The organism is Thiohalocapsa halophila (assembly GCF_016583825.1).
GTDB classification, from domain to species: domain Bacteria; phylum Pseudomonadota; class Gammaproteobacteria; order Chromatiales; family Chromatiaceae; genus Thiohalocapsa; species Thiohalocapsa halophila.
In genome coordinates this window covers 1-49,018 of the sequence record NZ_NRRV01000039.1, presented here as the reverse complement: position 1 = coordinate 49,018, position 49,018 = coordinate 1, and the positions used below count along the sequence as shown (strand labels likewise).

Sequence of the window (49,018 nt, the reverse complement as noted above, 5' to 3'; positions counted from 1 at the left end):
CCGCAGCGAACAGCAGGATCACTTCCAGCCCGACCTCTTCGAGGTCGACGACGACATGCCCTTCTGAGCCTGCTCCTCGCAGCGAGCCTCGCAGCCAGTACCCCGTGCCCCTCGGGCGGGCGTCGCGAAACTGTTCACCGTTTATGCGCAGGTTCGCTCAGCCGCTAACACCGGATTTATGCCAGAGCCCTCGCTCCCGTGCTACACCGCTTCCGCGACACATTGATGTCGGCGCTACGGTGGGACCAGCTTCGCGCAGATGCCCGCGGCGGGAGCAACCTATCCCCTCCCGGACAGGGCCCTGCCCCGGACAGTGGCGTATGCCAAGGCCTTGGAAGCGTTCATTTACGACTTCGATGATCGCCTGCGACGCGCCCAGCGCGACGATTACTGCGGCATTGTCTGCGCCGACGACCTCGATGCGCCGAGCTTCATCGAGGTGGGCCACAGGAGGCGACTCGGCGTCGCCTGTGGCTTCAGCGAGCAAACGCCGCTGCCGGACTGGATCATCAGCCTGATGCGGCCGGTGGACCTGCCTGAGCTTTTTATCGGCCGGAGGGGGTGCGCAGGCGGCTATCAGAGCTGCTGCTCAATGACCAGTCGCGATCCAGGTCGCGGGGTGGACAGCACCAGCACAGCCGCGATGCAGCCCGCGGGCATCGCTCGATGATTGCAATCGGTCATCGCAATAACCTTCGCGGGGAGATTCATGGCAGCCTTGCCTGATCAGGGGGGAGCCGCCGGCCGGCTGGGCCGGCGGCGCTGGGCAAAGGCCCTGTATCCGCGCCGCACGGCAGGCCTGCGCGTCCATCGCAGTGACGCCAAGCCCGCCGTGCGCCGCTCGCCCGGTCAGCGGACCTGGTCAATGGCCTCCTTGACGCGCTGCGCGAGCTGGGGGTCATTCTGCAGGCCGACGGCGATGTCGTTGTACTCCTGAACCGAGACACCGCTGTCTTTGACGGCTTGGGCCATCTCGTCCTGCGCCTCCCGCTGCATGGTCTGTGCGGCGGCCCTGTCCGGGGCCTCGGCGAGCTTGTCGCTCAGATCTTGCCTGATCTCCTGCACCGACAGGTAGGCGTCGGCAAACTCCGAGAGCGTCGCATCGTCCACATTCACCGGCGCGCTCGGCTGCGCGCCGGCCCCCGCAGCCGGGTCGCCGCCGGTGCCTTGCTGCTGCGCGGAAACGCCGCCGCCAAAAGCGAAGAGCGCAGCGAGTGTCGCTGCAGCGGCCGGTTTCGCGAATGTCGTCTTCATAGTGAGCCTCCGGATTGGGCTGTCGTGGATGGCGACGCGAACCAATCATGTGCCGTGCCAAGCCCCCGAAGGACAGCATGCGTCTTTCCCAGTCAGAGGGTTATGCCGCGGCGCTCGAGCAGCAGCGGCGGCTCGCATCGCCACCGCACCGTATCATTTTGACGCATGCGTCATCGCGCTACGTATCATGCCGACCCTGCTCCTCCAGCTTCCGGTAGAGCGTCTTGCGGCCGATCCCCAGGATCTTCGCCGCACGCTGCTTATTGCCCTCGGTCCACTCGAGCACGGATCGGATATAACGGGCCTCCACCGCCGCCAGCGTCTCCCAGTCCTCATCGGAGCCCGGCAGCGGCGGCGCTGCCAGCGCACCCGACCTCGGGTGCGCGTCGGCCTCCGCCCGCACGCGCTCGGGCAGATCGTCGAGGCCGATCTCGGGGGTCGGCGCAAGGGTCGCCGCACGCTCGACCAGGCTCGCCAGCTCGCGCACATTGCCCGGGTAGGGATAGCTCAGCAGGGCGCGCCAGGCTGCGGGCGCGAAGCGCCGGACGTGACCCTCGCGCGCCGCTGTCTGCGCCAGCAGGAAGTGCTGCAGCAGGGCGGCAATGTCTTCGCCCCGCTCGCGCAGCGACGGCACATGGATACGGAAGGTCTCAAGGCGGTAATACAGATCCTCGCGAAAATGCCCCTCGGCAATGCGCTCGCCGAGCTCGCGATGGGTCGCGGCGACGATGCGCACATCGGTCCCGATTTCGGTATTGGCGCCGACGGGCCGCACCCGGCCGTCCTGGAGCAGCCGCAGCAGCCTGGTCTGCATCGCCGGCGGCATCTCGGCGATCTCGTCGAGAAACAGGGTGCCGCCGTCGGCCTCGACGAAGAGCCCCTTGCGGGCGCCGCGAGCGCCGCTGAAAGCCCCGGCGGCATGGCCGAGCAGCTCCGACTCGAGCAGCGCCTCCGGGATGCCGGCACAGTTGACGGCGACGAACGGCGCCGCGGCGCGCGCGCTCTCGGCGTGCAAGGCCCGCGCGACCAGCTCTTTGCCGGTTCCGGACTCGCCGGTGATCAACACGCTGCTGTCGGATGGGGCAATGCGACGGATCAGATCGTAGAGCGCGCGCATCGCCGGACTCTTGCCGAGCATGCCGTGGAATTGCCCGCCCGCGAGGACTTCCCGATAGCGCGCTACCTCGGCCTGCAGCTGCCGGGTTTCCAGCACCCGCGCCACCGCGAGGCGCAGGTGCTCCAGATCGATGGGCTTGGTGAGGAAGTCGTCGGCACCCGCCTTGAGCGCTGCCACCGCTTGGCGAATGGTGCCAAAGCCGGTCAGCATGATGAATCCCGGCCGAGGCGTCAGCGCACGTGTCGCCTCCAGCAGCGCGAGCCCGTCTTCACCCGGCAGGCGCAGATCGCTCAGCACAAGCGCGGCGCTTCGGCTGGCGAGCTCCGCGCGCGCCGCTGCCGCATCGGCGACGCCGGTGAGCCGGTACCCGGCATCTTCGAGCTCCTCGATCAGGAGCGCCCGATAGCCGTCGTCGTCCTCCACCACCAAGATGGCGGGCCGCTCCGCGGGCGTCGTCTCGGGCTCAGCGCTCACGCTGCGAACCTCCTCGCTCAGCGTCCGTCGGGGCCGGCTCGAACAGCGGCAAGCGGATCAGGAAGCACGCGCCCGGCGCCCCCGGGTGCTCGAGCCACAGTGTGCCGCCATGCTCGGCCACGGCCGCCCGCGCCACCGCGAGCCCGAGCCCGGTGCCCTGGCCGGCCGGCTTGGTGGTGAAGAAGGGCTCGAAGAGGCGCTCGACATCGGCTTGCGCAATCCCCGGGCCGTCGTCTTCCACACGCAGGCGCAGCTGCTCGGGCTCCGGCTCGGCGCTGATCCGGACCCGGCGCTGCGCCGCCTGCAGCGCATTGTCGAGCAAATTGCCCAGCGCCTGCTCCAGCCGCAGCGGATCGACCTCGACCTCGAGGCCGGACAGGGCGTCGGACATCTCCACGGCGACGTGCAGATCGGGGCGCGGCGACGCGCTCAAGGAGCGCGCCACCACGTCCTCGATGAGGGGCAACAGCTCCACGCGGCGCCGCCTCAAGGGACCCTGACGCGCGAAATCGAGCAGCTCCCGGACGGTGGTTTCGACCCGCCCCAGCTCTGTCAACAGCCGCGACAGCTCGGCCCTGGCGGGCGACGCATCCGGCAGGCTGCGCGCTGCGCGCTGGGCGCGCCCGGCGACGCTGCCGAGCGGGGTGCCCAGCTCGTGCGCCAGCCCCGCGGCCAGGCGCCCGATCGCGGCCAGCTTCTCGGATTGCCGCAGCTCGCGCTCCAGCTCGGCCTCGCGTTGTCGCTGCTCGTGCAGGTGCTGCTCGGATGCCTCCCAGCGGCCGATCATCGCGTTGATGCCGACACCCAGGCGCCGCAGCTCATCCGGTCCCTGCTCGGGAACGCGCAGCCCCGGCTCCCCCGTGCCGATCGGCTGCATCGCTCCCGTCAGCGCACGCACGTGACGGCCGACCGCGCGATGGTGCCCAAGGAGTACGACCAGCACGAAGACCACCGCCAAGAAAGCAATCGCCATGCCGCCTACCCACCGCAGGCGCGCGATATAGTCTTGAAACCGGGAGAGATCGCGCGTGACCTGGAGCAGGCCCACCACCCGTCCTGCTGCATCCGACAGGGGCAGGAAGAACGAAAAGACCTCGCGGCCGCGCCGCTCTTCAAAGCTGCCCTGCGTCCCCTCCTCGGCAACGGCGCGGGCGTCGCGCCGGCGCTCCAGCAGGGGGCTGCGCGGCCCGCTGGTTGCCACGCGCTCGCCGGCGCTGTCGTAGACATAGGCGCCGAAGACCTGGTCGATCAAAAAGACCGAGTCCAGCGCCTCCTGGACCGCTTCCGTATCGCCACGCACCATTGCCGCCGCGATGGGAAGCCGGATCGAGCGCGCAACCAGCTCGATATCGTCCTGAAGGCGCCGGGTCATCTGCTCTTCGAGTCCGCGCAGGCCGAGCATGCCGACGCCGACCAAGACGCCGAGCACCGGCAGCAGGACGAACAGCAAAATGGCGTTGCGAAGTGAGCCCAGGCCTTTCACGGGGCCGATTCTGCCGCAGAGCGGCCCCGCTGTCGTGCCGTCGTCCTTCGGCGGATTCACGCAGGCGGGGGAGGCCGGGATACCCGTCTACGCCAAAGGCATTGTCGTTACGCGCAAAGCGGCTGATACAGGCCACCCAGCAGCGCACCGTAGAGCGCATGAGCGGCGATGGTGACCAGCGGCGTGCGCCGGCCGTAGTTGAGGGCCAAGAAGCCGGGTGGCTCCAGGGCCCGGGTCGGCTCCGGTCCGCGGTGCTCGCTCGCCATACGCGGATGCAGGCTCGGCGCAATGGGCATGAGGGTGATCAGCACGACCAGGGCCTGCAGCAGACCGATGCCGCCGCCCAGCAGCCAGCCCGCTCGGCACAGGCTCTCGAACACCAGCGCGTAGAACAGGGCGAAGAGCCAGCCGCTCGCAAAGTGCAGCAGAAAGCCGATCACCAACGCCCGGTCGTACTCTGGCGTAAAAATCGTGCCGAGCATATAGGGGATGCTCATGCGCGACAGGCCCAGGCCTTGGGCCGCCGCCATCAGGGTGGTGAGGAGCAGTGTCGCTGCAAAGCCCCAGAGCAGGATTTCGGGAATGTTCATCAACCGCTCGCTCGTGTCTGGTGATGCTCCCCGTTGTCGCGACGGGCGCCTGCCAGCGACAGTGCAGCATCGATGAGTCCGACATGGGTGAATGCCTGCGGAAAGTTGCCCAGCGCCGAGCCGTCCGCGGGATCGATCTCCTCGGCGAACAAGCCCAGGTCGTTGGCATAGCCGAGGACACGCTCGAACAGCGCCTCCCCGGCCTGAAGCTCCCCGGCCAGGGCATAGGCGTCCACGGCCCAGAAGCTGCATATGCCGAAGGCGCCTTCGTCCCCCGGGAGTCCGTCGTCAATGCCCAGGTAGCGGTATAGCAGCCCGTTGCTGCCCAGCGCCTCGATGATCGCGTCGCGGGTGCCCCGCGCCCGCTGCGAGTGCGGCTCGATGAAGCCATGACGCGCCAGCAGCAGCAGGCTGGCGTCGAGCTCATCGCCCTCGTAGACGCTGACATAGCTGCCGAGCCGTTGATTGAAGCCCCGGGCGTCGATCTCCGCGCGCAGCGCATCGCGCTCGCGCTCGAACCACTCGACCGGCGCCCGCAGCTTGCCGGCCTGGTGCAGCCGCAACAATCGGTCCAGGGCCACCCAGCACATTGCCTTGGAGTAGGTGTGATGCCGGCGGCCCGCGCGCACCTCCCAGATACCCTCGTCGGGCTCGCGCCAGCGCCGGCACACGGTCTTGCCGAAGCCCACCAAGAGCCGCGCTGTGGCGGCGGTCAGACGCCCGCCTTGACGCACAAACGCATAGGCGGCATCGATCACCTCCCCGTAGATGTCGAGCTGGAACTGATCGGACGCCTGGTTGCCGATGCGCACCGGTCGAGAGTCGGCAAAGCCCGATAGTGCCGTCAGCTCTTCCTCGGCAAGCTCCGTTTCCCCGTGAACGTCGTAGAGGATCTGCAAATCCGGCCAGGTGAGCCGGGTGGAGTGCGTCAGCCAATGGAGGAAAGCCAGGGCCTCTTCCGGAAAGCCCAGATCGAAGAGGGCGCGCAGGGTCAGCGAAGCATCCCGCAGCCAGCAGAAGCGATAATCCCAATTGCGCGTGCCGCCGCGCCACTCCGGCAGCGAGGTGGTGGGCGCGGCGATAATCGCCCCGGAAGGCGCGTAGGCCAGCAGCTTCAGCACCAGGGCGCTGCGCACCACCGCATCCCGGTGCGGACCCTCGTAGGTGCAGCGCGCGGACCAGGCGCGCCACCAGTCCAGCGTGAGACCAATGCGCCGCTCCGCTTCCTCGCCAAGGGGCGGCACAAAGGACGGCTCGCGCTCGCTGTAGACGGCCGAGAGGTGATGACGGTCGCCGGCTTGCAAGCGGTGGCGCTGCCGGACGCCTTCCTCCGTGCGGGAGAGCCGCAGTGGGATCTCGCTGCGCAGAACGAAGGCCCGACCCTGCTTCTCGAAGTAGAGCCCCAACGCGCCCCGGTCCTTGAGTCGGCAACTCTCGCGACCGTAGCTCGGGCGCGGATCGCACCGGATCTCAATGTCCACGGCGCCTTCGATGCATTCGACACGCCGCAGGATCTGGTGGCTCGCCCACATGCTGCGGCGCTTATCGGCCTCCGAGGTCACGGGCATCAGGTCGGTGAGGCGCAGCACACCGCCGTCGGTGACGAAGGTCGTCTCAAGGACATTGGTCTCGCCGAGGTAGCGGCGGGTGATCCTGGCCGGAGCCACCGGGCGCACCGAAAAGCGCCCGCCCTTGTCTTGATCGAGGATGGCCGCGAACAACGAGGGGCTGTCGAAGCGCGGCCAGCACAGCCAATCGATGGAGCCCTCGCGCGAGATCAGGGCCGCCGAGCGGCAGTCGCCGATGATGGCGTAGTCTTCGATGGCGTTCCTGGAGGCGGCTGGGGTTGGCGCTTCACGCATCAAGGCTGCTGCCTCTCATCAGGGGTCTCGGGAAGGAGCCAAACCGCGCCGCTGCGGAGCATGGCGCATCATCCTCGGCGGCGCGGGGCGGCACCGGCAATCGGCTACCGCTGCGGGACTTTGCGGCCGCTGACGAGCGCGGCCTGCCTAGGGCAACGCCGATTGATTGACGTCTCCCGTGGGGGCGGGGACGACCCATCAGCGCCATCTCCCCAACAGCAGCGACCGCCCCCTACGGCGGTTTCTTTCAGGCCGAAAGAAGGTCGGTCCGCCCCCGGTCAGAGTGCGGTACATCCATCCACCGTCTCGGGAGGTCCGCGATGCGCCTGACCGCTGCCCCTGACCACTGTCCCTGACCCGTGCGAATTGGCTCTTGCTTGTCGGCGTCCCAAGGGGTGCCGGCCGACGCCTGCCCGGCAATCGTGACCTACGGCGCTGCGCCTGCTGGGCCGGCCGAGGTCTGCACGGCTGCGCAGACAATGGCAATGATCATGGACTTCCACAGGGCCCCATTCATGTCACAGACCCTCAACCCCTGCCTCGATCGCTTCCGCGGCACCGTCACGTCGGCACTGCGTTGGCACCAGCAGGACGCGCTTTGGCAGCGCCTCCGCGCTGATGTCGGCAGCAAGTGGTACCTGTATGACACGCACGCGCCACCACCTCGTGCACGGGTAGGCGCCAACGCCGTGCAGCCGAAACCAAGCTGCTGTGAACGGCTCGTGCCCAGGGGGTCGGCATCATGATCGCGGACGACGTTCCCGCAACGGCGCGCGTCCGCCTGGTGGAGCCCGCGGCGGCGACCGAACCCGAGCTGGCCGCACTGTTCCGCCAGATCGAGGAGCAATTTGGTGGAGCTGGCGAGCGTCATGGACCTGTTCATGTCCCTGAGCTTTTTCCTCGATTTGCTCAAGGTGCCGCTGGACGAATAAGATCGCAGCTCCTGCCACTTGAATCCCGCAGCCTGGAGGGTGGACAAGCGAAGCGCAGTCCACCGAATTGGGAGGGGCACTGGGTGGACTTCGCTGCGCTCGTCCACCCTACGGGTCGCGCTGCCGGGCCTGATCGTCAGCACTTAACTTCTTCTCTTCTGTGCGCGAGATATTGTTCTCCCTTGTGGGGCGCATGCGCGACACGCAACCGCCCATGCCAGCGCCAGCGCCAGCGGATGTGCTACGTCGATCCACCGGCCGGTTGCCAACTTCGCCACGGGAGCGGTCTCGGCGCGCAGGCCTTACGCGGGCTGCCCCTCCCGGCACGCGGTGTCGGCGAGCTGCAGCCGGCCGGGGGCAACCGCGGACCGCGGCACCGGCTTCGGATACAGCGCATCGAGCCCGACGGTCAGCCCGTTCGGCTGCACCACCTGCGCGTGGAAGCGTCGCAGCTCGCGCGGGCTGCGCACGCCGCAGGCATGGGCGATGGTGCCGACTTCCTCGGTGACGTTCTGCGCATAGGCGGCCACGCGCTCGGCCTTGGTGGGTGGGTGCAGGCCCTTCTGGAGCTTGGGGTTGTGGGTGGTGATGCCGGTGGGGCAGGTGTTCTTGTTGCATTGCAGGGCCTGGATGCAGCCCAGCGCGAACATGAAGCCCCGGGCCGAGCAGACGAAGTCGGCGCCGACACAAAGCGCCCAGGCCACGTCGGCGGGGGTGATGAGCTTGCCGGAGGCGATCACGCGCACGCGCTCGCGCAGGCCGTGCTCGTCGAGCTTGTCCACCAGCAGCGGCAGGCTGACGCGCAGCGGCAGCCCCATGTCGTCGATCAGCGGCATGGGCGAGGCGCCGGTGCCGCCGTCGGCACCGTCCAGGGTGATGAAATCCGGCGCCGACGCCGGACCGCGTCGGTGCACGGCCTCGAACAGCTCGTCCAGCCAGCCGTAGGCGCCGATGACGGTCTTGAAGCCCACGGGCTTGCCGGAGACGCCGCGCACCCGGGCGATGAGGTCCAGCAGCTCCTCGGTGCTGCCCACGTCCGGGTGGCGGTTCGGGCTGATGCTGTCCTGGCCGACAGCAATGCCGCGGATGGCTGCGATCTCGTCGGTAACCTTGGCGCCCGGCAGGATGCCGCCCTTGCCGGGCTTGGCACCCTGGCTCAGCTTGAGCTCGAGCATGCGCACCTGTGGATGCTCGGCCACCTCCCGCAACCGCTCGTCGCTCAGGTTGCCTGCCAGGTCGCGCACGCCGTACTTGGCCGTGCCGATCTGGAACACCAGGTCGCAGCCGCTCTCCAGATGCAGCGGCGACAGGCCGCCCTCGCCGGTGTTGAGCCAACAGCCGGCCTTGGCCGCACCCGCGCCGAGGGCCTCCAGCGCCGGGCGGGAGATGGCGCCATAGCTCATGCCCGAGATGTGATAGAGCGCGGCGGTAGTGTAGGGGTGGCGGGTGTGCGGACCGATGGTGAGCGGCTCCGCCGGCACCGCGTCCTCGCCGAGGGTCGGGAACGGGCAGTTCACGAACATCACCTGCCCCGGCGTGGCGATGTTGCGGGTGGAGCCGAAGGCGACGGTGTTGTCGGTGTTCTTGGCGGCGCGGTAGACCCAGGTGCGCTGGGCGCGGTTGAAGGGCAGCTCCTCGCGGTCCATGGCAAAGAAGTATTGCCGAAAGAACTCCCCAAGGCGCTCGAAGAGATAGCGAAAGCGCCCGATCACCGGGTAGTTGCGCAGCACGGCGCGCTTCTTCTGGGTGCTGTCAACGATGAATGCATAGACCGTCCAGAGCGCGCCGACGCCGATGACGAAAATGAACAGGGCCGACATCACCTGGAGCGACGTCAACAGAAAGTACGAGGTATCGGTGAGCATGGCTGGGGTCTCCGGCGGCGCTAGGACTTGAAGACGATCAGCTTCTCGGTGCGCATGTCGGCGAAGCTGTAGGGGATGCCGCCGGTGCCGAGCCCGGACTCGCGCAGCCCGGCGAAGGGCATCCAGTCGGTGCGGAAGGCGGTGTGGTCGTTGACCATGACGGCCGAGGCATCCAGCCGCTGAGCCGCATGCAGCGCAAAGTCCAAGCTGTGCGTGAATATCGCGGCCTGAAACGCGAACGGCAGATCGTTGGCCGCCGCGATGGCGCTGTCCGCGTCGTCATAGGGATAGACGCAGATCACTGGGCCGAAGATCTCCTGCCTGCTGACCCTCGCATCGGCGGGTGGGTCGAACAGCACCGTCGGCGCATAGCAGGTCCGCCCCAGCGGCTCGCCGCCCGCGAGCAGCCGCGCCCTGCCGCTGAGCGCCGTGCGCACCCAGTCATCGATGCGATCCACCTCGGCCGGCCGGATCAATGGCCCGACGGCGGTGTCGGCGAGGCTTGGATCATCCACGCGCAGCGCCGCGGCGGCCTCGGCCAGGGCCTGCGCCAGGGGCTCGGCAAGGCTGCGCGGGGCAAAGACCCGCTGCACGGACACACAGACCTGGCCGGCATGGTAGAAGCCGCCCTTGGCGAGCGCCGGCACCACATCGGCCGGGTCCATGTCGCCATCCACCAGCACCGGTGCCGCACCGCCGTGCTCCAGCGCGCAGCGGGTGCCGGGTGCCAGCCGCGAGCGCAAATGCCAGCCCACACGCGCACTGCCGATGAAGCTGAGGAAAGCTACGCGCGGGTCGGTGGCCAGGACCTCGGCGGTCTCGGGGCCGTCGGTGACCAGCGCCTGCGCCCAGCCGGCCGGCAGGCCCGCCTCGCGCAGCAGATCGATGAAGGCGAAGCACGACAGCGGCGTGTCCTCGGCGGGCTTGACCACAACCGGACAGCCGGCGGCGACGGCCGGACCGACCTGGTGCACGATCAGATTCAGCGGGTGATTGAAGGCGCTGATGGCGACCACCGGGCCGATGGGCTCGTGCGTGGTGAAGGCGAGCCTGCCGGCGGCGGCCGCGCTGGCGGTCATGGGCACCTCGCGGCCGCCGTCGCTGCGCAGCACCTCGGCGCAGTTGTGCACGCCGTCGATGGCGCGCGCGACCTCCACCTGCGCGTCCACCAGCGGCTTGCCCCCCTCGCGGGCGATGAGCGCCGCGAGCCGGTCGGCATCGCGCTGCATGGCCGCGGCCGTGCGGTGCAGGATGGCGCCGCGCTCATGCGCGCTCAGCCAGGCGTCGCGCTCGCGAAAGAGCGCATGCGCCGTTGCCAAGGCCGCCTCGACGCCGCGTCGGTCGAGGGTGTCGACGCTGGCAATGGGCTTGAGATCGAAAGGGTTCTGCACCTCGAGCCGACCGGCCGGCGGCACCGGCTCGGCAAGACGCTGGGTGTGATGATCGTCCGACATCGCATCGGTCCTCGCAGTGTGCTTGGTCCAAGGCGCCGCGCCCGCGGCCGCCGCCGGGCTCAGACCGGACAGGTCAGGGCCGCCAGGCGCTCGGTGAGCCGCATGTTCTCGGCGTAGTCCACCGGGCAGTCCACGACGGCGACGGTGCCGCAGTGCAGGGCCTCTTCTAGCACCGACATCAGCGCCCCCGCCGCTTCAACGCGGTAGCCGCGTGCGCCGAAGCTCTCCGCGTACTGGACGAAATCCGGATTGTTGAAGCCGATCTGGGTGTCGCGGCCGAAGCGGCGGTCCTGGTGCCACTTGATGAGCCCGTAGGCGGCGTCGTTCCAGATCAGCACCACGAAGCTGAGGCCAAGGCGCAGCGCGGTCTCGATCTCCTGGGAGTTCATCAAGAAGCCGGCATCGCCCGTGATGCTGACCACCTGCCGCTCTGGATGCGCCAGCTTGGCTGCCAGCGCGCCGGGTACCCCGATGCCCATGGAGGCAAAGCCGTTGGAGATGATGCAGGTGTTGGGGGCCTGCGCCTGCCACATGCGCGCGATCCACATCTTGTGCGCACCGACATCGGAGATGAGGATGTCCTTGGGCGCCAGCACCTGACGCAGGTCCCAGAGGATCTTCTGCGGCTTCACTGGGAAACCGTCGTCACCGGCATGCTCCTGATTCTCATCCTGGATGGCGCGGTTGAGGGCCGCCGCCCAGTTGTCCGCCCGCGGCGTCAGGCGCTCGGTGAGGCTCGATAAGGCGGCGCCGATGTCGCCGACGAGACCGGCCGCCAGGCTGTAATGGGCGTCCACCTCCGCCGGCAGCTGGCCCACGTGAATCACCTTCTGCTCGGGGTCGCGGTGCCAGCGCTCCGGGTGGTACTCGACCATGTCGTAGCCCACGCAGAGCACCAGGTCGGCGCGCCCGAAGCCGCAGGCGATGAGGTCATTGCCCGATAGTCCGACGGTGCCGAGCGACATCGGATGGCTGCGAGGAATCACGCCCTTGGCCATGAAGGTCATGGCCACCGGGATGCTCAGCGTCGTGGCGAAGGCGTCCAGCTCCGCGGCGGCGCCGGCGCGTATCACCCCGTTGCCGGCCAGCACCAGGGGCCGCTCGGCCGCGGCGATGAGCGCCGCGACCTCGGCGAGGCGGTCCGCCGCCGGCCAGGGCGGAAGCGGGTCCTGCACCGGCAGGGGTGTCCCTTCGGCGACCTCCTCGGCGGCGATGTTCTCCGGCAGCTCGATGAAGGTCGCGCCCGGCTTCTCGGTCTTGGCCACCTTGAATGCCTTGCGGATGATCTCCGGGATGACCTCGGGCTCGCGCACCGAGGTCGCGTACTTGGTGATGGGCACGAACAGATTCACCAAGTCGACGATCTGATGGCTCTCCTTATGTAAGCGGTGCGTGGAGCCCTGCCCGGCGATGGCCACCACCGGCGCGCGGTCCAGATTGGCGTCGGCCACGCCGGTGATGAGATTGGTAGCGCCCGGCCCCAGGGTGCCGAGGCAAACGCCGGGGCGCCCGGTGAGGCGGCCATAGACATCGGCCATGAAGGCCGCACCCTGCTCATGACGAACGGTGATGAAGCGGATGGGGCTGTCGATCAGCGCATCCATCAGGTCGAGGTTCTCCTCGCCCGGGATGCCGAAGATGTACTCGACCCCCTCGTTCTCCAGGCATTCGACGACTAGCTCGGCTGCGCGCATGGGATGGTCCGGATCAGCAATGCCGGCCACGGCCCCTGCGCGGCGATGCACGCTGCCGGAACCGGGCGGTCGGGTGGATTCACCCGCCTAGACCCCCTCCGCGCATGATTTCTTTCCCCGATCTGCGCGGCCGGGTCTGGCGAGGAGATCAGTCCCGATGCAGCAGAAAGTGCAGCAGGTTGTCTTGGAAGAACAGGTTCCCGGTCAGCGCGCTGTGCTCGGCGCAGAGCATGAGCGGGTAGTCCAGCGGGAAGAAGCTCCAGGGGTGGCGCGGCACCAGCGGGTCGAGGACGTTGCGCGCCAGCAGGGATGCCTTGGTGACCGTGCCGTCGCCGGGCTCCAGCATCAGCCGCGCATAGTCCACGCCGGGCTTGCCGGTGCCGATGGTCTCCGGGTGCAGATACAGCCCGCTGCCGGCATCGGTCTCATGCACCACCAGCCGCGCCGGCGTCAGCTCGCAATCGCCGCCGAATACCACCAGTTGCCACGGCGAGCGGTCCATCTCGACGGTCAGCGACCAGACGAAGCGCCGGCCGCGCTCCAGATACTTGTGAAACCAACGCTCCAGCAGTGCCAGCCGCGCGTCGGCGGCCGCCGGGTCGTCGAAGCGCTCACGGATGCGCGCGCGCACCTCCGGGTCGAAGATAGACCACTCGAAGCGCTGCCAGACTTCGAGGTCGAACGGGTCCAGGTCCAGGGGCTCGCCGGCGGCATCCAGCAGCCAGTCGTTGATCGGGTGCGGAAACAGCTGATAGAAGCTCGGGAAGGTCACGAGCACTTCCGGCGGCACGCGCCGCAGCCCGAGCCGGCGCCCGGCGATGAACGCCTTCAATGACTCCACCGAGCCCAAGTTCGGTGTGCCCAGCAGCACCACCCGCCGCACCCGGTCTTCGCCGTGGAAGTTGACCGGAAAGCGGTTGTCCAAGGTCACGTCCTTGGGACCGTAGCGCAGGTAATAGCGCGTGATCAGGCCGCCCATGGAGTGGGCGATGATGTCCACCGGCACGTCGCCGCCGTGGTCGCGGCGAATCTGCTCGATGAATTGGTCCAGGCGGCGCACGGTCTCGACGTTGTCTTGCCGCCAGTCGTAGGTGAAGACGTAGTAGCTGCGCGCCGCGGACGGCGGTGCGCCGGGCTCGGCGCGGTGGTAGCCGCCGGCTTCCTCCAGCGTGCGGATAATCGAGGCGTAGAAATCCCGGCCGGCGAAGGAATCCGTGATGCCGGTTGGGCGGATGCCGTCGGGCGCGGGCGTCAGGGTCTTCGGGTCGAGCTTCAGGGCCAGGTCGTCATAGCGCGACCACAAGGCCCGGCGCAGCGAGCCGATCCAGACCTCGCGACCGCGCGCGTCCTGCAGCCGGGTGCCCATGAGGCCGGGAATGACCACCACCGGCGGCTGATCGTCGGCACCGGTGGTGCTGGCGTACAGGCGCTCCAGGTCGGGCTTATCCAGCCGGGCGCAGCCGGCGATCGCCGCCGCGGCGGCGGCGATCGCCAGCAGACGGGCCGCAAGCAAGGCCAGGCGGTACATGCTCGCCGCGGGCGCCACAGCCTGGGCTCAAAACTGCATGCGCATCAGATTCGAGCGGGCCCGGTCCAGCATCTTGTCCGTTCCCTCGGCCTCCAGCTCCCGAGCGATGGTGTCCATCTCGGCACTGTCGTGGAACAAGAGCAGGTTGTCGCCCATGATCAGAAAATTCCGCGGATCGATGGCCACGGCGCGACCCAAGGACAGGCTGTACGGGCAGTGGTCCGGGAACACCGGGGCATAGGTGTCCGGATCGGCCTCGAAGCGCTGCACCTGCTCCGCGCTGGTGAGCCAGTAGACCTTGCCTGCATGGGTGCTGGTGTATCTCGGCGACCCCTTCTCCGGGCGCCCAACGGTGAAGTAGGACACCGGGCTGTAGCCGCCGATGGCCGGCGCTGCGTCCCCCGGCGTCGTCACCTCGGGCTGCACCGCGAGCGGCGCTGTCAGGATCAGGACCGCCCACAGCAGCGTGGACGCAAGCGGTTTGCGCGACATGGTCAACCTCGCTGACGGGTCGTGACGTCGCCTCGGCGGGCGGGGCACGCAGGCTCAACGACAATGGGTACAGGTCTCGAAGGCGAAGCGCTCCAGGCGCACCGAGTCGGCGGCGAAGTTGCGAATGCCCTCGGCGAGCTTCTCGGTGGCCATGGCGTCGTCGTTGAGCGCCCAGCGGAAGGCCGGCTCGTCGAGTGAGAGCCGGGGCTCGCCCTGCTCGGCGGCGGTTTTGGGGTCGAGCTTGCGCGGGACCTCGCCTTCGGTCTCTGCGAGCTCGTCCATCAGTCCCGGCGCAATGGTGAGCAGGTCGCAGCCGGCCAGGGCCAGGATCTGATCGGTGTTGCGGAAGCTCGCACCCATGACGGTCGTCTCATAGCCGTGGCGCTTGTAGTAGTCGTAGATGCGCCGCACCGAGCGAACCCCAGGGTCGTCGTCGGGGGCGTAGGCCTCGACCCCATCGTGCTCTTTGTACCAATCGAAGATGCGCCCGACGAAGGGCGAGATGAGCGTCACCCCGGCCTCGGCGCAGGCCACCGCCTGCGCGAAGCCGAACATCAGCGTCAGGTTGCAATGGATGCCCTCGCGCTCCAGCACCTCCGCGGCGCGAATGCCCTCCCAGGTGGCGGCGATCTTGATCAGGATGCGCTCCTTGCCGATGCCGGCGGCATCGTAAAGGCCCATGATCTGCATCGCGCGGGCGATGGTGGCGTCGGTATCGAAGGAGAGGCGGGCATCCACCTCGGTGGAGACCCGCCCCGGCACCAGCTCCAGGATGCGCACGCCGACATTCACCGCGAGGCGGTCCATCATCAGGCGGCTCTGCTCGGCGCTGTCGTCGCTGCGACGCTTACCGTATTCCACGGCATCGTCGACCAAGGGCTGATACTGCGGCAGCTGGGCCGCCTTCAGCAGCAGCGAGGGATTGGTGGTGGCATCGATGGGGCGGTAGGTCTCGATGGAGGCGATGTCGCCGGTGTCGGCGACGACGGGCGTGATCGCACGCAGGGCTTCGAGCTTGCTCATGATGGCTCCGGGGGTGTTTGTCGTATCACGGGTTGGCATAGGCTCGCCGTCGGCGCCATCGCATCGGCGCAGCGCCACCGGCTCTGCAGCAGAAGACGGACCGAGCAGAATGCTCAAGCGGTCGACTGTTCGACATGGCCGCCAAACTGCTGACGCATGGCAGAGAGCACCTTCTCCGCGAACGTGTGGTCCTGACGGGAGCGGAAACGGGTGTAGAGCGCCGCCGACAGCACATCCGCCGGCACGGCCTCTTCGACGGCGGTCTGGATGGTCCAGCGACCTTCGCCGGAGTCTTCGACAAAGCCTGAATAACCCTGGAGGTCGCCGTCACGCAGCAGCGCAGCAGCCGTGAGATCCAGCAGCCAGGAACCGACGACGCTGCCGCGGCGCCAGACCTCGGTGATGCGGGCGATGTCGAAGTCATAGCGCTGACCGGCAGGCACCTCCTGCCCGCGAGCGCCACGCAAGATATCCAGCCCCTCGGCGTAGGCCTGCATCAGGCCATACTCGATACCGTTGTGGACCATCTTGACGAAGTGTCCGGCACCAATCGGGCCGCAGTGGAGATAGCCCCGCTCCGACGAATCGGCCTCGCCATCACGGCCGGGAGTGCGCTCGGTGTCTCCGGTACCAGGAGCAAGGGTCGCCAAGGCCGGCTCCAGCTGGCGGAATGCTTCGTCTGCGCCGCCCACCATCAGGCAATAACCGCGGTCCAGGCCCCAAACGCCGCCGCTAGTGCCGGCATCCATGTAGAGCACCCCTCGCTCCAAGAGCCGCTCGGCGCGGCGGATGTCGTCCTTGAAGTACGAATTGCCGCCGTCGACGACGATATCTCCCTCGCTCAGATGCGGCCCCAGCGCGTCCAACGTCGCATCCACCGCCGACCCGGCGGGCACCATCAGCCACAGGCTGCGCGGCCTCTCGCACTTGTCCGCCAGCTCCGCCAGCGAGCTCGCCCCCTCGACGCCGTGCTCCTGGGCGAGTGCCGCTACGGCTTCGGCATCCAGGTCATAAACAACGCAGTGGTGTCCACCACGCACCAGACGCCGGACCATGTTGGCGCCCATGCGCCCTAAACCGATCATCGCGATCTGCATCAAACTGCTCCTCAAACTGGGGGGAGGTTGGGCTGCATCGGCAAGCGGGTCGTCAGCTGCCGCGCTCGCCTTCGGAGACCCGTCCAGGCGGGACATCCTTTCACCCGCCGCGGCGTGCGCGATCCGCCGCCGGCGCTCACAGCCGCACAGCTCGCCCCCGCCAGCGGCTGCCCCATGCACAGGCGCTCTACGCGCCCGGGCTGCTCCAGTAGCTGTCGTGCGACCAACTAGCTCATCGGCACCGTTCTGTATGCCCATTAAGGTGAGCAAGCCAAGCAATATTGGCGAGTGGCCGCCGTTTTGCTCGGCAGAGACTCGTTGTCTGCGAGCTTGTTATTCGCGCACTAATCGTGTGCGAGCGAAATGTAGAACCGCTGGCACTGGTCACTGCTCGGTATGTTTTGCCTACCACTCATACCTATCTCTAGGAGTACGCCCTATGACCCTCGGAGGAAAAACCGCACTCGTCACCGGCTCGACCAGCGGCATCGGCTTAGGGATTGCCAAGGGCTTCGCCGAGGCCGGCATCAATGTCGTCATCAACGGCTTCGGCGATGCCACTGCCATCGATGAAGAGCGGGCGGGTCTGGAAGCCCACGGGGTGAAGGCCGTCTACCACGGGGCTGACATGAGCAAGCCCGAGGCGATTGCGGCTATGATGGACAGCATCGTCGAGGAATTCGGTCAGCTCGACATCCTGGTTAACAATGCCGGGATTCAGCACGTTGCGCCCGTGGAGGGATTCCCTCCGGAGAAATGGGACGCCATCCTGGCCATCAACCTGTCGTCGGCCTTCCACACCATCCGCGCCGCGATCCCCTCGATGAAACAAGCGGGCTGGGGCCGGATCATCAACCAGGAGCAGTCATCATGCAGCAAGCCGATGTGCTCGACCTCCCGTCCATGCCCCTGGCTTCACCGAGCTACCCGCGTGGACCTTATCGTTTCATTAACCGCGAGTATCTGATCATCACCTATCTGTCCGACCCTGCCGCAATCCGGGCGCAACTGCCCGAGCCCTTGGAGCCGGACGGCTCTGATCTGGTGCTCTACGAGTTCATCAAGATGCCGGACAGCTCCGGCTTCGGCAGCTACACGGAAAGCGGCACCGTGATTCCGGCCCGATACGACGGCGAAGCGGTTAACTTTACTTCCCAAATGTATCTGGATATCGAATCACCGATCTCCGGCGGTCGAGAGATTTGGGGGTTTCCAAAGAAACTGGCGCAACCTACCCTGGCCGTTCGCCAGGACACGCTGACCGGCACGCTGGATTACGCGGGCGAGCGTGTCGCGCTCGGTACCATGCGCTACAAGCAGGAACACACCACCTACGACCTGAAGGGCGAGACCGTCTGTACGGCCTGCGTCGACACCATTGCGAAAAAAATGGCCAAGACGCAAGTCAACATGAAATGGATTCCACAGGTCGATGGCAGTGCTGCCGTTGCGCAACTGGTCGCCTACAACCTGGTGGACATCACGGTCAAAGGCGCCTGGTCGGGGCCGGCGCGACTCCATCTGGTGCCGCACGTGAATGCACCCGTCGCCGATCTGCCGGTTCGTGAAACCATAGCCGGAATGCATTTCGTCGCCGATCTGACGTTGCCATACGGACGCGTGCTGTATGACTATCTCGACCGGCCGGCAGGTGACGCATGACCTTCCGCGATGCCCTACGCTGCCGCCCCTCATGCACCCCGAACGTCGATCATGACTGCATCGAGCGCTGACGCGCGGCAGCGGGTCCAACGCCGCCGGTCGACAGATTGATCGAGACCCAACCCGAGTAGGCTCTACGATGGCAACAGCACAAAAGACCGTCAACCTTGCGCTGCAAGGCGGGGGTGCGCATGGCGCATTCGCCTGGGGCGTCTTGGACAAGCTCTTGGAAGACGGGCGCTTGGCCGTCGAGGGCGTTTGTGCCACCAGTGCAGGCACCATGAACGCTTGCGCGTTGGCTTATGGCATGCATCTAGGCGGCCCGGAGCGCGCACGGCAGGCGCTGCACGATTTCTGGTGGAATATCCACCGCTCCGGGCAGACGCACAATCCGGTCAGGCTACTGCCCTGGGAGAGTTGGCTCGGCCGCGGCATGGAACACTCCCTAGCCTACGTGTTTTTCGACTCGCTAACCCGCACATTCTCACCCTATCAGTTTAATCCTTTTGACATCAATCCGCTTCGGGACGTGCTGCTTGAAGCTATCGATTTCGATGAGCTTCGCCGCTGCGAGTGCGTAAAGCTGTTCATCAGCGCCACACATGTGGCAAGTGGCAAGGTGCGCGTATTCGAGGCCAAGGACATGAGTATCGACGTAGCGATGGCGTCGGCCTGCTTGCCGTTCTTGTTCAAAGCGGTCACGGTGAACGGCGAGGATTTCTGGGACGGGGGCTACGTGGGCAATCCTGCGCTTTTTCCTTTGTATTACGACACGGAAAGCCGGGACGTGATCATCGTCCACATCAATCCAGTCGCACGTCAGGAAACCCCGAGGCAGGCACCGGACATCATGAACCGTCTCAACGAGATCAGCTTCAACTCCTCGCTGCTCAAGGAAATGCGGGCGATTGCGTTCGTGAAGAAGCTCGTGGAGCACGATATGGTCAAGGACGAGTACAAAGCGCATTTCAAGGATGTCCTCGTCCACTCGGTGCGAGCCGACAAGGCGCTGTGCGAGTTTTCGGTGGCCAGCAAGTTCAGTTCCGACTGGGAATTCTTGACCAAGCTTCGCGACAGAGGTCGCGAGCAGATGGCTGACTGGCTCGGTGAGCATTTCGATGCGATTGGACAGCGCGACACGGTGGATTTGCACAACGAGTTTCTGACTTCCACCTCTCGTCTCTTCGAGGATAGGCCGCGAGACGAGATTTGAGACATTGTCTGGCGAGGAGATCAGCCCCGATGCAGCAGAAAGTGCAGCAGGTTGTCTTGGAAGAACAGGTTCCCGGTCAGCGCGCTGTGCTCGGCGCAGAGCATGAGCGGGTAGTCCAGCGGGAAGAAGCTCCAGGGGTGGCGCGGCACCAGCGGGTCGAGGACGTTGCGCGCCAGCAGGGATGCCTTGGTGACCGTGCCGTCGCCGGGCTCCAGCATCAGCCGCGCATAGTCCACGCCGGGCTTGCCGGCGCCGATGGTCTCCGGGTGCAGATACAGCCCGCTGCCGGCGTCGGTCTCGTGGACTACCGTGGCTCGTGCTCGACCTCGTAGGCCTCGATCAGATCGCCGACAACCGCAACGAGCGAGTACAGCGGATGCTCGGCATCATCCCGTACCTCGTCCAGCAGCTCGTTCAGAAAAGCCGTGGCTCGCTCATAGTCCGCCTCGGACTCTATGTGCGCTACGGGTGCCAAGGACTTCAGCGTCAGCCAGGCCGGCACCATCTTTTCAACATCGAGCACTACGTTCATTTGCACCTCCATCGATTACGGTCATAGTCGGCATGGGTCATGACATCCCGCACATAGGCCCGCTGCTTGTCGAAGTGGATCACCGCCGCGATCCGATACTTGTTGCCGCCTACATCGAAGATCACGTAGCCATCCACGTATTCCGCCGATCCGAAGGTCTGCCGCAGCTCCGGGAAGGATGCAGCGGTGCACTGGCGCAGGCGACGGTACCACTCCTGCAATGCGGGCTGAGACTCGGGATGCCGCGTCCAAAATTTCCGGATCGGGCGTTTTGAGATGACTCGCATGGATGGCTGGGCGCCTACGTGAGCGTGTCGAACAATATAAGCGACAACAGACGCGCGCAAAAGTGGAAGACGCCGAGAGCGAGGACGCAAAACGTCCGAGTGCCCGCGAAATCCCCGTCCGATGGCATCCGGGAGCCGCGCCGGCACCGCACGCCAAAGTCTTGAGCATAAACCTGGCAAACGAACCGCCGGTCACGCTCGAAACGCCTGTGGAACCAGCGCCTGTGGCGCGCGGACGGTTGGTGGACGGCCCCTGAACGACGGGCACAGGCGTCCGGACACCTGCCCTCAGAAACGCATGCGCATCAGATTCGAGCGGGCTCGGTCCAGCATCTTGTCCGGTCCCTCGGCCTCCAGCTCCCGAGCGATGGTGTCCATCTCGGCACTGGCGTGGAACAAGAGCAGGTTGTCGCCCATGATCAGAAAATTCCGCGGATCGATGGCCACGGAGCGACCCAAGGACAGGCTGTACGGGCAGTGGTCCGGGAACACCGGAGCATAGGTGTCCGGATCGGCCTCGAAGCGCTGCACCTGCTCCGCGCTGGTGAGCCAGTAGACCTTGCCTTCATGGGTGCCGGTGTATCTCGGCGAGCCCTTCTCCGGGCGCCCAACGGTGAAGTAGGACACCGGGCTGTAGCCGCCGATGGCCGGCGCTGCATCCCCCGGCGTCGTCACCTCGGGCTGCACCGTGAGCGGCGCTGTCAGGATCAGGACCGCCCACAGCAGCGTGGAGGCAAGCGGTTTGCGCGACATGGTCAACCTCGCTGACGGGTCGTGACGTCGCCCCGGCGGGCGGGGCACGCAGGCTCAACGACAATGGGTACAGGTCTCGAAGGCGAAGCGCTCCAGGCGCACCGAGTCGGCGGCGAAGTTGCGAATGCCCTCCCAGGTGGCGGCGATCTTGATCAGGATGCGCTCCTTGCCGATGCCGGCGGCATCGTAAAGGCCCATGATCTGCATCGCTCGGGCGATGGTGGCGTCGGTGTCGAAGGAGAGGCGGGCGTCCACCTCGGTGGAGACCGGCCCGGCACCAGCTCCAGGATGCGCACGCCGACATTCGCTTTGTGGAAAGTCTTGGCGTCGGTGCGGGGCAACCGGCGTCTCCTGCACTCATCCACCCAGACCCCCGCCGGCGCCGCGTCATTTCAAGCCCGAAGCGTCTCGTCGGAAGCGGCATTGGCCGGCAGGCCGGCATCAGCGCGCGCAGGCGCCGAGGTTGTCGGCGATGGCGCGCCAGCCATGGCCGTTACGGGCCAATAGAGCGTCGGCCGCCGCGGGGCCGTCGCTGCCCGCTGCATAGGTGGGCAGCGGCGAGTCGGCGTCGGCGGCCCAGGCCTCTAGGATCGGCGTGATCAGCCGCCATTGCGCCGCCACGCCATCGCGCCGGGTGAACAGGGTCGGGTCACCGCGCAGCGCATCCAGCAGCAGCACGGCATACGCCGAGGGCGGATTGGCACCGAAAGCGCCGCTGTAGCAGAAGTCCATAGAGACCGGCACGGCGCGTCGCTCCCCACCGGGCTGCTTGACCCCGAAGGCGAGGCTGATGGCCTCATCGGGCTGGATGCGCAGCACGATCACATTGGCCGTGAGCGCCTCCTCCTGCGGGAACAGCCGCATGGGCGGATGGCGGAAGTGCACCGCGATCTCGGTCACCTGCCGGGCGAGGCGCTTGCCCGTGCGCAAATAGAAGGGCACGCCGGCCCAGCGCCAGTTGTCGATGTGCAGCTCGAGCGCGGCGAAGGTCTCGGTGCGGGAATCCGCGGGCACCCGAGGCTCCTCGCGCCAGCCGGCGACCTCGGCGCCCTCCACCCGGCCGGGGGCATACTGGGCGCGCACGGTGCGCTCGGCCACCTGCTCCGCCGACATCGGCGCGATGCTGCGCCAGACCTCGATTTTTTTGTCGCGCACGGCATCGGCATCGAAGGCCACTGGCGCCTCCATCGCGGTGAGCGCCAGCAGCTGCAGCAGATGGTTGGCCACCATGTCGCGCAGGGCGCCGGACTCTTGGTAGTAGCCGGCGCGGTGGCCGACGCCGAGGGGCTCGGCGGCGGTGATCTCGACATAGTCGACGTGGCTGCGGTTCCACAAGGGCTCGAACAGCGCATTGCTGAAGCGGAAGAAGAGGATATTCTGGACCGTCTCCTTACCCAGGTAGTGATCGATGCGGTAGACCTGCGACTCGTTGAATGCCTCGGCGACGACGGCGTTGAGGGACTGTGCCGATGCCAAATCGTGGCCGAACGGCTTCTCGAGGATGACCCGGGAGAACCCGTGCTCTTCCGCGTTGAGCCCGCTCGCGGCCAGCTCGCGGATGATCTGCGGTGCCAGTGATGGCGGGGTGGCCAAATAGAACAGGCGGTTGCCTGCGGGCTGCTGCGCCAGCGCGTCACCGAGGCGCCGATAAGTATCTGGCGTAGTGAAGTCCCCCTGCAAAAAGTGCAGCCGCTCGGCGAAGTCCGCCCAGGCAGACCTGTCCAATGCTCTGATCTCGGCAGAGCCGTCGACGGCGTCGGCGAGCAGATCGCGGAAGCCCGCGTCATCGAGATCGTCGCGGCCAATGCCGAGCACCCGCACACCGGGGTCCAGGCAGCCCTCCAGGGCCAGATGAAACAGCGCCGGAATCAGCTTGCGCCGGGTGAGATCGCCGGTGGCGCCGAAGATCACGATGACACTGGGCTCGGCCTGCGGCAGCTCGGCCCGGGGCAGCTCGACGTGGGTGGTCAGGTCAATCTCGGCCGGCATCAGGGTCTCCTCGGCAATGGGTCCAAGCTCAGGGGCCAAGACCGGCCCGTGCTGCGCGTTCTTTCAGACCCGACGCGCAATCCCGCGGCTCTTCCGCCGCCGCCCGCCAACGTCATCATGAAACCCCCTGCCGCTGAAGCCCACGGCCGCTGAAAAATGGCGGGCCCGCGCCGGGTCTTGGTGGTCACACGCAACCACGTCAGCCCCGAGAGATGCCCCATGTCCAAGCCGCCCAGCTCCGTCGTTGCTCTGTTGCTCGGTGCCCTGACCGGCGCCGCTTGGCTGCTGCCCGCAGCGCCGGCGGACGCAACGTCCTATGGCTACGGCCGGAGCCACCATTCCGGCTACGACCGACACAGCAGTCATCGCAGCCGCTACCGCAGCCACCGCAGCTACCGCAGTCGCCCACAGCGCTCGGCGAGCCGCTGCAGCCAGGTGAGCAAGCGAGCGGTCATCGACGGCCGCACACGCCGGGTCGTCGGCACACGCTGCTATGACAGCCGTGGAACCGCCTACATCGTGCCCGGCAGCCGCTCCGTCGTGCGGCATCGCTGATTTTTTGCGCCTGCCGAAATTGAATGAATTCCCTTCAACAGGAGCTATTGCTGTGCCAGACGCCCTCGATTCATTTCTGGACCGCTTCCGTGGCAGCTTCACATCGACACTGCGCTGGCACCAGCTCGACGAGCTGTGGCGGCGCCTCGGCAGCGATGCCGACGCCGGCTGGTATCTTTATGACCTGGACGCCCCAGCGCCACCACAAGCACCGGCCGATGCCGCGGCAGTCAAAACCTTCATTACCAACCTGGATCATCTGCTGCGCCGGGAGCACCGCGAGGACTATTGCGGTATCGTGTACGCGGACGACCTGCAGGCGCCGACCTTCGTGAAAATCTACCACCCCAAACGGCTCGGCGTTGCCTGCGGCTTCAGCGACCAACCGCCGCTGCCGGGCTGGATCATGAGCCTGACAGCGCCGATGGACCTGCATACCGCGCTGGCGCCGGCGCCGAATCCGCGCTGGTGGGGACGGCTGCTCAGGACCGGCAGCGAAGGTTGAGTGCCGTTACAAGCGAGCTGCGGCGGCGGCAGGCACGGCCACATCCACCGGCCGCCCCATCCAGTACCGTTTTGCGAACAGCACGATGACTCCGGACAGGCAACCAGCTTCAAGCGCGCAAGCGATAGCCATTCCGGCTTACGAGCTCACAGCTGTCGGTGCGGATCTGGATCTCGCCGTGCAGAGCCGGGTATTCCTGCGCCTGCACCCAGGCGTCCATGTCTTCCAACAGCCGCTGCAAGTGCCAGCCGATCCGCTCACGCCCTTGGTAAGGAAGGCCGGTGAGGCGCCAGGCAAGCACTGCATGCGCGCGGCCGGCGCGGCCCAACGCACGCAGACGCTCCACCAGCAGCTCGGCCAAGAGCGCTTCGCCCAGCTGCGCGCGCAGCGCCGCCATCAGTGCCGCACCGTCCCAAGTGGCCGCTTGCGGCGGCAGATGGGCGCGCAAGCGTGCGCCGACGAAGCCATAGGCTGACTCGCCGATGACGCGCCCCGCCAGTAGGTCTTCGTGCACCATCTGTCGGTAGTCGGGCGTCGGGTCGGTGTCGGTGCGCTGCGCAAGCTGCGCGAGCGCCATGGCCTCGGCACGGTGGCCGCTGGGGGCGAAGCCGCACAAGAGATGATCCAGGATGTCGTGCACCGGCACCGAGGTGGGGATGGGGTCACCCGGCGTGCTGGTGGCGGCGATGATCTCCGGGTCGTCGATGTTGGCGTCGAGCTTCCAGCCGCGGGCGCCCAGGCCGTCGTCCCAGGTGTCGTGAAAGGTCATCGCAACGGTCACGGCGCCGGCACTGATGCGGACGCAGGTCCGCGACAGGGAGCGCAGATCGCGCAGGGGATAAGAGGCGGAAACGGGCAACATATCGACTCGACCGCCCGCCGGCCGGAATTCTTTCAGGTCGCAGCGCAACAAGCACGAGGGCCGCGGCTATTGGCCGCAGCGCAAGCACCGCAGCCTTGTCTCGACGCCGCGTCGCCGTCAGAACCTTTCCCGACAAGTCGCCACCCTGCCGAGGAGCCCTATGATGACAACCCTGGTCCAGCGCCTGGCCGCCCTGTTGATGCTGCTGGCTGCCGCCGGCGCCGCCGCCGGCCCCTGCGACGCCCCCATTGCCTTGCAGGTGCTCGGCTCGGGCGGCCCGGAGGCACAGCAGGGCCGCGCGAGCGCCGGCTATCTGGTCTGGCTGGACGGCAAGGCGCGCGTGCTCGTCGACCTGGGCGGGGGCAGCTTCGCGCGCTTCGGCGCCAGCGGCGCGCGCTTCGCGGATCTGGATCTGATCGCGTTGACCCATATGCACGCCGACCACGCCACGGACCTGCCGGCGTTGCTCAAGAGCGGCTACTTCAGCCGCCGCACGCGGGCGCTGCCCATCGCCGGCCCCACGGCCGGCGGCGCCTACCCCGACCTGGACGGCTATCTACAGGGCCTGCTCGCCCCGGAGAACGGCGCCTTCCGCTATCTCGCCGGCTACCTCGACGGCAGCGACGGCCTGGTAGCGCTGGAGCCCCGCACCCTGGACGCCGCCGGCCGCGAGCCGATCCCCGTGCACGAGACCGACGCCTATCGGGTCAGCGCCATCGGCGTCACCCACGGCCCGGTGCCGGCGCTGGCCTATCGGGTGGACATCGGCGAGCAGCGCATCGTCTTCAGCGGCGACATGAACGGTGACGACCCCTGGTTTGTCGACTTCGCCCGCGGTGCCGATCTGCTGATCATGGATCACGCCGTGCCCGAGGATGCGGGGCCGGTCGCGACGCGCTTGCATGCGCTGCCGTCCGAGATCGCTGCCATCGCCAAGGAGGCCGACATCGGCCACTTGGTGCTGAGCCACTTGATGCGCCGTTCCGAGCGCGCCTTGGATGAGAGCCTGGCGCGGATCCGGCGCGTCTATGCCGGGCCGGTGAGTGTGGCCGAGGATCTCGCCTGCTTCACGCCCTGATCATCCCCCTCGCGCGGGCTTTGCCGGGTGGCGGGACGGCCCATGCTGCGATGCGGGTCGCGGCCAGGATGCCGCTCCCACGGGCGAGCCTGAGCCGCGTGGCAGGGAAGCACACGGCGGTGGCGCGCCCGCCAGGCGCTGGTCAATCGGTGACCAACCCCAGGGCAACAGCAACAGGACCCGAGACTTGGAGGCGATCTCAACAGCTTATCCACAGCAGGCTCAACAGCCATCGTGGACAACCGCCTGGTGCTGAAATAACCCACAACACCGGTCGGTCTCTACAGGTAAGTGCAGGCGATGGCCGGGGCTGATGACCCAGGGCTCGCCGCCTTCGCCTCGATCCGGTGCCGATGCACCTACAGAACCGACCTAGGGGAGAGACCGCTATGACCAAGACCCTCGCCACATCTATGGCCCCTTCGGCGGCAGCCCGGACCTGAGCTACTGAGCCGCGACCCGGCCGGCGCCTGCTCGGTCGAGCCGAGCGCGCCGGCCGACAGGTTTCCCGCCTGGCAATCGCAAAGCCGGGCGTTGTCTTTCATACCACCGGGGCCGCTGTCGCCTCCCGCCGGAGCCCCCCATGCCCGATGATCCAAATCCCGCTCAAAATCCCGCTCACGCGGATGGCAGCGGCGGACCGCGTATCGTCATCATCGGCGGCGGCTTTGCCGGCGCCACCGCGGCGCAGGCGCTGGAGCGGCGCCTGCGCACGGCCGACATCCACCTCGTGTCCGCCGAAAACCATCTCACCTACAACCCCCTGCTGCCGGAGGTGGTGGGCGCCTCGGTGCTGCCGGGGCACGTGGTCGCACCGCTGCGCCAGATGGTGCATCGGGCTCGCGTGCATCAAGTCCGTGTCACCGCCGTCGATACGTCCGCGCGCCGGGTGCATTACGACGGCGGTTGCGAGAGCGGCAGCCTCGGCTACGATCATCTCGTGCTCGCCTGCGGCAGCAGCGCCAATCTGCGCATGATTCCCGGCATGGCCGAGCACGCGCTGCCGTTGAAGACGGTGGGCGACGCGCTGTTTCTGCGCAATCGCGTCATCTCCCGCCTGGAAGACGCCGAGCTGACCGACAACCCCACGCTGCGTCGCTGGCTGAAGACCTTTGTGGTCGTCGGCGGCGGCTTTTCCGGGGTCGAGGTGGCCGGCGAGATCAGCGACTTCCTGACCGAGAGCGGACGCTGGTACAGCCACTCGCAGCTGGAGCCGCCGCGCGTGGTCATCGTGCACGGCGGGCCGCACCTGCTGCCGGAGCTCCCCGAGCGCCTGGGCCGATTCACGGAGCGTAAGCTCGCCCGCCATGGCGGCGTCGAAGTGCGGCTCAACAGCCGCAGCGACGCCATCGATGGCCGCGGCGTGACGCTGAACAACGGCAGCCGCATCGAGGCCGGCACCGTGGTCAGCACCATCGGCACGGCGCCGAGCCCGCTCATCGAGGCGCTACCCGCCGAGAAACAGCGTGGGCGCCTGCGCGTGGATGCCGACATGTCTGTGCCTGGTCTGCCCGGCGTCTGGGCCATCGGCGACTGTGCCGCGGTGCCGAACAGCTACGGCGACGGCGCGCCCTGCCCGCCCACGGCCCAGTTCGCGCTGCGCCAGGGTCCGCAGCTCGCGGCCAACATCGCCCGCCGCGAGCGCGGCGAGCCGACCCGACCGTTCGGCTACCGCCCCAAGGGACTGATGTCGGCCATCGGCCACAACCGCGCGGTGGCCCGCGTCTGGGGCATCAATCTGTCCGGGTTCATCCCCTGGCTGCTGTGGCGCGGCTTCTATCTGCTCTATATCCCCACGTTCGCGCGCAAGGCCCGGGTCTACCTGGAATGGAACTGGGCCATGTTCTTCCCGCCGGACATCGCCCACCTGCGCTTCACGCGCACCGTCGACGAGCGCGATGACACCTGACGCAAGCGCCGGGGAGCCCGCCGCAGGGGTTTGCCGGCACCAAGGTCATCCGCTCCCGCTGATTACGGGAGGTCAAGATCATGCAGCCCGCAAGCGACGACCCACGACCCACTGCCTTTCTGCCGACGCTGTTTCTATTCGCTGCCGCGATGCTCAGCACCGGGCTTGGTGCCGAGACGCTGACAGGGAAGCTGAACGGCCAGAGCTGTGCCCAAAGCGGACATTTATGTCCAACGAGCAACCTGGATGCGCATTTGTCCTTCGAGCTGGACTTTGTGCTGCAGCAGCCAGACGGCGAGTACTGGTTCCTGTCCAACGTGCCGCGCGACACCAAAGTCCGCCATGTGCTGAAGCAGGTCCAGGTGCGCGGCTCGGTGAACGAGACCTACCGCTCCATCGAGGTGGATGCACTCATGGTACCGACGGATCAGGGCTTCGCAACTGTTTGGACGCCGCGGGCCCAGCAACGGGCATTCGAGGCGATCTACCAGGACGGCTGGTTCTCTTCCGCTCGCGACCCTGGTCAGACCCGATGAACGGTCTGAAAGACGAGCCACCGCAATGCGGTCTCTGGTGGTGACGGACATCGCGGCGACACCGGACCCGCACTCGCAGCACCGCACCGCCATGCGCCGTCATTTCATCCTAATGTCTACCTCGGAGCAAAGAGCATGCACCATTCAACGCAAACTCGTATCCGCGCCATGCTGGCGCTGCTGGCCCTGACGACCGGCGGTCTTGCCGCGACCACGGCCATGGCGGAGACCATCACCGGCAAGATCAACGGCCACGGCTGCGCGCACGGCGGCCACACCTGCCCTGCGGACGAGCTCGACCCGCACGTCGCCTTCGAGCCCGATTTCGTGCTACAGCAGGCCGACGGCGAGTATTACTTCCTCTCCAACGTCCCGCGCAGCGCCAAGGTGCGCCATGTGCTGGAGGAAGCCCGGGCCACTGGCGAGGTCAACGACCGCTACAACACCATGGTCGTCGACGAGCTCCAGGTGAAAGAGAACGGCGCCTACGAGACGGTCTGGACCCAAAAGGCACAGCAGGCGGCCTTCCAGCGCATCTACGAGGACGGCTGGTTCGTCTTCAGCGGCGAGGCCCCGACCCAGTGAGGTGCTGAGCCCCATCCGCGGCGCAGCGTCTTGCTGCTCCGCGGTCCTCGCCCCGCGAATGACTCAAAAGGATTGCCCAGCATGCCGACACCTGCATCCGACCTCCGACCCCATATCGATCGCCGTCGACGACAAATGCTGCTGGCATTGGCCGCTGCGCCAACGCTGGTCCCCGGGCTGACAAGCGCAGGCCGCCGCGGCTTGCAGTGGCTCGACCCGCGCCCGAGCGCCCCGGCTCTGCTGCTGCGCGCCGCCGACGGCACGCTCTACGACCGCAGCGCTGTGTCCGGCCGTGTGCTCATCGTCAATTTCTGGTCCATCTGGTGCCGACCCTGTCGTGAGGAGATGCCCGCCTTGCAGAGGCTGCATAGCAGATTCGGCGACAAAGGCTTGGCGGTTTGGGGCGTCGCAGTCGGCGATGCACCCGAGTCGGTGGCGGAGTTCGGGTCCACGCAAGGCCTGCGCTTTCCGCTGCTGCCGGACCCGGAGCGCGAGACCCTCGCCACCTGGGATGTCAGCGCGCTACCGACCACCGCCGTCGTCGACAAGCGCGGCCGAATCGCCTTTCGCGTCATCGGCGACGCGGCTTGGGATAAGCCACCGCTGTCCGATCACGTCGCGGCGCTAGTGCAGGGCCCGTGACCGGCGGCACACGACTGAACGGCGCGTGGAGTGGATACGACACCCGGCCGGGGCCCGAGTGATCTGTCACGGCGGCAAGCGTCGTCTTGGCTAAAGCCGCAGCCGCGCAACCGTACCCTCCTCGGCGGTGGAGGTCAGCGTGAGCTCCCAGTGATGCGCCGCGGCCACGCGGCGAACATAGGCGACCCCAAGGCCGTTGCCGCGGCCCTTGGTGGAGAAGAAGGGATTGCCGATGCGCGCCAGGACATCGGGGGGAATGGGCTCGCCGCCGTTTTGCACCTCGATGCAGGGCGCAGTGGCGCTGCCGCTGGTGCGAAGCGTCACGGGCTCGCCGGGGGCCACCGCCTCGGCGGCGTTGACCACCAGATTGGTCAAGACCTGCACAAGCTTGTCCGCGTCGGCCTGCACCTGGACACCGGGCAGACCCAGGTCCACGCGCAGATCGCGATCGGCTACAGGAGACCGGGCGGCGAGCGTCGGCACCAGCTCCCGAATCAGGGCGTCGATGTCGCAGGGGCTCAGCGCCAAATCGAGCCGTCCGGCATAGCTCAGCACCTCATCCAGCAGCCCCGCCAGGCGCGTCGACTCGCCGCGGGCAAGCGCCAGGCGGCGGCCGGTGCGCTCATCCAGGCTGCGCTGCGCGAGGTGCTCCAGGCAGAGGTCGATGGTCGCCAATGGATTGCGCACCTGATGGATGATCATGGCTGCGAACTCACCCATCTCGGCCAGGCGCTCGATGGCCGCCTCCGCCTCCTTCCGGCGGCTGATGTCCCGCAGCAGCGCGATGTAGCTCGGCGCATCCGGATTGCCGTAGGCGCAGATGCTCACTTCGCTCGGAAAGACGCCGCCGTCCTGGCGCCGATGCCGGCTCTCAAGCAGCTGCGGGCGACCGACTTCCAGCTCGTCGATGAGTGCCGTGAAGTCCGCCGCCGTCAGCCCGGCGTCGATATCCAGCACCGAGCGGCCGATCAGGTCATCGTGCCCGTAGCCCAACATGTCGCAGGCACGCTGGTTGACGTCTCGAATATGCCCACCGGCATCGACGGCGAAAAAGCCGTCACCGGCGTTCTCAACGAAAGCACGGAAGCGCTCTTCGCTGCGGCGCAGCGCCTCTTCGGCCGCCTTGCGCTCGGTGACATCCCGCACCACGGCGATGATGCAGTCCCGGCCCTCGAAGGACAGCACCGACGCGGAGATCTCCGACGGCAGCCGGCTGCCGTCCTTGCAGGTGCAGCTCAGCTCGTTGGTCCAGCCGCTGCCGCGGGTAATGACGTCGCCGGCGAAGGCCCGCAGCCGCGGCATTTCCTGCGGATGCACGGCGGAGATGGTCACCCGCGAGATCAGCTCCTCCGCGTCGTAGCCGAGCATCTCGGCGGCGCGCGCATTGGCCTCGAGGATGCGATCCGCCGCCGGGTCGATGACCAGGATGGCGTCGTTCGAGTGGTCGAAGATGCGGCGCAGGCGCTGCTCGCTCTCCTGCAGCGAGCGCTCGGCTGCCGCTCGCCGTGCGCGCTCCTGTTCGAGTCCCTGACGATGCTCCGTCATGATAGTCGGCTCCGTGTGAGCGACCGCACCCCCAGCCGCGTGGAGGCTCCGGATGGACGTGCGGTTGTCGCCAGCGAGAAAGACGCCCTCACAGCGCCTGGCGTGTGCTCGCTGACATGCCGCTTACGCCTTTGATTTCAACCTGGCCCGTCCAGGCAAACAAAATGCTGGCAGGTGCAGCGGGCCGAGCGCCGCAGCCACCCGAAATCAATGCGCTCTCAGGCCGGTCTCGGTCTGAAGCAGCGCCTTCGCCCGCCGCTGGGCGATGGCCCAGGCCACACCAAAGCACCTGCCCGGCTGACGCGCCGGGCGCCTTCGCCACCACCGAGGTCCTGAACATGCGCAAGCTCCCGCTACTTCTGACCCTACTGATCCTCGCGCCGTCCGCCCAAGCGGAGACCGATTCCGGCGGCGTGCTGCCGAGCTATCAGCAGGCGCTCGAGGCCTATCAAGCCGAGCGCGCGTCGCCCCCACCGAAGCTCGACGCCGCAGACCGGGCGGTCATGGAACGCGCCGCCGCCGATCTGGCCGACGCGATGCCCGAGCCCGGGCTGGCGGTGGGGGCGCGAGCGCCGGACTTCAGGCTTGCGAACGCGTTCGGCGAATCCGTGCGGCTCGCCGAGGCGCTGGCCCAAGGCCCGGTGGTACTGACCTTCTATCGCGGCGCCTGGTGCCCCTACTGCAATCTTCAGCTGCACGCGCTGCAACAGGCCTTGCCGCAGATCGAGGCGCACGGCGCACAGTTGATCGCCGTGACCCCGCAGCTGCCGGACCAGTCCCGCAAACAGGTGGAGGAAGACGGGTATCCGTTCGAGATCCTGAGCGATCTGGACGACCGCGTGATGCAGGCCTACGACCTGTACTTCGAGGTACCCGCCGACCTGAATGAGGTGTACCAAGATCGCCTCGACCTGGACCTGGCCGCGTACAACGGGCCCGGGCGCCATGTGCTGCCGGTCCCTGCCACCTTCGTCATCGACACCAACGGCGTCATCCAAGCCGCGTTCGCCGATGTCGATTACCGCCGGCGCATGGAGCCCGCGGCCATCGTGGCGGCCCTGGCCGCTTTGGAGTGAGGGGGCAATGCAGGCGCTCGGAACCCCCGTTTGCGAACGCCATGCCGATTTTGGCCATACTGGCCAAGAATACGTTTGCTCAGCTGGGCACCATTGCGACCAACACAACCTCCGGTAAATCTCATGCCCAAATACCTCCAGCGCACCCTCGGTTGGATCATGCTCGCCGTTGCGCTGCCGGCCGCAGCACTGAATGGCTTCGACCTGAGTCAGAGCCTCGTCGACAAGGGCGCAATCGAGTTTGCTGGACAACCGCCTGACGGTATCCCAGCACTGGATACACCGCAATTCGTGGAGGCCAAGGCGGCTCAGCACATCTCGCCGGACGACCATGTGCTTGGGCTCACAGTGTTCGGCGAGTCCAAGGCTTACCCGACAAAGATCTTGGCTTGGCACGAGATCGTCAATGATTTCATCGGCGGCGTCCCGGTCGTGATCAGCTACTGCCCGCTCTGCCGCACCGCGGTCGCATTCATTGCCGAAGCGGATGGCGTGCCGCTGACCTTCGGCGTTTCAGGCCTCCTCTACAACAGCAATCTCTTGCTCTATGATCGCGAGACAGAATCCTTGTGGAGTCAACTCTATTGGCGCGCCATCGCCGGCCCGATGGCGGGTACGCGATTACGCCGAATCCCAGTGACCCAAATGCGCTGGCAGGAGTGGCTGCGGAAACGGCCCAACAGCCTGGTGCTGTCGGATGACACCGGTTTCCAGCGTGCCTACGATAGCGACCCCTATGAAGACTATGACAAGAGCCAGGGGCTGCTGTTCTCGGTGACGCGCACTTCCGATCGTTACCGCAACAAGGACAAGGTGCTCGGGGTTTGGCTCAACGGGCGAGCCAAGGCCTATCCATTCCCGGAGCTACGCGCGGCAGGCGTCGAGATGCTTGTGGACGGTGTTGCCGGCAAAGAAATCCTGATCCACTTTGACCCCACTACCGAGAGCGCACGCGCTTACGCCGCGAATGGCGTCGAGCTGCCGGCTACCGTCTCCTATTGGTTTGCCTGGTACGCCTTCTATCCCGGAACGGCCGTTTACGAGGCGCCTTGACCGTGAAGGGCTGGCGCATCGCCTTGCGCTAGGCAGGCGTTTGCTCCGGCAGCCTGAATGAGCTATCGGTCTGCGACCTCGAAGCCGACGATGAGCCCGTCGGTGATGAGCCCGCCCAGCTGCTCCACGGCATAGCCGCGCTCGGTGAGGGCCGCGATCGACTGTCCGTCGGCGATGGTGCGAAGCAATGCGAAGGCATCCCGGGTCACCCGCTGCACCCGCGGCCTGAGCGCCTGGCGGCACACCACCAGCCGATCGCCATGCCCGGCGGGCACCTGCGTCGTGTCCCGTGCCTCCCGGTGGCGGCGCCAGATCTCGTATACGGGGAACTGGGATGCCAGCAGGGTCACCGACCGCCCGAGCCGCAGGCGCAACTGCCCGGCCGCGCCACGCTCCACCGCCGCGGCAAAACCGTCCGCGTCCCAGGGCAGGTCGTCTGCGGCGAACAGCGCGGCGTGGAAGGCCAGCTCCAGGCGTGCCAGATCCGGCAGATACGGCAAGTCCGACCCCAACGGCTCCGAGGAAGCCGGGTCCAGCCGCCATCGCGCCAGGTAGGGCGGAAACGCCGCAGCGAGCTCCGTCAGGTCCGGCGACCGCGACGGGCATGCGGCAACGCACGCCGCCGCGAGCCCCCCGAATGCGCCGGCGCCGAGCACCTGGCGGCACACCGGGTAGACCAGCTCCAGCGCGCGTGCCCGTGCGCGGCGCGAGCTGTCGCGGTAGACGGCGGCGCCGGCCGCCGGGCTCCCCAAGCGCCCCCCGGATACCACCATCGCCAGTGCCGCGGAGGCATGTGCCGGCAGGCTGTCGTCGATTTCAGCCGCCAGCAACCGCTGCAGCGCCCGCAGGCGCGCCGGAGGCGTGGTCGACGCTGCCGGGACGGGCTCGGGGACATCGTGCCTGGACACCATGCCCCTCACAGCACCGCCGCCGTCACCGCTGACGCCCGAGCGGCGATGGCATCGGCGCGGGCCGCTTCGGCGCGCAATGTCCCCAGCTCCGGAATGTCGTTGTCCCATTCGATGAGCGTCGGCACCGCGCCGACGCCGGCGGCGGCGAGCCAGCGCTGCACGCGCTCGTACAGGGCCCAGACCGGTGCCGCGACGGGGGCGGCGTGGGCGTCCAGCAGCCAGCCGTCGCGCTGCGCAAAGCCGGCGAGGTGCAGCTCCTGCACACGCCAAGGCGGCAGCGCGGCCAGGGCTGCGTCCAGGTCATCGCCATGGTTTGCCTGGTTCACGTAGAGGTTGTTCACGTCCAACAGCAGGCCACAGTCGGTGCGGGCGCTGAGCTCGGCGAGAAACTCCGCCTCTGTCAGCGCCGATTCACGAAAGCGCAGATAGCTGGAGACATTCTCCACCGCCAGCGGCATGCCGAGGCGCTCCTGAACCCTCTGTACTCGGGCGGCCACGTGGCACAGCGTGGACTCGGTGTAGGGAAAGGGCAGCAGCTCGTGATAATGCCGGCCGTCGATGGCGGTGAAGCAGAGATGATCGGAGACCCAGGCCGCAGCGCTGCGGCGCCGCAGGTCGTCCACGCGCCGGAGATAGTCTGGGTCCAGCGGATCCGTGCCGGCCAGATTCATGCCCACGCAGTGCAGCGTCAGCGGATAGTGCCGGGCCAGCGCGTCCACCTGCACCAGCGTGGCCCCGCCGTCGGCGAGGTGATTGTCCGCGAGCAGCTCGAGCCAGGGTATGGACGGACGCTCCAACAGCACGGCGTCGATGTGGCAGTGGCGCAGCCCGATGCCGGCGCCGGCGGGCAGTTGTCGCGCCGGACCGGCGGCGACGCCGTGTCGGAAGCGATCCGCCGGCGCCACGGCACGCTACTCCGCAGGCTTGGTGGCGGCGACCTTGCCGCCGACGATCTTGGTGCAGGTCCCCTCCGGCACATAGACCCACTCGTTCGGGTCGCTGTCGGTCGGGGCCTGCCCGGCGCAGCTGTGGGACTTGTCCAGCGCGCCGCAGTCGTTCATGCCGGCCTTGGCGATGCCGGCGCACTTCTCCCAGGCGGTGGGTGTCTCCGGCACGGCGACGGCCTGGCCGGCGCCGAGCAGGGTCCCCGCAGCGAGGATGCCGACGACGGCGGCGTTGATGCGAGCTTCGGACATAGCGGTGTCTCCGGATTAGGCAGATGTTGCGAGCGGCGATATACCGCCCAACTGCCCAGACCGCCGTGGGGCGCCGGATCTTTCTTGATGGCGGCGAGGTGGTCGCGCATGTTGGCGAGCATGTGCGCGCGCATCGGCGCCGGCAGGTCCACCAGCGTGCGCTGATCGCGCGGCGACTCAGCCAGGGCCACGCTCGCCGGAGCGAGGCTCGCCGTGAGGATCAGGCCGAGGGTGGCAATGCGCTTGCGCAGCAAGAGGAAGGGACTGCGGCCGTCCGCAATGTCTTGACTCGTCATCGTCTCCGACTCCTGCAATGGGGTCTGGGGGCCTGCGTGCGCCGGCCGTATCGCTCAGCCGCCGGCGCCGCCAAGTGCCTGCTCCAGGTCGGCAACGAGCTCGGCCGGGTCTTCGAGGCCGATGGACAGGCGAATCATCGCATCGCTGATGCCGCGCCGCTGCCGCTCCTCGGGTGTCAGGCCGTGGTGGGTCGTGGTGCAGGGCTGGGTGACCAGGCTTTCGACGCCGCCCAGGCTCGGGGCCAGCGTGAAGAGCCTGAGCCGATCCACCACCGCGGCAGCGGCCGCCGCGGGCGCGGCTTTGCCTGCGGCGACCTCCAGCGTCAGCATGGCGCCGGAGCCGGTCATCTGCCGCGCCGCGAGCGCATGCCCGGGACAGGATGGGAGTCCTGGATGCAGTACCCGCGCAACCCGCGGATCGGTCGCCATGGCCTCGGCGATGGCCAGTGCGGAGGCGTTCTGCGCTCGGACCCGCACCGGCAGGGTGCGCAGGCTGCGCGCGAGCAGCGCGGCGGTCTCGGGCGCCGGCACCGATCCCAAGTTCTTGCGCCAGGCCGCCACGGGTGCGATCCGCTGCGCCGGGCCCATCAACGCGCCGGCGGTGAGATCGCTGTGGCCGCCCAGATACTTGGTGGCGCTGTGCACCACGAGGTCGGCGCCGAGGGCGAGCGGCTGCTGGTTCACCGGCGAGGCGAAGGTGTTGTCCACCGCCAGCAGGGCGCCGTGCGCATGAGCCTGCGCGGCAATGGCCGCGATGTCGAAAACCTCCAGCGCCGGGTTGGTCGGCGTCTCCAGAAACACGAGCCCGAAGCCGTCCGCCAGCAGCCCGTCGAGCCGCTCCAGCTCGCTGCCGAGCAGCAGGCGGGTGCGGATGCCGAGCAGCGGCAATTGGTCTGCGAGCAGCTCCAGCGTGCCGCCGTAGGCGTCGCCGATGCAGACGATGCCATCGCGGCCATGGGCCAGGAACAGCGCCGCCTCGGCGGCCATGCCGGAGGCAAAGGCGAGCGCCGCCTCGGCACCCTCGATGGCGGCGAGCTTGGCCTCCAGCGCCTGGATCGTCGGGTTCAGGCCATAGCGGGTGTAGAGGCTGCCGGCGGCGCGGCCCTCGACGACGTCGAGGATCGCTGCGGTGGACGCGAAGGCGAAGGTGCTGGTGCTATAGATCGGCGTGTGCGGGCTGCCGTGGGCATCGGCGGCCTCGCCGGCGTGGACGCAGCGGGTGGCGAGCGTTTGCTCGGATGTCGTGGACATATCGGTTCCTCGTTGATGCTTGTTGTCTAGTCGTTGCCGAAGCCTTCACGCAAAGCCACCTGCATCGCCGTGATGACCTCCGGCGCGAGTGGCGCGCTGGCGTTATGGTCGAGGGAGATCACCCGCGCACCTCGCGCTCACTGACCCAGCGACCGTCACTGAGCGGGCTCATCGTCTCGTGACGCGGGATATCACTCTCCATCCGCTTGCAGCCTGCATCATTGGCGGTGTTGACGGCGCTGGCGAGCTCGGGTTGCTTGGCCGCCAGCGAGGTTGACAGATCTCAACCGCATGATCAACGATTGGGTTGAAGGTTATCGCGCACAGCCCGCTCGACCCGACAATGGGCGCGGAGACGACCTTAAGCCCTGCCTCGGTGCGATCGCGACCTTGATGCCTCGATGCCACTGCAGCGCCGCCATCCTCACCACTGGAGTCACAAACACCATGATGAAAAAACCTCTCCTCGCCGCCTGCGCGGTCCTCTCCCTGCTGGCCGCCCCGCTCCAAGCCGATGACCGCTCGGCCCTGGCCGAGGCCATGGAAGCGTACCTGGACTTCACCGAATACGGCTCGAGCGTGATTCTGCCGGAGCAGATCCCGGCCGAGGATTGGCCCAATATCCTGGTCATCGATGCCCGCGATGCAGCACAGTTCGAGGCCGATCACATCCCGGGAGCCACCAACATTGAATGGCGCGAGGTCGTGGCACGGCGCGACGAGATCCCACGCGATCAGCCTGTGATCATCTACTGCAACACCGGCTCGCTATCAGCCCAGGCCGGCTTCGCCCTGCGCCTGCTGGGCTGGGACAATGTCCGTATCCTGCAAGACGGCCTGGTCGGCTGGAAGGCCAAGGGCGGCTTCGAGGCCAACCAACGGGCCATCGAGGCGGCTGAGGAGGCCGGCGCGTCCTGACGCACTTTCGCTCGGGCAGCGCGCCGGCTTTGGCCCGCACCTACTCGTCGATGACACGGGCTTGCCTTGAGACTCCAGATCGATCAACCGCCAGCAGCCCAGCGTCCGTTCTGTACGAAACGGCTAGCCTGGTGGGACAATCGACTTGGGCTGTGGGCTCGCCGCCCGCCACCCGATGAAAGCCGCAACCCTGTTTCCTGCGCTGGCGCCAGCTCGCGCGAAACCTCCGCTGACCCGAGCCTCACCATGCCGGAACTCTATCTTCAAGGGCAAAGAATTCGTCTACAACCATCACCTCGCGGTGCCGCATCGGCCGCTATTGCCGCGCCCAGAGCGCTCCATCGGCACGCCGAGGCTCGACGACAATCTGATCACCCACGGTGACAACCTGCATGCGCTCAAGGCGTTGCTGCCGGAGCGGGGCAGCATCTGAATCACCCTTGATGACAACGAGATGCATCGCGCAAGGTCATTGCTCGACGCAGGTATTTGGCGAGGAGCCACACCAATGAACGCGAGTGACTTGGAAACCACCGAACGCCACGAACCCGAGCTGCTGCGCCGAATGGTCGACATCATCGTGCATGAGGCCGCCCCGGAGGCTATCATCCTGTTCGGCTCCCGCGCCCGCGGCGATGCGCGTCCCGATTCTGATATCGACTTGCTAGTCATCGAGCGCGAGCCCTTTGGTCCCGGCCGCAGCCGGATCAAGGAGGCAGCGCGGCTGTATCGGGCTTTGGGCGATGTGCCAGCCTCCAAGGACTTGCTGGTCTACAGTCGTGACGAGGTCGCAGACCGGCGGAGCACCGCGAGCCATGTCGTTGGGCGCGCCTGCCGCGAGGGAAGGCTCCTGTATGGCCATGCTTGAGCACGCGGCATCGATGCTGAAAATGGCCAACCGGGACCATGACACGCTGGTGGCCACGGTCGACCTCCCGCAGGTCGCGGATTCGATCTACGGCTTCCACGCACAACAGGCGGTGGAGAAGGCACTCAAGGCCTGGCTTGCGCTGCGCGGCCTCCAGTATCCAGTCACACACGACCTGCCCCGGCTGCTCTCGCTATTGCGGCAGAGCGGCGCCGATGTTGACGCCTTTCAAGAGCTCGACCGCTTCACCCCCTACGCAGTTCAGGCCCGTTATGAAGCTGGCGATCCTGACGAGGAAGAGGCGCTCGATCGTCCTGCCATCGTCTCTGAGGTGGAAGCCCTGCTGAGGCAGGTCGCACGTCTGCTCGACGCAACCGACGGCGGATCTCGCCATGCCCCTGCGTGACCTCGACTACCAAGCCCGCGTGCTGGCGCAGCTGAATGACTATTTCATCGAGCTATCCGCGCAGAAGGTCAACGCGGACAAGATCATCATCGCCAATACCACGACGCCGGTGAGGGTGATCAGCACCACATGCAGCACGCGCGCGAGACCCAGCTCGGTCATGACAGCAGGCCGCGCAGTGCTTGAGGTCTGAAGTGGGAACGCGCGACGATGTCGCGGAGGACGTCCAGATCATCAAGGGGTTGGGGATTCTGCAAGACAGCACTCCAATGACGATGTTGGAAGGGTCTTGGCTGGCGGCCTGCCCAGGCAAGCGGCGTGGCTGGTGGGGTCGGGCACGTGAGCACGCACAGCGCCGTCACGACCCTTAAAAGATCGACTCTACCCGGACCCCTTCTGCTGGCCTCGACCAATGTCAAGCTGGCCTCCAGCGGCGGAGCCGAGTCGACTGGCGGCTGCCATCGATCGCTCGCAGCCAGATAAGCGAGGTCGCGATGAAGGCATCCCATCAGCGGCCTTGGCGGGCCCTGCGGACCTCGTCGTGTGGATGAGGCACGGAAGAGCATCCAGTCGCGATCTGTCGGCTCAGTGAATCGATGATCCGACACTCCTCGATCACGCCGCCCTGGCAGCAAGACAGCAGACGTTATAGCTCCTGCTCGAGCCCTTGCAGATCGCGAAGGCGCTCTCGGACCTGTTCCAAGTGTGCTTCGACCTTGGCATCGACGGCGGCACAGGAGGCCTGACGGTGGTCGGCCAGCTCCAGCAGCTCGCGCACGTCATCGAGACTGAAGCCCAAGGCGCGGCCACGGCGGATGAACAGCAGGCGATCGCGTTCCGCTTCGGAGTACACCCGGTAGCCGGAGCTGTTGCGTGGCACGGCGGGCAGCAGGCCAATCTGCTCGTAGTAGCGGATGGTCACGGCCTTGGTGTCAGTGGAGCGCGCCAGTTGGGCGATGGTGAAGGCGACCTGGTTCATGGCCTTTGACTCTATAGTGGCTATAACCCTCATGCTCCCGTCAACGGCAGAATGCATGAGGACCGTATCGTGGACAGCTGCTGCGAAAACAAGACCGGCGAGCTCGCGAAACTGCGCGCCAAGCAGAGCCAAGTGCTCTATCTCGTCCTAGCGATCAATGCCGTGATGTTCGTCGTCGAGTTCAGCGCCGGCTGGATCGCCAGCTCGACCGCACTGCTTGGCGACTCGCTGGACATGTTTGGCGATGCCTCCGTCTATGCCCTGACCTTGTTCGTCCTGCACCGTAGCGCCCGCGCCCGCGCCGGAGCGGCGCTGTTCAAGGGCGGACTCATGCTGCTGTTCGGCCTGCTCGTCATTGCCGATGCCGTGCGCAAGCTGCTGCTGCAAGAGATGCCCGCGGCCGACTGGATGGGCAGCGTCGGTGCGCTCGCGCTACTGGCCAATGGTATCTGCTTTGCGCTGCTGTATCGGCACCGCGCCGACGACCTGAACATGCGCTCGACCTGGCTCTGCTCGCGGAATGACTTGGTGGCTAACAGTAGCGTGATGGTCGCTGCCGGTCTCGTCGCATTGACGAATAGCCTGTGGCCGGACGTCCTGGTGGGTCCGGCCATCGCCGACTTGTTCCTGCTCTCCGCTACGGGTGTCATCCGGGAAGCTTGGTGGGAATGGCAGGCGAGTGATCGCAGCGGCGCACCGCAAACGCCCGCCAACGGACCGATCAGCATCCCGATTATCCAGAGCGCCGGCTGCGGCTGCGGGGATAGCGACGACTGTGAGGCGCCTTCCACCGGCTCCCGGCGGAACCGGTGAACGCTCTCTCAGGCATGAGTGCACCACCGCAATTGATGATGCTTAGGCGCCAGCATTCGCCTGCCCGCTCGCCCCGCTGACCGTGCCCTTCTGACTCGCTGCGGTCGCCTCAGGCGTCCCGGACGCATCGGCCCATTGCCGGCGGTTGATCGCATAGTCGGTCACTTGGCCGACGAAGGGCAGCAGCAACATGCCATCGAGGCGATCAACCCGCTGGGGCTCGCGATGCTGGCGGATACCGATGGTCATGCCCTGCTGGCCGGCGCGCGGCTGCGCGCGGTAGGTGCCAAGCAGCCGGTCCCACCAGGAGAGATTGAATCCAAAGTTGGAGTTGGTCTCGTCGTCCTCGATCGAATGATGCACCCGATGCATGTCTGGCGTGACGACGAGCCAGCGCAGGACGCGATCGACCTGGGCCGGCAGCGCGATATTGGCATGGTTGAACATGGCCATCGCGTTGAGGATGACCTCGAACAGGATCACCGCGACCACCGGCGGCCCGAGCGCGGCGATGACGGCGAACTTGATCAGCATCGACAGGATGATCTCGATGGGATGGAAACGCGCGCCGGTGGTCAGGTCGTAGTCGAGATCGGCGTGATGGACTCGGTGCAGCCGCCACAGCGCCGGCACCGCATGGAAGAGCACGTGCTGCACCCAGATGGCGAGGTCAAGCACCAGCAGCGCGAGCAGGATCTCGAGCCAGAACGGCCAGGCCAGTGCGTTGAGCAGCCCCCAGCCGACACTGTTGACATACAGCGCCATACCAACCGCGGCAGCCGGAAACAGCAGCCGCAGCAGCACCGTGTTCAGCACCACCAAGCCGAGGTTGCTGCTCCAGCGTTGCAGACGCGTGAGCATCCGCTCGCGGCGTGGCGCGACCACTTCCCAGGTCGCCATCAGCGCGAACACGCCGAGGAAGAAGCCGAGGCGAATCATCGCCTCATGGGTCTGGATGAAACTGTCCATCGGCCTTGCCTCAAGAATCCTGGTGAAAAAACTGAGCAGGATACTGGCAGATTGCAGCCAAATGATCAACTACAACGTTGAATATTGGCGATGACCCTTCGGGCTGTTGGAGGCAGCTCAGGTCATCCTCTCGCTGTGGACCCTCGAGAGGCCCGTCGCTGCTTGATCAAGACCGGCACACAAAATTCAACTTTCTGGCTGATTATTGTCGTGGAAGCTGGCACGATTTTCCTGTCCGCAGCGTTCCGCTCGATGGCTCGAGCGGTTGGACGCACCTGGTGAGACCAGGCCGAATTCGACAGGAAAGGACGGGCCAGACCCCTGTCATCACAGATCGTTGACTTACTGAGCCACCGCCGGAGGCCGTCATGCATCGCTCGGTTCTCCGCATCCTGAGCGCCCTGCTGCTGATCGGCGCGGTGGCCACCGCCCTGCTCTACCGTGATCAGCTCGACATCGCGGCACTGGAGACCTGGGTCAACGGCGCTGGTGCGGCGGCCCCGCTGATCTTCATCGGACTCTATGCGCTGGCGACGGTGCTGTTCCTGCCCGGCGCGGTCCTGACTCTCGCCGGTGGCGCCCTGTTTGGCCCGCTCTGGGGCACGCTCTACAACCTGCTTGGGGCGACCCTTGGCGCGACCTTGGCCTTTCTGATCGCGCGACATCTCGCGGGCGACTGGGTGCAGACACGCGCCAAGGGTCTCATCGCGCGCCTGATCCAGGGCGTCGAGGCCGAGGGCTGGCGTTTCGTCGCCTTCACCCGGCTGGTGCCGCTGTTCCCGTTCAACCTGCTCAACTACGCCCTGGGACTGACGCGCATCCGTGTTCTGCCCTATCTGCTAGCGTCGCTGATCTTCATGCTGCCCGGCGCATTGGCCTATACCTACCTGGGCTTCGTCGGGCGCGAGGCCATGGCGGGCAGCGAGGGGCTGATCCGCAACGGCCTGATCGCGCTGGCGCTGCTCGCTGCAGTCGCCTTCTTGCCGCGGTTGATCACGCGGCTGCGGCAGCGACCGATGCTACCGGTTGAGGAGCTTAAGCGCCGCCTCGACACCGGGGACCAGGATCTTCTGGTGCTCGATGTCCGCACGCCCGAGGATTTTGTGGGCGACCAAGGCCATCTCGCCGAGGCCGTCAACATCCCGCTGGAGCACCTCCCCGACCAGATTGAAGCGCTCGAATCGAACCTCGAGCGACCGATCGCGCTGATCTGCCGCACCGATCGCCGCTCGGCCCAGGCCGCGGCGCTGCTCGCCGGCCGTGGCTTCGCTCAGGTGCAGGTCATCCAAGGCGGCATGACCGCCTGGCGAGCCCATGGCTGGCCGGTCGAGCAGGCGCATGCTCAAGCCAACTGAACCGCGTTCGTGAACTTGCACAAGTCTGCTCGATCACGACCCGCCTCGCCGGCATCGACAACGAGACCCTCTTGCCAGGCCTCGAGGTCGTCGGCAATACCTTCGTCTCGCAGATCGGCTATCAGTCCAAGGGCTACGCGACCATCCCGATCATGTAAGCGACTCGAAGTGCGAGTCGGCCCGTCCCCAGCCGTCGGACGGGCCGCTTCGATCGGTATCTATGGGAGCACTCAGCGGTCCCGCCCGCAGACCAGGCGTCCGAGCTTGGCCAGCACCAGCACCAGCACCAGCACCAGCACCCAGGGAATGCCATTCACCAGCAGGCCGTCGCAGACAGACCGCGAGAAAGCCACCGAGGGGCAGGCGCTCACTGTGCTGGCCAATGCCAGACAACCGTTCAGCCCAACGCGCCAGCGGCCCGGCGCTCGGAAGGAGCAGCGCTGAGCGCGCTTCGATCTGAACGGGCCGCGGATCGAGACTCTGCGCCCAGGCTCGCACCTCACTCAGCTGATCCCAACGAGCGCCCTGGTAGCTGCCGCGCCCGGCCTTTTGCCAATACAGCAAACTGCGTCGATGCAGCAATCCCAGCACCACTGCCTCGCGCGACACCCGCCAGAGCTCGGAAAGGGCCTGCTCTGGTCGTCCGCAGAAGCAGAGACTGGTCATGGCGACGGCGGCGTTGAAGGCCGTATCGGCGAACGGCAGTGCCTCGGCATCACCGCGCACGCCGGTGATGCGCGGATCGCGGCGCAGCGCAAAGTTCAGCGCCGCGGCATCGGGATCGAGCCCGGTCACCCGCAGCCCGGCATCGGCCAGCACACTGCTGAAATAACCGGTCCCGCAGCCGACGTCCAAGACCGAGGTGGTCGGCGCCGGCGCCAGCAGATCGAGCAGCAGACGGCGCTCGCGCGCGCCCATCCAGACACCGCGCGGGCTCTCGTACCAGGCATGATAGCGGGCTGGGTTCCAGGTCATGGCGCGTTGCTCCTACTCACGAGTGCTTCCTTGGGAAGATCCTGATACCGGTTACTCATTCAAGCCGCGAGCGGCTTACCCGTATAGGTTCAACGAAACGGCTTGGCCAGCTTGTCGTTGAAGAAATCGATGAAGTTGGAGAGCTCCTCATGGAGATCGTCGACCTAGACGAATGTTGGCTTGTCGTTGGCAGGACGAGGTTGGCAGGACGAGGTGAATCAGACGCCAGCCAGCAGATCGGTCACCCGTTCGACGACGGTGTCGATCTCGTCGGCGGTGGTTTCGCGACCGAGGCTGAAGCGCACGGCGCCGAGCGCCAGCGCATCCGGCACGCCCATCGCACGCAGCACCGCCGAAGGGGCGACCTCACCGGCGTGGCAGGCGGAGCCGGCCGAGGCGGCGATGCCATCCAGGCGGGCCAGCAGCTCGCCGCCGCGCTCACCCACAAAGGCACAGCCCAGCGTATTCGGCAGACAGCGCGTTGGATCGCCGAAGCGCACCACAGGCTCGCCGAGCCGCGCCTGCAGGCCCTGCCACAGGCGCTCACGCAGGGCCTCGACCCGCGTCATCGGTGACAGGTCCGCGGCCAGCCGGCAGGCGGTGCCGAGCCCGGCGGCGAGCAGCGCGCTCTCGGTGCCCGCGCGCCGGCCGCCCTCGTGGCCGGCGCCATGGAGCAGTGGCTCCAGCGTGACGCCCTGGCGGACATAGAGCGCGCCGACGCCTTTGGGCGCCTGGAACTTGTGCCCGGCGATGCTGAACAGGTCGAGACCCAGGTCATCGACGCGGGTCGGGATCTTGCCGACCGATTGCGCTGCATCGCTGTGGAATAAGACGCCGTGCTCGCGGGCAATGGCCGCGCACTCGGCGATCGGCTGGATGCTGCCGACCTCGTTGTTCGCGTGCATGATGCTGACGAGCCGCGTCTCCGGGCGCAGCGCCTGGCGCAAATCGTCCGGGTCGACCTGGCCGCGGCTGTCGACTGGCAGCCAGGTGACACGGGCGCCGAGTCGCTCGAGGACGCGCAGTGGCACGGTGACCGCTGGATGCTCGATGGCGCTGCTGATCAGATGCGCAGACCCTGGTCGATTGGATGGACTGTTGGCGTAGAAGACGCCCTTGAGCGCGAGATTGTTGGCTTCGGTGCCGCCGCTGGTGAAGACGATCTCGTCTGGCGCGCAGCCGAGCAGGGCGGCGACGTCGGCACGCGCGCCCTCCACCAGCGCCCGCGCCGGCATGCCGGCCCAGTGCGGGCTCGACGGGTTGCCGAAGCCGTCGCTGAGCGCCGCTTGCATCGCCGTGATCACCTCCGGCGCGAGTGGCGTGCTGGCGTTGTGGTCGAGGTAGATCACCTGTGGGCTACTATCGATGATCCGCCGGACTCGTGCGTCTCGGCAACACGGCCATCACTCAGAACACCAGCACCTTGTCGGCGGCGAGCGTGCGCTCGGTCAGCTCATCCATGGTGCCCCGGCGCGCGCCCTCGACCAGCTCGTCATCGGTGATACCCCGCGCATCCATGCAGGTGCCGCAGAGCAGCATCTCGCCTTTGCGGGCGACGCCCTTCACCATCAGCTCGAGATTGTAGTAGCCCTGCGGCACCGTCTGTCCGGCCTTGGCGCAGGAGACGGCATCCGCCATCAGGAAGACGCCGACGGTCTCGCCCTTGCCCTGCAGGGCCTTGGCCAGGCGCAGCCCATTGAAGCTGCGCTCGGTGCCGTAAGCGGGGTCGTTGAGGATGAACAGGGTGGTCATGGGTGTGGGCTCCGCAGTTGAGGTTGAAGGCGTCAGTATCCCATGAGTACCGACATCATTCAAATATTAAGTTGAATGATGAGTGGTTGCCATGGAACAGATGCGTCATGGTCCGAGTTGGGGCTTCGCCATGACCATTTGATCAGTGAAGCGTGAGAGCTGAGGGGGCGGAGGCTGAGTGCCGACGGATGGCGAGCGGGCTCTGACGTGCGTGGCGTTATACTGTGGTGCCTCGTCTTCGCCAGCCTCTCGTCGTGACCCAGTCCCAGTCTGCATCGCCCAAACAACAGCTGTTCGAGCATCTCGCCGTGATCGCCCGCGCCTTGGGACATTCGGCACGCTTGGAGCTGCTCGACTACCTGGCCCAAGGCGAGCGCAGCGTCGAGGAGCTGGTGCGGCTCAGCGGGCTGTCGGTGGCCAACACCTCCAAGCATCTGCAGCAGCTCAAGGCCGCGGGGCTGGTCAATGCGCGACGCGATGGCAAGTATGTGCGCTATTCGCTCGGCGATGAGCGGGCGCTAGACGCCCTCGCCGCGCTGCGCGGGATCGCCCAGGATCGCAGCGACGCGGTCGCGGCGCTGGTGGCGCAGTATCTGCTGCAGCGCGATGCGCTCGAGCCGATGCCGGCGGCGGAGCTGTTGGCGCAGGCTCAGGATGGGCTGGTGACGGTGCTCGATGTGCGCCCGCCCGAGGAATTCGGTCAAGGGCATCTGCCAGGCGCCCTCAACATCCCGCTCGAGCAGCTCGAGACCCGACTGGCGGAGCTACCCCCGGAGCGTCAGGTCGTCGCCTACTGCCGTGGGCCCTGGTGTGTACTCTCCGTCGAGGCGGTTGCAGCGCTGCGCAAGGCCGGCTTCGAGGCCCGGCGCCTGGCCGATGGCCTGCCCGAATGGCGTCATGCCGGGCTGCCCGTAGCGCGGGATTAGAATCCCGAAACGCTGTTGGCCTGGTCCACCAGAAACCACCGAAGTGGACCGCGAGGACAGCGAGTCTTTGGTCCGTGAACGCTCACTAGGCGACTCGGCGCCGGGATCATTGATCAGCCGACAGATGTCATCGGCAATAGGAGCCCGCTGTGAATGCCCTCATCGATCAGGTCACCGATCAGCCGGGCTGGCGGCTACCAATGGTCTCGCCCTGCTGGCCAGCGCGCGGCTGCGCGCGATAGGTGCCGAGCAGCCGGTCCCACCAGGACAGGTTGAAGCCGAAGTTGGAGTTGGTCTCGTCGTCCTCGATGGAATGGTGCACCCGGTGCATGTCCGGGGTGACGACCAGCCAGCGCAGCGGGCGTTCCACCCCCGGCGGCAGGCTGACGTTGGCGTGGTTGAACATGGCCATGGCATTGAGGATCACCTCGAACAGGATCACCGCGACCACCGGCGGTCTGAGCGCGGCGATGACGGCAAACTTGATCAGCATGGACAGGATGATCTCGAGGGGATGGAAGCGCGCCCCGGTGGTGAGGTCGTAGTCGAGATCGGCATGATGCACGCGATGCAGCCGCCACAGCGCCGGCACGGCATGAAAGAGCACGTGCTGCACCCAGATCGCAAAATCCAGCACCACCACGGCGAGCAGGACCTCGGCCCAGAACGGCCACGCCAAGGCGTTCAACAGCCCCCAGCCCTGGGCATTCACCGACAGCGCCATACCCACCGCGGCGGCCGGGAACAGCAGCCGCAGCAGCACCGTGTTCAGCACCACCAGACCGAGGTTGCTGCTCCAGCGCTGCAAGCGCGTCAACAGCCGCACGCGGCGCGGCGTAACGACCTCCCAAGTCGCCATCAGGGCGAAGATGCCGAGGAAGAAGCCGAGGCGAATCGTCGCCTCGTGGGTCTGGATGAAGCTGTCCACCGGGCAGAACCTCGCATCGTTAACCGCGTTGATGGTCGCGGAGATTGACAGATCGCAACCGGATGATCAACGATTGGGTTGAATGTTGCTGCGACCACCACCCCGGAGCAGCGCCATGGCCGCCGCCGGCCGCGTCCGTGCACCACGTCCTGTTCCCGGAGACCGCCATGCATCGCAGGCCGATTCGCATCCTTGGCGCCCTGCTGCTGCTCGGCGCGGTGGCCGCCGCCCTGCTCTACCGCGACCGGCTCGACGCGGCAGCACTGGAGGCCTGGGTGAGCGGCGCCGGTGCCGCCGGGCCGCTCGCGTTCATCGGTCTCTATGCCGTCGCCACGGTGCTGTTCTTGCCCGGTGCGGTGCTCACGCTCGCCGGCGGCGCCTTGTTCGGCCCGCTCTGGGGCACGCTGTACAACCTGATCGGGGCGCCGCTGGGCGCCGCGCTGGCCTTCCTGATCGCCCGTTATCTGGCCCATGACTGGGTGCAGGCGCGGGTCAAGGGCCCGCTCGGGCGCCTGATGCAGGGGGTCGAGGCCGAGGGCTGGCGCTTCGTCGCCTTCACCCGGCTGGTGCCGCTGTTCCCGTTCAATGTGCTCAACTATGCGCTCGGCCTGACCCGGATCGGGTTTCTGCCCTATTGCTTTGCCACACTGGCGTTCATGCTGCCGGGGGCGCTGGCCTACACCTATCTGGGCTTCGCCGGCCGCGAGGCGATGGCCGGCAGCGAGGGGCTGATCCGTAACGGCCTCATCGCGCTGGCGCTGCTCGCCGCGGTGGCCTTTCTGCCGCGGCTGGTGCTGCGGCTGCGGCAACGGCCGCCCCCGTCCGCCC

At 67.1% G+C, this 49,018-nt stretch carries 52 protein-coding genes; 22 read left to right on the top strand and 30 right to left on the bottom strand.

From position 1 onward, the window contains the following. Nucleotides 1-259: 259 nt before the first annotated feature. Entirely contained in the window at nucleotides 260-670 is a 411-nt protein-coding gene (locus CKO31_RS15730; protein WP_200239347.1) for a hypothetical protein, read from the top strand. 179 nt (nucleotides 671-849) lie between these two features. On the opposite strand, the gene CKO31_RS15725 is transcribed toward CKO31_RS15730, so the two are convergent. From CKO31_RS15725 to gnd, 12 genes are all read right to left on the bottom strand, one after another. Continuing rightward, nucleotides 850-1,254 (bottom strand): DUF4168 domain-containing protein, encoded by a 405-nt coding sequence (locus CKO31_RS15725; RefSeq protein WP_200239345.1) that lies wholly within the window; start codon nucleotides 1,252-1,254, stop codon nucleotides 850-852. A 178-nt stretch (nucleotides 1,255-1,432) separates the two neighbouring features. After that, nucleotides 1,433-2,845: a sigma-54-dependent transcriptional regulator gene (locus CKO31_RS15720; protein WP_200239343.1), complete on the bottom strand. Its 1,413-nt coding sequence runs from the start codon at nucleotides 2,843-2,845 to the stop codon at nucleotides 1,433-1,435. After that, nucleotides 2,835-4,262: a sensor histidine kinase gene (locus CKO31_RS15715; RefSeq protein WP_242475409.1), complete on the bottom strand. Its 1,428-nt coding sequence runs from the start codon at nucleotides 4,260-4,262 to the stop codon at nucleotides 2,835-2,837. The genes CKO31_RS15720 and CKO31_RS15715 overlap by 11 nt, the downstream gene beginning before the upstream one ends. A gap of 173 nt (nucleotides 4,263-4,435) precedes the next feature. Next, nucleotides 4,436-4,918: a hypothetical protein gene (locus CKO31_RS15710; RefSeq protein WP_200239341.1), complete on the bottom strand. Its 483-nt coding sequence runs from the start codon at nucleotides 4,916-4,918 to the stop codon at nucleotides 4,436-4,438. After that, nucleotides 4,918-6,780, bottom strand: a complete 1,863-nt coding sequence (locus CKO31_RS15705; protein ID WP_200239340.1) for a glycoside hydrolase family 15 protein — start codon at nucleotides 6,778-6,780, stop codon at nucleotides 4,918-4,920. The genes CKO31_RS15710 and CKO31_RS15705 overlap by 1 nt, the downstream gene beginning before the upstream one ends. 1,234 nt (nucleotides 6,781-8,014) lie before the next feature. Then, nucleotides 8,015-9,577, bottom strand: coding sequence for an FMN-binding glutamate synthase family protein (locus CKO31_RS15700; protein ID WP_200239338.1), 1,563 nt, complete (start codon nucleotides 9,575-9,577; stop codon nucleotides 8,015-8,017). A 20-nt stretch (nucleotides 9,578-9,597) separates the two neighbouring features. Beyond that, nucleotides 9,598-11,031, bottom strand: a complete 1,434-nt coding sequence (locus CKO31_RS15695) for an aldehyde dehydrogenase family protein (protein WP_200239336.1) — start codon at nucleotides 11,029-11,031, stop codon at nucleotides 9,598-9,600. Nucleotides 11,032-11,090: 59 nt separating this feature from the next. Next, on the bottom strand, nucleotides 11,091-12,725 hold the full coding sequence (locus CKO31_RS15690; protein ID WP_200239335.1) for an acetolactate synthase large subunit: 1,635 nt from the start codon (nucleotides 12,723-12,725) through the stop codon (nucleotides 11,091-11,093). 148 nt (nucleotides 12,726-12,873) lie between these two features. Next, nucleotides 12,874-14,253 carry an esterase/lipase family protein gene (locus CKO31_RS15685; RefSeq protein WP_200239332.1) on the bottom strand — a complete coding sequence of 460 codons (1,380 nt, stop codon included), beginning with the start codon at nucleotides 14,251-14,253 and terminating at the stop codon, nucleotides 12,874-12,876. Nucleotides 14,254-14,280: 27 nt separating this feature from the next. Next, on the bottom strand, nucleotides 14,281-14,745 hold the full coding sequence (locus CKO31_RS15680; RefSeq protein WP_200239330.1) for a YHS domain-containing (seleno)protein: 465 nt from the start codon (nucleotides 14,743-14,745) through the stop codon (nucleotides 14,281-14,283). A gap of 54 nt (nucleotides 14,746-14,799) precedes the next feature. Further along, entirely contained in the window at nucleotides 14,800-15,768 is a 969-nt protein-coding gene (gene tal / locus CKO31_RS15675; protein ID WP_207148032.1) for a transaldolase, read from the bottom strand. Nucleotides 15,769-15,881: 113 nt separating this feature from the next. Continuing rightward, the gene (gnd, locus tag CKO31_RS15670; protein ID WP_200239358.1) at nucleotides 15,882-16,865 is read right to left on the bottom strand and encodes a phosphogluconate dehydrogenase (NAD(+)-dependent, decarboxylating); all 984 of its coding nucleotides are present in this window, start codon (nucleotides 16,863-16,865) and stop codon (nucleotides 15,882-15,884) included. A 439-nt stretch (nucleotides 16,866-17,304) separates the two neighbouring features. Between gnd and CKO31_RS15665 the strand changes: the two genes are divergently transcribed. The 3 genes from CKO31_RS15665 to CKO31_RS15655 all read left to right on the top strand — a co-directional run bounded on the left by CKO31_RS15665 (nucleotide 17,305) and on the right by CKO31_RS15655 (nucleotide 19,740). Then, nucleotides 17,305-17,832, top strand: a complete 528-nt coding sequence (locus tag CKO31_RS15665; protein WP_200239328.1) for an SDR family NAD(P)-dependent oxidoreductase — start codon at nucleotides 17,305-17,307, stop codon at nucleotides 17,830-17,832. Next, nucleotides 17,736-18,527 (top strand): acetoacetate decarboxylase, encoded by a 792-nt coding sequence (locus CKO31_RS15660; protein ID WP_200239326.1) that lies wholly within the window; start codon nucleotides 17,736-17,738, stop codon nucleotides 18,525-18,527. The genes CKO31_RS15665 and CKO31_RS15660 overlap by 97 nt, the downstream gene beginning before the upstream one ends. 139 nt (nucleotides 18,528-18,666) lie before the next feature. Beyond that, the gene (locus CKO31_RS15655) at nucleotides 18,667-19,740 is read left to right on the top strand and encodes a patatin-like phospholipase family protein (protein ID WP_200239324.1); all 1,074 of its coding nucleotides are present in this window, start codon (nucleotides 18,667-18,669) and stop codon (nucleotides 19,738-19,740) included. Nucleotides 19,741-19,760: 20 nt separating this feature from the next. Here the strand turns inward: CKO31_RS15655 and CKO31_RS15650 are convergent, their stop codons facing one another. The 6 genes from CKO31_RS15650 to zwf all read right to left on the bottom strand — a co-directional run bounded on the left by CKO31_RS15650 (nucleotide 19,761) and on the right by zwf (nucleotide 23,301). Next, entirely contained in the window at nucleotides 19,761-19,976 is a 216-nt protein-coding gene (locus CKO31_RS15650; protein WP_200239321.1) for a hypothetical protein, read from the bottom strand. A gap of 68 nt (nucleotides 19,977-20,044) precedes the next feature. After that, entirely contained in the window at nucleotides 20,045-20,272 is a 228-nt protein-coding gene (locus tag CKO31_RS15645) for a transcriptional regulator, XRE family protein (RefSeq protein WP_200239319.1), read from the bottom strand. Continuing rightward, nucleotides 20,269-20,493, bottom strand: coding sequence for a type II toxin-antitoxin system HigB family toxin (locus CKO31_RS15640; RefSeq protein ID WP_242475408.1), 225 nt, complete (start codon nucleotides 20,491-20,493; stop codon nucleotides 20,269-20,271). The genes CKO31_RS15645 and CKO31_RS15640 overlap by 4 nt, the downstream gene beginning before the upstream one ends. A gap of 354 nt (nucleotides 20,494-20,847) precedes the next feature. Beyond that, nucleotides 20,848-21,312, bottom strand: a complete 465-nt coding sequence (locus tag CKO31_RS15635; protein WP_200239314.1) for a YHS domain-containing (seleno)protein — start codon at nucleotides 21,310-21,312, stop codon at nucleotides 20,848-20,850. Between the two features lie 54 nt (nucleotides 21,313-21,366). After that, the gene (locus CKO31_RS26875) at nucleotides 21,367-21,567 is read right to left on the bottom strand and encodes a transaldolase family protein (RefSeq protein ID WP_438874014.1); all 201 of its coding nucleotides are present in this window, start codon (nucleotides 21,565-21,567) and stop codon (nucleotides 21,367-21,369) included. Between the two features lie 186 nt (nucleotides 21,568-21,753). Continuing rightward, on the bottom strand, nucleotides 21,754-23,301 hold the full coding sequence (gene zwf, locus CKO31_RS15625; RefSeq protein ID WP_200239312.1) for a glucose-6-phosphate dehydrogenase: 1,548 nt from the start codon (nucleotides 23,299-23,301) through the stop codon (nucleotides 21,754-21,756). A gap of 219 nt (nucleotides 23,302-23,520) precedes the next feature. Between zwf and CKO31_RS15620 the strand changes: the two genes are divergently transcribed. Together CKO31_RS15620 and CKO31_RS15615 are read left to right on the top strand one after the other, a co-directional pair. After that, nucleotides 23,521-23,856 carry a hypothetical protein gene (locus CKO31_RS15620; protein WP_200239310.1) on the top strand — a complete coding sequence of 112 codons (336 nt, stop codon included), beginning with the start codon at nucleotides 23,521-23,523 and terminating at the stop codon, nucleotides 23,854-23,856. A gap of 52 nt (nucleotides 23,857-23,908) precedes the next feature. Further along, entirely contained in the window at nucleotides 23,909-24,361 is a 453-nt protein-coding gene (locus CKO31_RS15615) for a hypothetical protein (RefSeq protein WP_438874013.1), read from the top strand. Nucleotides 24,362-24,470: 109 nt separating this feature from the next. Here the strand turns inward: CKO31_RS15615 and CKO31_RS15610 are convergent, their stop codons facing one another. Beyond that, a complete protein-coding gene (locus CKO31_RS15610; protein WP_200239308.1) occupies nucleotides 24,471-25,223 on the bottom strand; it encodes a hypothetical protein in 753 nt (250 codons plus the stop codon). Between the two features lie 160 nt (nucleotides 25,224-25,383). Here CKO31_RS15610 and CKO31_RS15605 point away from each other — a divergent pair, with 160 nt between their 5' ends. The 5 genes from CKO31_RS15605 (at nucleotide 25,384) to CKO31_RS15585 (ending at nucleotide 29,973) form a co-directional block, all read left to right on the top strand. Continuing rightward, nucleotides 25,384-26,301, top strand: a complete 918-nt coding sequence (locus CKO31_RS15605) for an MBL fold metallo-hydrolase (protein WP_200239306.1) — start codon at nucleotides 25,384-25,386, stop codon at nucleotides 26,299-26,301. Between the two features lie 583 nt (nucleotides 26,302-26,884). Then, nucleotides 26,885-28,210, top strand: coding sequence for an NAD(P)/FAD-dependent oxidoreductase (locus CKO31_RS15600; protein WP_200239304.1), 1,326 nt, complete (start codon nucleotides 26,885-26,887; stop codon nucleotides 28,208-28,210). Between the two features lie 80 nt (nucleotides 28,211-28,290). Beyond that, nucleotides 28,291-28,746, top strand: a complete 456-nt coding sequence (locus CKO31_RS15595; protein WP_200239302.1) for a hypothetical protein — start codon at nucleotides 28,291-28,293, stop codon at nucleotides 28,744-28,746. A gap of 135 nt (nucleotides 28,747-28,881) precedes the next feature. After that, complete coding sequence (locus CKO31_RS15590; protein ID WP_200239300.1) at nucleotides 28,882-29,331, top strand: hypothetical protein; 450 nt, start codon at nucleotides 28,882-28,884, stop codon at nucleotides 29,329-29,331. Nucleotides 29,332-29,532: 201 nt separating this feature from the next. Further along, nucleotides 29,533-29,973 carry a TlpA disulfide reductase family protein gene (locus tag CKO31_RS15585; RefSeq protein WP_200239298.1) on the top strand — a complete coding sequence of 147 codons (441 nt, stop codon included), beginning with the start codon at nucleotides 29,533-29,535 and terminating at the stop codon, nucleotides 29,971-29,973. Between the two features lie 90 nt (nucleotides 29,974-30,063). On the opposite strand, the gene CKO31_RS15580 is transcribed toward CKO31_RS15585, so the two are convergent. Further along, the gene (locus tag CKO31_RS15580; protein WP_200239295.1) at nucleotides 30,064-31,518 is read right to left on the bottom strand and encodes a PAS domain S-box protein; all 1,455 of its coding nucleotides are present in this window, start codon (nucleotides 31,516-31,518) and stop codon (nucleotides 30,064-30,066) included. 338 nt (nucleotides 31,519-31,856) lie between these two features. Here CKO31_RS15580 and CKO31_RS15575 point away from each other — a divergent pair, with 338 nt between their 5' ends. Both CKO31_RS15575 and CKO31_RS15570 read left to right on the top strand, forming a co-directional pair. Then, nucleotides 31,857-32,594, top strand: a complete 738-nt coding sequence (locus CKO31_RS15575) for a peroxiredoxin-like family protein (protein WP_200239293.1) — start codon at nucleotides 31,857-31,859, stop codon at nucleotides 32,592-32,594. A 123-nt stretch (nucleotides 32,595-32,717) separates the two neighbouring features. Beyond that, nucleotides 32,718-33,647 carry a DUF3179 domain-containing protein gene (locus CKO31_RS15570; RefSeq protein WP_200239291.1) on the top strand — a complete coding sequence of 310 codons (930 nt, stop codon included), beginning with the start codon at nucleotides 32,718-32,720 and terminating at the stop codon, nucleotides 33,645-33,647. 62 nt (nucleotides 33,648-33,709) lie between these two features. On the opposite strand, the gene CKO31_RS15565 is transcribed toward CKO31_RS15570, so the two are convergent. From CKO31_RS15565 to CKO31_RS15550, 4 genes are all read right to left on the bottom strand, one after another. Next, a complete protein-coding gene (locus CKO31_RS15565; protein ID WP_200239289.1) occupies nucleotides 33,710-34,558 on the bottom strand; it encodes an HvfC/BufC family peptide modification chaperone in 849 nt (282 codons plus the stop codon). A 5-nt stretch (nucleotides 34,559-34,563) separates the two neighbouring features. After that, nucleotides 34,564-35,463 carry an MNIO family bufferin maturase gene (gene bufB, locus CKO31_RS15560; protein ID WP_200239287.1) on the bottom strand — a complete coding sequence of 300 codons (900 nt, stop codon included), beginning with the start codon at nucleotides 35,461-35,463 and terminating at the stop codon, nucleotides 34,564-34,566. A gap of 6 nt (nucleotides 35,464-35,469) precedes the next feature. Continuing rightward, the gene (locus CKO31_RS15555; protein WP_200239285.1) at nucleotides 35,470-35,754 is read right to left on the bottom strand and encodes a BufA1 family periplasmic bufferin-type metallophore; all 285 of its coding nucleotides are present in this window, start codon (nucleotides 35,752-35,754) and stop codon (nucleotides 35,470-35,472) included. Between the two features lie 350 nt (nucleotides 35,755-36,104). Beyond that, the gene (locus tag CKO31_RS15550; protein ID WP_200239283.1) at nucleotides 36,105-37,301 is read right to left on the bottom strand and encodes a trans-sulfuration enzyme family protein; all 1,197 of its coding nucleotides are present in this window, start codon (nucleotides 37,299-37,301) and stop codon (nucleotides 36,105-36,107) included. A 291-nt stretch (nucleotides 37,302-37,592) separates the two neighbouring features. Between CKO31_RS15550 and CKO31_RS15545 the strand changes: the two genes are divergently transcribed. From CKO31_RS15545 to CKO31_RS15525, 5 genes are all read left to right on the top strand, one after another. Further along, on the top strand, nucleotides 37,593-38,219 hold the full coding sequence (locus tag CKO31_RS15545; protein ID WP_200239281.1) for a rhodanese-like domain-containing protein: 627 nt from the start codon (nucleotides 37,593-37,595) through the stop codon (nucleotides 38,217-38,219). A gap of 175 nt (nucleotides 38,220-38,394) precedes the next feature. Next, nucleotides 38,395-38,652 carry a hypothetical protein gene (locus CKO31_RS15540; protein ID WP_200239279.1) on the top strand — a complete coding sequence of 86 codons (258 nt, stop codon included), beginning with the start codon at nucleotides 38,395-38,397 and terminating at the stop codon, nucleotides 38,650-38,652. A gap of 75 nt (nucleotides 38,653-38,727) precedes the next feature. Continuing rightward, nucleotides 38,728-39,087, top strand: coding sequence for a nucleotidyltransferase domain-containing protein (locus CKO31_RS15535; RefSeq protein ID WP_242475407.1), 360 nt, complete (start codon nucleotides 38,728-38,730; stop codon nucleotides 39,085-39,087). Continuing rightward, nucleotides 39,074-39,493: a HEPN domain-containing protein gene (locus tag CKO31_RS15530; protein WP_200239277.1), complete on the top strand. Its 420-nt coding sequence runs from the start codon at nucleotides 39,074-39,076 to the stop codon at nucleotides 39,491-39,493. The genes CKO31_RS15535 and CKO31_RS15530 overlap by 14 nt, the downstream gene beginning before the upstream one ends. Further along, the gene (locus tag CKO31_RS15525) at nucleotides 39,480-39,686 is read left to right on the top strand and encodes a hypothetical protein (protein WP_200239275.1); all 207 of its coding nucleotides are present in this window, start codon (nucleotides 39,480-39,482) and stop codon (nucleotides 39,684-39,686) included. Before CKO31_RS15530 ends, CKO31_RS15525 begins: the two co-directional genes overlap by 14 nt. Nucleotides 39,687-40,139: 453 nt before the next feature. Here the strand turns inward: CKO31_RS15525 and CKO31_RS15520 are convergent, their stop codons facing one another. Beyond that, entirely contained in the window at nucleotides 40,140-40,472 is a 333-nt protein-coding gene (locus CKO31_RS15520; RefSeq protein ID WP_242475406.1) for a MerR family DNA-binding protein, read from the bottom strand. A 69-nt stretch (nucleotides 40,473-40,541) separates the two neighbouring features. Between CKO31_RS15520 and CKO31_RS15515 the strand changes: the two genes are divergently transcribed. Then, on the top strand, nucleotides 40,542-41,285 hold the full coding sequence (locus CKO31_RS15515) for a cation efflux transmembrane domain-containing protein (RefSeq protein WP_200239273.1): 744 nt from the start codon (nucleotides 40,542-40,544) through the stop codon (nucleotides 41,283-41,285). A 42-nt stretch (nucleotides 41,286-41,327) separates the two neighbouring features. Here CKO31_RS15515 and CKO31_RS15510 read toward each other — a convergent pair whose 3' ends face one another. After that, entirely contained in the window at nucleotides 41,328-42,254 is a 927-nt protein-coding gene (locus CKO31_RS15510; RefSeq protein WP_200239271.1) for a sterol desaturase family protein, read from the bottom strand. Nucleotides 42,255-42,622: 368 nt separating this feature from the next. Between CKO31_RS15510 and CKO31_RS15505 the strand changes: the two genes are divergently transcribed. Beyond that, nucleotides 42,623-43,609 (top strand): VTT domain-containing protein, encoded by a 987-nt coding sequence (locus CKO31_RS15505; RefSeq protein WP_200239269.1) that lies wholly within the window; start codon nucleotides 42,623-42,625, stop codon nucleotides 43,607-43,609. Between the two features lie 150 nt (nucleotides 43,610-43,759). On the opposite strand, the gene CKO31_RS15500 is transcribed toward CKO31_RS15505, so the two are convergent. From CKO31_RS15500 to CKO31_RS15490, 3 genes are all read right to left on the bottom strand, one after another. Continuing rightward, on the bottom strand, nucleotides 43,760-44,527 hold the full coding sequence (locus CKO31_RS15500; RefSeq protein ID WP_200239267.1) for a class I SAM-dependent methyltransferase: 768 nt from the start codon (nucleotides 44,525-44,527) through the stop codon (nucleotides 43,760-43,762). A 275-nt stretch (nucleotides 44,528-44,802) separates the two neighbouring features. Then, complete coding sequence (locus tag CKO31_RS15495) at nucleotides 44,803-45,933, bottom strand: cysteine desulfurase family protein (protein ID WP_322789157.1); 1,131 nt, start codon at nucleotides 45,931-45,933, stop codon at nucleotides 44,803-44,805. A gap of 58 nt (nucleotides 45,934-45,991) precedes the next feature. Further along, the gene (locus CKO31_RS15490) at nucleotides 45,992-46,336 is read right to left on the bottom strand and encodes a DsrE/DsrF/TusD sulfur relay family protein (RefSeq protein WP_200239265.1); all 345 of its coding nucleotides are present in this window, start codon (nucleotides 46,334-46,336) and stop codon (nucleotides 45,992-45,994) included. 254 nt (nucleotides 46,337-46,590) lie between these two features. Between CKO31_RS15490 and CKO31_RS15485 the strand changes: the two genes are divergently transcribed. Continuing rightward, a complete protein-coding gene (locus CKO31_RS15485; protein WP_200239263.1) occupies nucleotides 46,591-47,262 on the top strand; it encodes an ArsR/SmtB family transcription factor in 672 nt (223 codons plus the stop codon). Nucleotides 47,263-47,440: 178 nt separating this feature from the next. Here CKO31_RS15485 and CKO31_RS15480 read toward each other — a convergent pair whose 3' ends face one another. Beyond that, nucleotides 47,441-48,190: a sterol desaturase family protein gene (locus tag CKO31_RS15480; RefSeq protein ID WP_322789156.1), complete on the bottom strand. Its 750-nt coding sequence runs from the start codon at nucleotides 48,188-48,190 to the stop codon at nucleotides 47,441-47,443. Nucleotides 48,191-48,357: 167 nt separating this feature from the next. Between CKO31_RS15480 and CKO31_RS15475 the strand changes: the two genes are divergently transcribed. Further along, on the top strand, nucleotides 48,358-49,018 hold a 661-nt coding region (locus CKO31_RS15475), incomplete at its 3' end, for a TVP38/TMEM64 family protein (protein WP_200239261.1).

Bases quoted from the DNA above. Each gene is read 5' to 3' on its own strand.
- CKO31_RS15730 (WP_200239347.1), top strand. From the start codon at position 260: ATGCCCGCGGCGGGAGCAACCTATCCCCTCCCGGACAGGGCCCTGCCC.
- CKO31_RS15725 (WP_200239345.1), bottom strand. From the start codon at position 1,254: ATGAAGACGACATTCGCGAAACCGGCCGCTGCAGCGACACTCGCTGCG.
- CKO31_RS15710 (WP_200239341.1), bottom strand. From the start codon at position 4,918: ATGAACATTCCCGAAATCCTGCTCTGGGGCTTTGCAGCGACACTGCTC.
- CKO31_RS15705 (WP_200239340.1), bottom strand. From the start codon at position 6,780: ATGCGTGAAGCGCCAACCCCAGCCGCCTCCAGGAACGCCATCGAAGAC.
- CKO31_RS15700 (WP_200239338.1), bottom strand. From the start codon at position 9,577: ATGCTCACCGATACCTCGTACTTTCTGTTGACGTCGCTCCAGGTGATG.
- CKO31_RS15695 (WP_200239336.1), bottom strand. From the start codon at position 11,031: ATGTCGGACGATCATCACACCCAGCGTCTTGCCGAGCCGGTGCCGCCG.
- CKO31_RS15690 (WP_200239335.1), bottom strand. From the start codon at position 12,725: ATGCGCGCAGCCGAGCTAGTCGTCGAATGCCTGGAGAACGAGGGGGTC.
- CKO31_RS15685 (WP_200239332.1), bottom strand. From the start codon at position 14,253: ATGTACCGCCTGGCCTTGCTTGCGGCCCGTCTGCTGGCGATCGCCGCC.
- CKO31_RS15680 (WP_200239330.1), bottom strand. From the start codon at position 14,745: ATGTCGCGCAAACCGCTTGCGTCCACGCTGCTGTGGGCGGTCCTGATC.
- tal (WP_207148032.1), bottom strand. From the start codon at position 15,768: ATGAGCAAGCTCGAAGCCCTGCGTGCGATCACGCCCGTCGTCGCCGAC.
- gnd (WP_200239358.1), bottom strand. From the start codon at position 16,865: ATGCAGATCGCGATGATCGGTTTAGGGCGCATGGGCGCCAACATGGTC.
- CKO31_RS15665 (WP_200239328.1), top strand. From the start codon at position 17,305: ATGACCCTCGGAGGAAAAACCGCACTCGTCACCGGCTCGACCAGCGGC.
- CKO31_RS15660 (WP_200239326.1), top strand. From the start codon at position 17,736: ATGCAGCAAGCCGATGTGCTCGACCTCCCGTCCATGCCCCTGGCTTCA.
- CKO31_RS15655 (WP_200239324.1), top strand. From the start codon at position 18,667: ATGGCAACAGCACAAAAGACCGTCAACCTTGCGCTGCAAGGCGGGGGT.
- CKO31_RS15645 (WP_200239319.1), bottom strand. From the start codon at position 20,272: ATGAACGTAGTGCTCGATGTTGAAAAGATGGTGCCGGCCTGGCTGACG.
- CKO31_RS15635 (WP_200239314.1), bottom strand. From the start codon at position 21,312: ATGTCGCGCAAACCGCTTGCCTCCACGCTGCTGTGGGCGGTCCTGATC.
- zwf (WP_200239312.1), bottom strand. From the start codon at position 23,301: ATGCCGGCCGAGATTGACCTGACCACCCACGTCGAGCTGCCCCGGGCC.
- CKO31_RS15620 (WP_200239310.1), top strand. From the start codon at position 23,521: ATGTCCAAGCCGCCCAGCTCCGTCGTTGCTCTGTTGCTCGGTGCCCTG.
- CKO31_RS15610 (WP_200239308.1), bottom strand. From the start codon at position 25,223: ATGTTGCCCGTTTCCGCCTCTTATCCCCTGCGCGATCTGCGCTCCCTG.
- CKO31_RS15605 (WP_200239306.1), top strand. From the start codon at position 25,384: ATGATGACAACCCTGGTCCAGCGCCTGGCCGCCCTGTTGATGCTGCTG.
- CKO31_RS15600 (WP_200239304.1), top strand. From the start codon at position 26,885: ATGCCCGATGATCCAAATCCCGCTCAAAATCCCGCTCACGCGGATGGC.
- CKO31_RS15595 (WP_200239302.1), top strand. From the start codon at position 28,291: ATGCAGCCCGCAAGCGACGACCCACGACCCACTGCCTTTCTGCCGACG.
- CKO31_RS15590 (WP_200239300.1), top strand. From the start codon at position 28,882: ATGCACCATTCAACGCAAACTCGTATCCGCGCCATGCTGGCGCTGCTG.
- CKO31_RS15580 (WP_200239295.1), bottom strand. From the start codon at position 31,518: ATGACGGAGCATCGTCAGGGACTCGAACAGGAGCGCGCACGGCGAGCG.
- CKO31_RS15575 (WP_200239293.1), top strand. From the start codon at position 31,857: ATGCGCAAGCTCCCGCTACTTCTGACCCTACTGATCCTCGCGCCGTCC.
- CKO31_RS15570 (WP_200239291.1), top strand. From the start codon at position 32,718: ATGCCCAAATACCTCCAGCGCACCCTCGGTTGGATCATGCTCGCCGTT.
- CKO31_RS15565 (WP_200239289.1), bottom strand. From the start codon at position 34,558: ATGGTGTCCAGGCACGATGTCCCCGAGCCCGTCCCGGCAGCGTCGACC.
- CKO31_RS15555 (WP_200239285.1), bottom strand. From the start codon at position 35,754: ATGTCCGAAGCTCGCATCAACGCCGCCGTCGTCGGCATCCTCGCTGCG.
- CKO31_RS15550 (WP_200239283.1), bottom strand. From the start codon at position 37,301: ATGTCCACGACATCCGAGCAAACGCTCGCCACCCGCTGCGTCCACGCC.
- CKO31_RS15545 (WP_200239281.1), top strand. From the start codon at position 37,593: ATGATCAACGATTGGGTTGAAGGTTATCGCGCACAGCCCGCTCGACCC.
- CKO31_RS15540 (WP_200239279.1), top strand. From the start codon at position 38,395: ATGAAAGCCGCAACCCTGTTTCCTGCGCTGGCGCCAGCTCGCGCGAAA.
- CKO31_RS15535 (WP_242475407.1), top strand. From the start codon at position 38,728: ATGAACGCGAGTGACTTGGAAACCACCGAACGCCACGAACCCGAGCTG.
- CKO31_RS15530 (WP_200239277.1), top strand. From the start codon at position 39,074: ATGGCCATGCTTGAGCACGCGGCATCGATGCTGAAAATGGCCAACCGG.
- CKO31_RS15525 (WP_200239275.1), top strand. From the start codon at position 39,480: ATGCCCCTGCGTGACCTCGACTACCAAGCCCGCGTGCTGGCGCAGCTG.
- CKO31_RS15520 (WP_242475406.1), bottom strand. From the start codon at position 40,472: ATGAACCAGGTCGCCTTCACCATCGCCCAACTGGCGCGCTCCACTGAC.
- CKO31_RS15510 (WP_200239271.1), bottom strand. From the start codon at position 42,254: ATGGACAGTTTCATCCAGACCCATGAGGCGATGATTCGCCTCGGCTTC.
- CKO31_RS15505 (WP_200239269.1), top strand. From the start codon at position 42,623: ATGCATCGCTCGGTTCTCCGCATCCTGAGCGCCCTGCTGCTGATCGGC.
- CKO31_RS15500 (WP_200239267.1), bottom strand. From the start codon at position 44,527: ATGGGCGCGCGCGAGCGCCGTCTGCTGCTCGATCTGCTGGCGCCGGCG.
- CKO31_RS15490 (WP_200239265.1), bottom strand. From the start codon at position 46,336: ATGACCACCCTGTTCATCCTCAACGACCCCGCTTACGGCACCGAGCGC.